The 56,881-nt window shown below is 69.6% G+C and carries 54 protein-coding genes (1 of these 54 only partly in view); 25 read left to right on the forward strand and 29 right to left on the reverse strand.

What is annotated here, in order from left to right; genetic code table 11:
• On the reverse strand, positions 1 to 1,454 hold a 1,454-nt coding region (locus ACFY3V_RS12060), incomplete at its 3' end, for a HAMP domain-containing sensor histidine kinase (protein ID WP_362897148.1).
• 6 nt (positions 1,455 to 1,460) lie between these two features.
• On the reverse strand, positions 1,461 to 2,144 hold the full coding sequence (locus ACFY3V_RS12065; RefSeq protein WP_386202924.1) for a response regulator transcription factor: 684 nt from the start codon (positions 2,142 to 2,144) through the stop codon (positions 1,461 to 1,463).
• Positions 2,145 to 2,318: 174 nt separating this feature from the next.
• Here ACFY3V_RS12065 and ACFY3V_RS12070 point away from each other — a divergent pair, with 174 nt between their 5' ends.
• The 4 genes from ACFY3V_RS12070 to ACFY3V_RS12085 all read left to right on the forward strand — a co-directional run bounded on the left by ACFY3V_RS12070 (position 2,319) and on the right by ACFY3V_RS12085 (position 6,444).
• Positions 2,319 to 3,344 carry a tripartite tricarboxylate transporter substrate-binding protein gene (locus tag ACFY3V_RS12070; protein ID WP_362897150.1) on the forward strand — a complete coding sequence of 342 codons (1,026 nt, stop codon included), beginning with the start codon at positions 2,319 to 2,321 and terminating at the stop codon, positions 3,342 to 3,344.
• A gap of 1 nt (position 3,345) precedes the next feature.
• Positions 3,346 to 3,807 carry a tripartite tricarboxylate transporter TctB family protein gene (locus ACFY3V_RS12075; RefSeq protein ID WP_389772584.1) on the forward strand — a complete coding sequence of 154 codons (462 nt, stop codon included), beginning with the start codon at positions 3,346 to 3,348 and terminating at the stop codon, positions 3,805 to 3,807.
• A gap of 20 nt (positions 3,808 to 3,827) precedes the next feature.
• Positions 3,828 to 5,333, forward strand: coding sequence for a tripartite tricarboxylate transporter permease (locus ACFY3V_RS12080; protein WP_389772587.1), 1,506 nt, complete (start codon positions 3,828 to 3,830; stop codon positions 5,331 to 5,333).
• Positions 5,334 to 5,514: 181 nt separating this feature from the next.
• Entirely contained in the window at positions 5,515 to 6,444 is a 930-nt protein-coding gene (locus tag ACFY3V_RS12085) for an alpha/beta hydrolase (protein WP_389772590.1), read from the forward strand.
• Positions 6,445 to 6,487: 43 nt separating this feature from the next.
• On the opposite strand, the gene ACFY3V_RS12090 is transcribed toward ACFY3V_RS12085, so the two are convergent.
• The 4 genes from ACFY3V_RS12090 to ACFY3V_RS12105 are packed head-to-tail and all read right to left on the reverse strand — an operon-like array spanning position 6,488 to position 10,987.
• A complete protein-coding gene (locus ACFY3V_RS12090) occupies positions 6,488 to 7,879 on the reverse strand; it encodes a cellulase family glycosylhydrolase (RefSeq protein WP_362897154.1) in 1,392 nt (463 codons plus the stop codon).
• 32 nt (positions 7,880 to 7,911) lie between these two features.
• Positions 7,912 to 8,736, reverse strand: coding sequence for a carbohydrate ABC transporter permease (locus ACFY3V_RS12095; protein ID WP_350943928.1), 825 nt, complete (start codon positions 8,734 to 8,736; stop codon positions 7,912 to 7,914).
• A complete protein-coding gene (locus tag ACFY3V_RS12100; protein ID WP_350943929.1) occupies positions 8,733 to 9,713 on the reverse strand; it encodes a sugar ABC transporter permease in 981 nt (326 codons plus the stop codon). Before ACFY3V_RS12100 ends, ACFY3V_RS12095 begins: the two co-directional genes overlap by 4 nt.
• Before the next feature lie 8 nt (positions 9,714 to 9,721).
• Complete coding sequence (locus ACFY3V_RS12105) at positions 9,722 to 10,987, reverse strand: extracellular solute-binding protein (protein WP_362897156.1); 1,266 nt, start codon at positions 10,985 to 10,987, stop codon at positions 9,722 to 9,724.
• A gap of 209 nt (positions 10,988 to 11,196) precedes the next feature.
• Here ACFY3V_RS12105 and ACFY3V_RS12110 point away from each other — a divergent pair, with 209 nt between their 5' ends.
• From ACFY3V_RS12110 to ACFY3V_RS12130, 5 genes are all read left to right on the forward strand, one after another.
• Entirely contained in the window at positions 11,197 to 12,207 is a 1,011-nt protein-coding gene (locus ACFY3V_RS12110) for a LacI family DNA-binding transcriptional regulator (RefSeq protein WP_362900836.1), read from the forward strand.
• Between the two features lie 309 nt (positions 12,208 to 12,516).
• A complete protein-coding gene (locus ACFY3V_RS12115; protein ID WP_362900834.1) occupies positions 12,517 to 13,821 on the forward strand; it encodes a glycoside hydrolase in 1,305 nt (434 codons plus the stop codon).
• 205 nt (positions 13,822 to 14,026) lie between these two features.
• Positions 14,027 to 15,712, forward strand: coding sequence for a DNA polymerase/3'-5' exonuclease PolX (gene polX / locus ACFY3V_RS12120; RefSeq protein ID WP_389772596.1), 1,686 nt, complete (start codon positions 14,027 to 14,029; stop codon positions 15,710 to 15,712).
• Between the two features lie 321 nt (positions 15,713 to 16,033).
• The gene (locus ACFY3V_RS12125; protein WP_350943936.1) at positions 16,034 to 17,557 is read left to right on the forward strand and encodes a wax ester/triacylglycerol synthase family O-acyltransferase; all 1,524 of its coding nucleotides are present in this window, start codon (positions 16,034 to 16,036) and stop codon (positions 17,555 to 17,557) included.
• 62 nt (positions 17,558 to 17,619) lie between these two features.
• Positions 17,620 to 18,546: an aldo/keto reductase gene (locus tag ACFY3V_RS12130; protein WP_350943937.1), complete on the forward strand. Its 927-nt coding sequence runs from the start codon at positions 17,620 to 17,622 to the stop codon at positions 18,544 to 18,546.
• 191 nt (positions 18,547 to 18,737) lie between these two features.
• Here ACFY3V_RS12130 and ACFY3V_RS12135 read toward each other — a convergent pair whose 3' ends face one another.
• From ACFY3V_RS12135 to ACFY3V_RS12180, 10 genes are all read right to left on the reverse strand, one after another.
• Positions 18,738 to 20,348 (reverse strand): cation acetate symporter, encoded by a 1,611-nt coding sequence (locus ACFY3V_RS12135; RefSeq protein ID WP_362900829.1) that lies wholly within the window; start codon positions 20,346 to 20,348, stop codon positions 18,738 to 18,740.
• Positions 20,345 to 20,674, reverse strand: a complete 330-nt coding sequence (locus ACFY3V_RS12140) for a DUF485 domain-containing protein (protein WP_350943939.1) — start codon at positions 20,672 to 20,674, stop codon at positions 20,345 to 20,347. The genes ACFY3V_RS12135 and ACFY3V_RS12140 overlap by 4 nt, the downstream gene beginning before the upstream one ends.
• 173 nt (positions 20,675 to 20,847) lie before the next feature.
• The gene (locus ACFY3V_RS12145) at positions 20,848 to 22,032 is read right to left on the reverse strand and encodes an MFS transporter (protein ID WP_362900827.1); all 1,185 of its coding nucleotides are present in this window, start codon (positions 22,030 to 22,032) and stop codon (positions 20,848 to 20,850) included.
• A gap of 312 nt (positions 22,033 to 22,344) precedes the next feature.
• A complete protein-coding gene (locus ACFY3V_RS12150) occupies positions 22,345 to 23,844 on the reverse strand; it encodes a cation acetate symporter (RefSeq protein ID WP_389772603.1) in 1,500 nt (499 codons plus the stop codon).
• On the reverse strand, positions 23,841 to 24,338 hold the full coding sequence (locus tag ACFY3V_RS12155; protein ID WP_350943943.1) for a hypothetical protein: 498 nt from the start codon (positions 24,336 to 24,338) through the stop codon (positions 23,841 to 23,843). Before ACFY3V_RS12155 ends, ACFY3V_RS12150 begins: the two co-directional genes overlap by 4 nt.
• Positions 24,335 to 25,096: a LytTR family DNA-binding domain-containing protein gene (locus ACFY3V_RS12160; RefSeq protein WP_362900823.1), complete on the reverse strand. Its 762-nt coding sequence runs from the start codon at positions 25,094 to 25,096 to the stop codon at positions 24,335 to 24,337. Before ACFY3V_RS12160 ends, ACFY3V_RS12155 begins: the two co-directional genes overlap by 4 nt.
• Before the next feature lie 105 nt (positions 25,097 to 25,201).
• Entirely contained in the window at positions 25,202 to 26,398 is a 1,197-nt protein-coding gene (locus tag ACFY3V_RS12165) for a histidine kinase (RefSeq protein ID WP_362900822.1), read from the reverse strand.
• Between the two features lie 146 nt (positions 26,399 to 26,544).
• A complete protein-coding gene (locus ACFY3V_RS12170; protein WP_389772608.1) occupies positions 26,545 to 27,021 on the reverse strand; it encodes a VOC family protein in 477 nt (158 codons plus the stop codon).
• Between the two features lie 438 nt (positions 27,022 to 27,459).
• Complete coding sequence (locus ACFY3V_RS12175; protein ID WP_362900820.1) at positions 27,460 to 28,194, reverse strand: DUF3618 domain-containing protein; 735 nt, start codon at positions 28,192 to 28,194, stop codon at positions 27,460 to 27,462.
• Positions 28,191 to 28,589 carry a phage holin family protein gene (locus tag ACFY3V_RS12180; protein ID WP_350943950.1) on the reverse strand — a complete coding sequence of 133 codons (399 nt, stop codon included), beginning with the start codon at positions 28,587 to 28,589 and terminating at the stop codon, positions 28,191 to 28,193. Before ACFY3V_RS12180 ends, ACFY3V_RS12175 begins: the two co-directional genes overlap by 4 nt.
• 471 nt (positions 28,590 to 29,060) lie before the next feature.
• Between ACFY3V_RS12180 and ACFY3V_RS12185 the strand changes: the two genes are divergently transcribed.
• Entirely contained in the window at positions 29,061 to 30,830 is a 1,770-nt protein-coding gene (locus tag ACFY3V_RS12185; protein ID WP_362900818.1) for an NERD domain-containing protein, read from the forward strand.
• A gap of 52 nt (positions 30,831 to 30,882) precedes the next feature.
• Here the strand turns inward: ACFY3V_RS12185 and ACFY3V_RS12190 are convergent, their stop codons facing one another.
• The 3 genes from ACFY3V_RS12190 to ACFY3V_RS12200 form a co-directional block, all read right to left on the reverse strand.
• Entirely contained in the window at positions 30,883 to 31,041 is a 159-nt protein-coding gene (locus tag ACFY3V_RS12190) for a hypothetical protein (protein WP_350943952.1), read from the reverse strand.
• Positions 31,042 to 31,121: 80 nt separating this feature from the next.
• On the reverse strand, positions 31,122 to 32,060 hold the full coding sequence (locus ACFY3V_RS12195; RefSeq protein WP_362900816.1) for a YegS/Rv2252/BmrU family lipid kinase: 939 nt from the start codon (positions 32,058 to 32,060) through the stop codon (positions 31,122 to 31,124).
• Between the two features lie 111 nt (positions 32,061 to 32,171).
• Positions 32,172 to 34,952, reverse strand: a complete 2,781-nt coding sequence (locus ACFY3V_RS12200; protein WP_389772615.1) for an immune inhibitor A domain-containing protein — start codon at positions 34,950 to 34,952, stop codon at positions 32,172 to 32,174.
• 189 nt (positions 34,953 to 35,141) lie between these two features.
• Between ACFY3V_RS12200 and ACFY3V_RS12205 the strand changes: the two genes are divergently transcribed.
• From ACFY3V_RS12205 to ACFY3V_RS12215, 3 genes are all read left to right on the forward strand, one after another.
• On the forward strand, positions 35,142 to 36,503 hold the full coding sequence (locus tag ACFY3V_RS12205) for an FAD-linked oxidase C-terminal domain-containing protein (protein WP_350943955.1): 1,362 nt from the start codon (positions 35,142 to 35,144) through the stop codon (positions 36,501 to 36,503).
• A 215-nt stretch (positions 36,504 to 36,718) separates the two neighbouring features.
• A complete protein-coding gene (locus ACFY3V_RS12210) occupies positions 36,719 to 38,599 on the forward strand; it encodes a protein kinase (RefSeq protein WP_389772619.1) in 1,881 nt (626 codons plus the stop codon).
• A 210-nt stretch (positions 38,600 to 38,809) separates the two neighbouring features.
• Complete coding sequence (locus ACFY3V_RS12215; RefSeq protein WP_389772622.1) at positions 38,810 to 39,106, forward strand: hypothetical protein; 297 nt, start codon at positions 38,810 to 38,812, stop codon at positions 39,104 to 39,106.
• 182 nt (positions 39,107 to 39,288) lie between these two features.
• Here ACFY3V_RS12215 and ACFY3V_RS12220 read toward each other — a convergent pair whose 3' ends face one another.
• On the reverse strand, positions 39,289 to 40,245 hold the full coding sequence (locus tag ACFY3V_RS12220; protein ID WP_389772625.1) for a TIGR01777 family oxidoreductase: 957 nt from the start codon (positions 40,243 to 40,245) through the stop codon (positions 39,289 to 39,291).
• Positions 40,246 to 40,517: 272 nt separating this feature from the next.
• Between ACFY3V_RS12220 and ACFY3V_RS12225 the strand changes: the two genes are divergently transcribed.
• The gene (locus ACFY3V_RS12225) at positions 40,518 to 41,366 is read left to right on the forward strand and encodes a hypothetical protein (RefSeq protein ID WP_389772628.1); all 849 of its coding nucleotides are present in this window, start codon (positions 40,518 to 40,520) and stop codon (positions 41,364 to 41,366) included.
• Complete coding sequence (locus tag ACFY3V_RS12230; RefSeq protein ID WP_389772631.1) at positions 41,327 to 43,972, forward strand: PQQ-binding-like beta-propeller repeat protein; 2,646 nt, start codon at positions 41,327 to 41,329, stop codon at positions 43,970 to 43,972. Before ACFY3V_RS12225 ends, ACFY3V_RS12230 begins: the two co-directional genes overlap by 40 nt.
• A 42-nt stretch (positions 43,973 to 44,014) precedes the next feature.
• Here ACFY3V_RS12230 and ACFY3V_RS12235 read toward each other — a convergent pair whose 3' ends face one another.
• Genes ACFY3V_RS12235 through ACFY3V_RS12250 form a run of 4 tightly spaced genes read right to left on the reverse strand, consistent with a single transcriptional unit; the run spans position 44,015 to position 46,427 of the window.
• Positions 44,015 to 44,509, reverse strand: coding sequence for a GNAT family N-acetyltransferase (locus ACFY3V_RS12235; RefSeq protein ID WP_389772634.1), 495 nt, complete (start codon positions 44,507 to 44,509; stop codon positions 44,015 to 44,017).
• A gap of 29 nt (positions 44,510 to 44,538) precedes the next feature.
• Positions 44,539 to 44,955 carry an arsenate reductase ArsC gene (locus ACFY3V_RS12240; RefSeq protein ID WP_362900796.1) on the reverse strand — a complete coding sequence of 139 codons (417 nt, stop codon included), beginning with the start codon at positions 44,953 to 44,955 and terminating at the stop codon, positions 44,539 to 44,541.
• A 9-nt stretch (positions 44,956 to 44,964) separates the two neighbouring features.
• Complete coding sequence (arsB, locus tag ACFY3V_RS12245; protein ID WP_389772637.1) at positions 44,965 to 46,047, reverse strand: ACR3 family arsenite efflux transporter; 1,083 nt, start codon at positions 46,045 to 46,047, stop codon at positions 44,965 to 44,967.
• Complete coding sequence (locus ACFY3V_RS12250; RefSeq protein ID WP_362900792.1) at positions 46,044 to 46,427, reverse strand: metalloregulator ArsR/SmtB family transcription factor; 384 nt, start codon at positions 46,425 to 46,427, stop codon at positions 46,044 to 46,046. Before ACFY3V_RS12250 ends, arsB begins: the two co-directional genes overlap by 4 nt.
• Positions 46,428 to 46,552: 125 nt before the next feature.
• Between ACFY3V_RS12250 and ACFY3V_RS12255 the strand changes: the two genes are divergently transcribed.
• On the forward strand, positions 46,553 to 47,041 hold the full coding sequence (locus ACFY3V_RS12255; RefSeq protein ID WP_362900790.1) for an ArsI/CadI family heavy metal resistance metalloenzyme: 489 nt from the start codon (positions 46,553 to 46,555) through the stop codon (positions 47,039 to 47,041).
• A gap of 832 nt (positions 47,042 to 47,873) precedes the next feature.
• Positions 47,874 to 49,817, forward strand: coding sequence for a primary-amine oxidase (locus ACFY3V_RS12260; RefSeq protein ID WP_362900788.1), 1,944 nt, complete (start codon positions 47,874 to 47,876; stop codon positions 49,815 to 49,817).
• A gap of 208 nt (positions 49,818 to 50,025) precedes the next feature.
• Here the strand turns inward: ACFY3V_RS12260 and ACFY3V_RS12265 are convergent, their stop codons facing one another.
• The gene (locus tag ACFY3V_RS12265) at positions 50,026 to 50,601 is read right to left on the reverse strand and encodes a hypothetical protein (RefSeq protein WP_389772642.1); all 576 of its coding nucleotides are present in this window, start codon (positions 50,599 to 50,601) and stop codon (positions 50,026 to 50,028) included.
• 321 nt (positions 50,602 to 50,922) lie between these two features.
• On the opposite strand from ACFY3V_RS12265, the gene ACFY3V_RS12270 reads away from it, so the two are divergent.
• Positions 50,923 to 51,234, forward strand: coding sequence for a hypothetical protein (locus ACFY3V_RS12270; RefSeq protein WP_362900784.1), 312 nt, complete (start codon positions 50,923 to 50,925; stop codon positions 51,232 to 51,234).
• 77 nt (positions 51,235 to 51,311) lie between these two features.
• On the opposite strand, the gene ACFY3V_RS12275 is transcribed toward ACFY3V_RS12270, so the two are convergent.
• Complete coding sequence (locus tag ACFY3V_RS12275) at positions 51,312 to 51,845, reverse strand: hypothetical protein (protein ID WP_389772647.1); 534 nt, start codon at positions 51,843 to 51,845, stop codon at positions 51,312 to 51,314.
• Positions 51,846 to 52,002: 157 nt separating this feature from the next.
• Here ACFY3V_RS12275 and ACFY3V_RS12280 point away from each other — a divergent pair, with 157 nt between their 5' ends.
• The 4 genes from ACFY3V_RS12280 (at position 52,003) to ACFY3V_RS12295 (ending at position 53,853) form a co-directional block, all read left to right on the forward strand.
• On the forward strand, positions 52,003 to 52,203 hold the full coding sequence (locus ACFY3V_RS12280; RefSeq protein WP_362900780.1) for a hypothetical protein: 201 nt from the start codon (positions 52,003 to 52,005) through the stop codon (positions 52,201 to 52,203).
• An 11-nt stretch (positions 52,204 to 52,214) separates the two neighbouring features.
• Positions 52,215 to 52,832: a hypothetical protein gene (locus ACFY3V_RS12285; protein ID WP_389772650.1), complete on the forward strand. Its 618-nt coding sequence runs from the start codon at positions 52,215 to 52,217 to the stop codon at positions 52,830 to 52,832.
• Positions 52,833 to 53,043: 211 nt separating this feature from the next.
• Positions 53,044 to 53,355, forward strand: coding sequence for a DUF1778 domain-containing protein (locus tag ACFY3V_RS12290; RefSeq protein ID WP_350943985.1), 312 nt, complete (start codon positions 53,044 to 53,046; stop codon positions 53,353 to 53,355).
• Between the two features lie 3 nt (positions 53,356 to 53,358).
• Positions 53,359 to 53,853, forward strand: a complete 495-nt coding sequence (locus ACFY3V_RS12295; protein ID WP_362900776.1) for a GNAT family N-acetyltransferase — start codon at positions 53,359 to 53,361, stop codon at positions 53,851 to 53,853.
• Between the two features lie 87 nt (positions 53,854 to 53,940).
• Here the strand turns inward: ACFY3V_RS12295 and ACFY3V_RS12300 are convergent, their stop codons facing one another.
• Both ACFY3V_RS12300 and ACFY3V_RS12305 read right to left on the reverse strand, forming a co-directional pair.
• Entirely contained in the window at positions 53,941 to 54,177 is a 237-nt protein-coding gene (locus ACFY3V_RS12300) for a hypothetical protein (protein ID WP_362900774.1), read from the reverse strand.
• A complete protein-coding gene (locus ACFY3V_RS12305) occupies positions 54,174 to 54,587 on the reverse strand; it encodes an ATP-binding protein (RefSeq protein WP_389772654.1) in 414 nt (137 codons plus the stop codon). The genes ACFY3V_RS12300 and ACFY3V_RS12305 overlap by 4 nt, the downstream gene beginning before the upstream one ends.
• Before the next feature lie 262 nt (positions 54,588 to 54,849).
• Between ACFY3V_RS12305 and ACFY3V_RS12310 the strand changes: the two genes are divergently transcribed.
• The 3 genes from ACFY3V_RS12310 (at position 54,850) to ACFY3V_RS12320 (ending at position 56,692) form a co-directional block, all read left to right on the forward strand.
• Positions 54,850 to 55,698 (forward strand): helix-turn-helix transcriptional regulator, encoded by an 849-nt coding sequence (locus ACFY3V_RS12310; RefSeq protein WP_362900770.1) that lies wholly within the window; start codon positions 54,850 to 54,852, stop codon positions 55,696 to 55,698.
• 7 nt (positions 55,699 to 55,705) lie between these two features.
• Entirely contained in the window at positions 55,706 to 55,903 is a 198-nt protein-coding gene (locus ACFY3V_RS12315; RefSeq protein WP_362900768.1) for a DUF397 domain-containing protein, read from the forward strand.
• 243 nt (positions 55,904 to 56,146) lie between these two features.
• Positions 56,147 to 56,692 (forward strand): hypothetical protein, encoded by a 546-nt coding sequence (locus ACFY3V_RS12320; protein WP_389772658.1) that lies wholly within the window; start codon positions 56,147 to 56,149, stop codon positions 56,690 to 56,692.
• Between the two features lie 129 nt (positions 56,693 to 56,821).
• Here ACFY3V_RS12320 and ACFY3V_RS12325 read toward each other — a convergent pair whose 3' ends face one another.
• Positions 56,822 to 56,881, reverse strand: the final stretch of a protein-coding gene (locus tag ACFY3V_RS12325) for a hypothetical protein (RefSeq protein ID WP_350943992.1). It continues 135 nt past the right edge of the window; 60 of the gene's 195 nt are visible here — the last part of the coding sequence; the start codon falls outside the window, past its right edge; the stop codon is at positions 56,822 to 56,824.

Genomic DNA, 56,881 nt, shown 5'->3' on the forward strand with positions numbered 1-56,881 from the left:
ACGCGCGAAGGAGCCTGGTCCTCAGGCGGCGGCTCCTGCCCCGAGACGGCCGGCAGCGCGACCACCGCGGCGAATCCGTACCCGGACCCGTCCGGACGCGGCAACCCGTCCTCCAGCCGCAGCTCGCCCCCGGCCGCCCCGACCAGGTCGGCGCAGATCGCCAGCCCCAGGCCGGTCCCCGGCACGTTCTGGTGCCGCGGTGACCGCCAGAACCTGCCCAGCGCCTGGACCCGTTCGGAGGCGTCGATCCCCTCGCCGTCGTCACGGACGGTGATCGTGACCACGTCTCCGGCGCCCGTACCTCCGGGGACGAATCCGGCCCGCACCTCCACCACCCGCGCGCCCGACAACCGCAACGCGTTGCTGATCAGCTCGTCCAGGATGCTGCCCAGCCCGCCCGTCGGCTCCAGCAGCCGTAGCCCCGACGGCACGTCGACCGCCAGCCTCTGCCCCGCCGTCGCCGTCAGCGCCTGCCACCGGTCCACCCGGGTCGCCAGCACCGCGTCGAGATCCACCGGCGACGCGGTGCGTATGCTCTCCATCCGCGCGCTGGCCTGCAGCGAGTTCAGCATCCGCTGCATCGCCTTCAGCTCGTCGACGGCGACGTCGTAGACCTGCCGCCCGCCGCCGGCCTCGCGCAGGTGCGGCTCCAGGCTCTCCACGGCGAGCCGGAGGCTGGTGAGCGGATTGCGCAACTGGTGTGAGGCGTCGGACACGAACGCCCGCTGCCGCTGCACGGCGTTCTCGACCGCGTCCATCATGGTGTTGAACGACTCCGCCAGCCGCCGCAGCTCGACCGGACCGGCCTCGGCGTCCGCCCGGATGGTGAGGTCGCCCCGTGAGATCCGCGAACTCGCCGCGTCCAGTTCCCGCACCGGGCGCAGCACCCACGCCGACACCGGCCAGGCGACGGCCACCAGCGCGACCAGCGGAAGCAGCCCGAGCCCCGCGAGCCAGGCCCATCGCACGAGGATGCGATGGCGCGTCTTCGACAGGCCGGAGATCGTCACGACGGCTCCGACGACCTCGCTGTCCCTGCCCACCGGCTCCGCGACCACGAGCGCGGAGCCGTCCCACGGCGCCCACTCCCCGGAGGGCTCGGACCTCGCCCCGGCCAGCGCCGCGGTCACGATCCTGGGCAGCGCCCGCTCGGCCCGCGCCGCCCGCCGGTACGCGGCGGCCGGTCCGAGCAGCACCGTACCCGAGGTGTCGATCACCGCGGCCGGGATGCCGTACAGCTCGTGGTAGCGCGCCAGCTCCTGTTGGAGCGCCTCGGTCCGCCCGGTCGTCAGCGCGGTGTCGGCGAGCGAGGCGAACCGGCCGACGTCGTTGAGCCGATCGACGTAGGTCTCCTGCATCTCCCGCTCGGCCACGGTGACGCCGAGCGGCACCCCGAGCGCCGCGACGAGCAGCACCGCGAGGGGGACGAGGACGACGAGCAGGCGACGGTGCACGGCGCGTCAGCCGATCAGCTCCGGCTGGTCGGCCAGGAGCCGATAGCCGACCCCGTGGATCGTGCGGATGAGCACGGCCGGCCCGATCTTGTGCCGCAGCGCCGCGATGTGGGTGTCCAGGGTGCGGCTGGAGGACTCCCAGGTCGCACCCCAGATCTGGTCGAGGATGACGTCGCGGCTGACCACGTTCGGAGCCCGCCGGGCCAGCAGCAGGAGCAGCTCGAACTCCTTGCGGGTCAGCGTCACGGGCGTGCCGCCGACGGTGACCTCGCGGGTGCCGACGGCGATCCGCATCGGGCCGAGGACGAGCGGCTCGTCGGGGTGGCTCAGCGCACGGGCCACCCGGGTGCGCCGCAGGACGGCGTCGATCCTGGCCAGCAGCTCCGGTATGCCGAACGGCTTCACGATGTAGTCGTCGGCGCCGGCGCGCAGGCCGCGGACCCGTTCGTGCTCCTCCGATCGTGCCGTCACGGCGATGACCGCGGTCTCCGGGCGGTCGCGCAGCCTGCGGATCACGTCGAGCCCGTCGCCGTCGGGCAGGCCCAGGTCGACGAGAACCACATCGGAAGGGGCCGCGCGTACGGCCTCCGCGGCGGTGGCGATGCGGTGGACCTCGAAGCCCGCCTGGGCCAGGACGGTGACCAGACCCCGCGCCACGCGGTCGTCATCCTCGATGATGGTGATCCGCATACCGGCGGATTTTACGGTGAGGATCGGCTTTTGGTCATCCCTTCACTTTTTTGGATTTCTCTGACATCCATCGCATTCTTTGGATTTCTCTGACACTATTCGCGCCCTCGTCGGTCGAGACTGAGGCCGCGCGCATACCGGCAGATGCGCGTGCGCCAACGAGGAGGCCTCGACATGAGAACGACCGGCAGACATCGGGCCATCGCACGGCTGATCGCCACGATCGGCGTCGTCTCACTTGTCGCCGCCTGCTCGGGTAACGGGGGCGCCACCGGCGGAGGCACCGCCGCCGGTGGCTACCCGGACCAGAACATCACGTTCGTCGTACCGTTCAGCGCGGGCGGCCCGACCGACACCGTCACCCGCATGATCGCCGAACCGATGGCCGCCAAGCTCGGCGCCAAGATCGTCGTCCAGAACGTCGAGGGCGCGGGCGGCACGGTCGGCGCCGGCGAGGTCGCGCGGGCCGCCCCCGACGGCTACACGGTGCTCATGCACCACATCGGCATGTCGACGGCGCCCGCCCTCTACCAGAACCTGGGCTACCGGCCGCTCGAGGACTTCGAGATGGTCGGGCTCGTCACCGAGGTGCCGATGACGGTCGTCGCCCGCAAGGACTTCGCGCCCGCGACGCTCCAGGACCTCGTCACCCATGTGAAGGCGAACGCCGGCGAGGTCACGCTGGCCAACGCGGGCATCGGCGCTGCCTCCCACCTGTGCGGCCTGCTCTTCCAGACCGCCGCGGGCGTCAAGCTCCAGGAGGTTCCCTACCAGGGCACCGGCCCCGCGCTGACCGACCTCGTCGGCGGCCAGGTCGACTTCATGTGCGACCAGACGACCAACACCAGCGGCCAGATCTCCGCCGGTGAGGTGAAGGCGTACGCGGTCACCACGCCGGAGCGGGTGAAGAGCCTGCCAGAGCTGCCCACCACGGCCGAGGCCGGGCTGCCCGCACTCCAGGTCAGCGTGTGGCACGGCCTCTACGTCCCGGCCGGCACCCCGCAGGACGCCGTTCAGAAACTGTCCGAGGCGCTGAAGACGGCACTGGCCGACCAGGGGGTCGTCGAGCAGATGGCCAAGCTCGGCACCGTACCGGTCCCGGCCGAGGACGCGACCCCGCAGGCGCTACGGGCCAAGCTCGAAGAGCAACTCGGCACCTGGGCCAAGGTCATCGCCGACGCCGGCGTCAAGGCCTCCTGAGGTGGAGCGCCGCAGATCCCTCCCCGACATCCTCGCCGGAGGAGTCTTCGTGCTGATCGGTGGCGCGTTCGTGGCGGGATCGCTCGGCCACGAGTTGGGCACCCCGCTGCGGATGGGTCCCGGCGCCTTCCCGCTGCTGGCCGGCGCGATCGTGACGGTCCTGGGCCTGGCGATCGTCGTCAAAGGACTCGTCGCCGGCGAGATGATCTCGTTCGGGCCGGTCCCCTGGCGTGCGGCCGCCGTCATCACGCTCGCGCTCGTGTTCTTCGGCCTCACCGCCCGGGGCCTTGGATTCGTACCGGCGTCGGCGGCGACCGCCCTGCTCACCGCGCTGGCCGACTCACGCGTACGGCCGCTCACCGCCGTCGCCGTGGCCGCCGGGCTCACCGCGGCCGCCACACTCATCTTCGTCGTCGGACTTCAGCTGCGGATCCCGCTGTGGGGCCCGTGGCTGGGGTTCTGACGCGGCATCCGGATTGAGGCATGGAACTTCTCGACAACCTCGCGCTGGGCCTCTCCACCGCCCTGCTCCTGCAGAACGTCCTCTACTGCTTCGTCGGGGTGCTGCTCGGGACGGCGGTCGGCGTGCTGCCCGGCATCGGGCCGACGGCGACGGTGGCGATGCTGCTGCCGATCACGTTCGGCTTCGAGCCGGTGACGGCGTTGATCATGCTGGCGGGCATCTACTACGGCGCGCAGTACGGCGGCTCGACGACCGCCATCCTGATCAACCTGCCCGGCGAGTCGTCGGCGGCGGTCACCGCGCTGGACGGGCACGAGATGGCCCGGCAGGGCCGGGCCGGCGCGGCGCTGGCCACCGCCGCGATCGGATCCTTCTTCGCGGGCACGGTCGCCACCGTCGTACTCGCTGTCGCGGCCCCGCCGCTCGCCCGCGTCGCGTTGACGTTCGGCCCCGCGGAGTACTTCTCGCTGGTGCTGCTCGGCCTGATCGTGTCGATCGCGCTGGCGCGCGGCGCGGCGCTCAAGGCACTGGCGATGATCGGGCTCGGTGTCCTGTTCGGCACGGTCGGCCAGGACATCTACACCGGCACGCCCCGGTTCGTGTTCGACCGGCGCGAGCTGTACGGCGGCATCGACTTCGTGTCGGTCGCCGTCGGGGTGTTCGGGGTCGCCGAGATCCTGCGCAACCTGGAGAACGAACGGACTACCGCGGCGATCGCCGACAGGGTGAGGAACCTCTGGCCGACCCGCGAGGACCGGCGCCGGATCGTCGGCCCGATCCTGCGCGGCACCGCTCTCGGCTCCGCGCTCGGCGTCCTGCCCGGCGGTGGCCACGTGTTGGCCTCGTTCACCTCGTACGCCGTCGAGAAGCGGATCTCAAGGCGGGGGCAGGAGTTCGGGCACGGCGCGATCGAGGGCGTCGCCGGCCCCGAGTCGGCGAACAACGCCGCGGCGCAGACGTCGTTCATCCCGCTGCTCACCCTGGGCCTGCCCGCCCACCCGGTGATGGCGCTGATGGTCGGCGCGTTCATCGTCCACGGCATCACCCCCGGCCCGAACGTCATCACCGACGAGCCGGCGCTGTTCTGGGGCCTGATCGCGTCGATGTGGATCGGCAACGTGCTGCTCGTGCTGCTGAACCTGCCGCTGATCGGCCTCTGGGTGCGCATGCTGCGCATCCCGTACCAGGTGCTCTTCCCGATGATCATCCTGTTCGCCGCGATCGGCACGTACTCCCTGGCGTTCAACGCCTACGACGTCTACGCGATCGTGTTCTTCGGGATCCTGGGCTACCTTCTGATCAAGTGTGGCTGCGAGCCCGCGCCACTGCTGCTCGGCTTCGTCCTCGGCCCACTGCTCGAGGAGAACCTGCGGCGGGCGCTCATCATCTCCCGCGGCGACGCGTCGGTCTTCCTCACCCGGCCGATCTCCGCGACGCTCCTCGCCCTGGCCGCGGCGGCGCTCGTCGTCACCGTCCTGCCGGCGATCCGCAGGCGCCGCGAGATCGTGTTCACCGAGGAGGAGTAGGAGCCCTCCCCCGGCGGCCGGGGTAAGGCGCTCGTCTCCATCCGCCCGGCAGACAGGCAGATATCTACCTAATTCGCCAGACATTCCACTTTATCGTGGGCGGCATTCCCGGCACCGGGTGGCCGAACTCGGTCGGCGGGCGCCGTCCAGGTACGACCCGCCAGAGAAGGAGGCGACAGCGATGTCAGCGATGTCAGGGCCCCTCTTCAATCCCGACCTGCGCATGGCGCGGTTCCTGCCGCGCTCGGTGGTCAGTCCGCGTACCCTCGGCCTGGTCCGCAGGCTGGAAGGACTCAGCGGGAGCAGGCCCCCCTCGAAGGGGACGATCGTGCGCGTCGACGCCGACGTCTCCGTGCGCGTCTTCCGGCCGGCGTCGGCCAGGAACCCCGCACCGGCTCTGCTGTGGATCCACGGCGGCGGATACGTCTCGGGCACCGCCGCGATGGGAGACTCCATGTGCCGCCACGTCGCCGAGCGGCTGGAGGTCGTCGCGGCGTCGGTGGAATACCGGCGGGCGCCGGAGCACCCGTTCCCGACACCGCTGCACGACTGCCACACGGCGCTGCGCTGGCTGGCCGGACAACCCGACGTCGACCCGGCGCGCATCGCGATCGCCGGCGAGAGCGCCGGCGGCGGGCTCGCCGCCGCGCTGGCGCTGCTCGCCAGGGAGCGCGCCGAGGTGAAGCCGGTGTTGCAGATGCTGTCCTACCCGATGATCGACGACCGGACCACGGCACGGACCGACGTCGACCGGCGCGGGCTCCGCATCTGGAGCCAGGAGAACAACCGCTTCGGCTGGCACGCCTACCTCGGCCCCGCGGCCACCGGCGACGTGCCTCCGCTGGCCGCGCCGGCCCGCTACGAGGACCTCGCGGGACTTCCGCCCGCCTGGATCGGCGTCGGCACCAACGATCTGTTCCACGACGAGAACGTCGCCTACGCCAAACGGCTGCGGCAGGCCGGCGTCCCCTGCACGCTGCACGTGGTGCCCGGCGCCTACCACAGCTTCGACGTGATCCAGAGCAAGGCCGCCGTCTCACGCGCCTTCATGCGACACCAGGTGGCGGCACTGAACGACGCGCTCAACGGCACCGGCCGGACACCCGCCTGACCGACCCCCCACCACGCGGGGGTATCGCACCCCCGCGGGGTAGTCAGGCGTCGTCGCCAGGGGCTTCACCGCGCAGGTTCTCGGCGAGCAGGTCCAGCAGCGGCTGCCGCCGGACGCACCGCTCCAGCGCGAAGGAGTCGGCCAGGGCGGTGAGTTCCTCGTCGGAGCAGCCGCGCAGCAGGTCGGCGTACTCGGGCAGCAGCGCCTGGGCGATGAGGATGTGCCGGATCAGGTCGTCGATCTGGTAGCGGGCGCCCCACGGGTAGGGATTCCAGGTGGGGAACTCGGTCTCCATCAGCCGATGCAGGGGGGCGAGCTCGCTCGCCGACTCCTCCATCGTCGAGCCCCACCGGTCGGCGCCCAGCCGTCCCTTCTTCGCGATGAAGGCACCGAAGCGGCTCATGTACGGCTCACCCGCGCTGACCAGGCCCTGCAGCCCGACGTCCTTGTAGGTCCACAGCGACCAGCCGGCCTCGTAGGAATCGAAGATCTCCAGCTGGTCGCGCAGGATCTGGTAGCGCTGCCGGTCGATCTCCGGGGTGCCGGTGTAGACGGGGCCGAACTCGCCCACCCAGATGGGCGTGCCGGTCTCCCGCTGGAAGATCGTCCGCCGCTCGAAAGAGCGCTCCAGCTGGTCCCGGTCCACCCACTCGCCACGGGTGTGGCCCGGGTAGGGGCCTCCGTGCGCGAAACCGGCCAGGGCGTAGTCGTGGCAGACGAAGACCGTGTTCTCGTACACCTCGCGGAAGATCGAGAAGTCGGTGGAGTAGGTGTTGCCGTCCAGGAACAGCACGTGCTTGGGGTCGACGGCGCGGACGGCCTTGACCAGGCGGTCGTAGAAGGGTCCGACGACCCGCCCGCTGGAGTCGCCCGGCTCGTTGATCGGGTTGTATCCGGCCACCCAGGGGTTGTCCCGGTAGCGGTCGGCCACGACCTCCCACAGGTGGACGGCACGGTCCTGGAAGTGCCGGTGCTGCCAGAACGCGGCGATGTGGGTGGGGTTGTCGGAGTGCCAGTGCTGGTTCTGCGCCCCGGGCAGGGCGTGCAGGTCGATGACGCTGCGGATGCCGTGCTCGGCGAGCAGGCCGATCACCCTGTCCAGATGGCGGAAGCCGTGCTCGACGATCTCGAAGGGGCGGTCGTCGGACTCCAGGTGACGGTAGTTGATCGGGATACGGACGCAGTTGACGCCGAGGCCGGCCAGCAGCGCGGCGTCGTCCACGCCGAAGAACGAGGTGAGCAGGCGGTCGAAGAACAACTCGGCCCGCTCCTCCCCCAGCACCTCCCGCACGGCCTCGCGCATCGCGGACTCGTTGGCCGGGTAGCCGGTGATGAAGTTCTCCATGTTCAACCAGCCCCCGAGGCCCACTCCACGCAGCCGTACCGGGGTGCCGGCCGAATCGACGAGACGGGATCCGGCGACACTCAGGGTCATGGTGTCTCACTCTCTACACGATGGGATTCGGGTCAGCCCTTGGTGGCGCCCGCGGTGAGGCCGCTGATCAACTGACGCTCGGCGACGGCGTAGAAGGCGAGCGCCGGAACCATGGAGACCATGACGTAGGCGAGGATCCTCGCGATGTCGGACATGTATTGTCCTCGGAACTCCTGGACACCGAGCGGGAGGGTCCACAGGTTCGGATCGTTGAGGACCACCAGCGGCAGGAAGAAGTTGTTCCAGCTAGCCACGATCGCCAGCACCGAGACGGTGGCGAGGGCGGGCCTGGCTATCGGCAGCAGCACTCTCCAGAAGAAGCCGAAAGGACTGCAGCCGTCGATGATGGCGGCCTCCTCGACCTCCTTGGGGATGGATCGGAAGAACGTCCGCAGGATGATGACGGTCAGCGGAAGTCCGAACGCGGCCTGCGGCAGGATCACCCCGAGAGGGTTGTCCAGCAGGCCGAACGTGCGCAGCAGGACGAACAGCGGCAGGATCGCCACCGCGAAGGGGAACATCAGCCCGATGGCGAACAGCGTGAACAGGAACTCCCTGCCTCGGAAGGCGAACCTGGCGAAGGCGAAGGCGGCCATCGCCGACAGGCCGACCACCAGCACGGTGGTCGTGACCGCGATGAACAGGCTGTTGAGGAGCTGGCGCCAGAACACGCCGGAACCGATCACGTCGGTGTAGTTCTCGGTGACCCACGGGGAGGGCAGGCCCAGTGGGTTGCCGGAGAGCTGGCTGGAGGACTTGAAGCCGCCGAGCAGACCGTACAGGAAGGGGACGACGACGAAGACGGCCGCGACCCAGATGATCACGTGCGTCGGGTACGTCCTGAGCCGGGCGATCATCGGCGGTCTCCCATGGTGGTGCTCGCCCCTTCCAGGTCTCGGCGCAGGACGAACCGCTGGTAGCCGAGGGCGAAGACGAGGCTGATCAGGAACATGACGACGCTGATCGCGCTGGAGTAGCCGATCTGGGTGCGTTTGAAGCCGTACTCGAACATGGTGACGGCCATGGTCTCCGAGGCGTGCGAGGGGCCGCCTTCGGTGAGGATCCAGACCAGGTCGAAGAGCTGGATCGTGCCGATGACGGACAGGAACACGCTGACCCGGACGGTGGGGCCGAGCAGCGGCAGGGTGACGTGGCGGAACACCTGCCAGCCGCCCGCGCCGTCGATCCTGGCCGCCTCGCCCAGCTCCTTGGGGATGCCCTGCAGCCCGGCCAGATAGATGATCATGTGGAATCCGAAGTACTTCCAGGTGATCACCAGGAAGAGCGAGAACATCACGGTGTCCGGTTCGGACAGCCAGGACCACGGCTCCAGCCCCCAGGAGGTGAGCAGCTGGTTGGCCAGGCCCGCCTCAGGCGACAGGATCAGCGAGAACAGCACGCCGGTGATCGCCTCGGAGAGCATGTACGGCGCGAAGAACAGCAGCCGGTAGAAGGCGCGCCCGCGAATCCTCTGGTTCAGCATCACCGCCAGGCCCAGCGAGAGCGGTAGCTGCACTCCCAGGCCCAGCACGATCAGGAAGGCGCCGTTGCGCAGGTCGCCGATGAAGATGTCGCTCTGGAACAGCCGGGTGAAGTTGTCCAGGCCGATGAAGTTGCTCGGCGGGCCGATGCCGTTCCACTTGTAGAGGCTGGTGTAGCCGGCCACCAGGATCGGCGTCAGCACCAGCAGGACGAACAGGACGAGGGCGGGGAGCACGAACAGGATCGCGGTGAGCCAGCCGCGCCCCCGGCGGGGGCCGTCGGCCCCCCGCCGGGCGGCGGGTTTTTCCGCGTGAGGGGCCGGACGTGCGTCCGGCCCTGTCATCGTCTTCATCCGGGCGGTTACTCCGACTCCGCCTTGGCCGTCTCGGTGATGACCTTGACGACCTCCTCAGGCGTCTTGGTGCCTCCGATCAGCTCTGCCACGGCGTCGTTGACCTCCTGGCCGACGGCCGGCGGGTACTCCTGGTCGAGGTAGAGCTGGAAGCCGCTCGCCGCCGCCAGCGTCTCGGAGACCGTCTTGATGTGGGGGTCGGTGACGGCCGCCTCCTCGCCCTCCTTGAGCACGGGCAGGACTCCGCCGGCCTTCACGGCCTTGCTGTGGTTCTCCGCCGTGAGCGAGAACTTCAGGAAGTCCAGCGCGGCGGGCGGGGCGTTCACGCCCACGGCCATACCGCCGCCGCCGCCGAAGGCGTCGCCCGCCGATCCCTTGCCGCCCTCCACCGCGGGGAAGGTGAAGAAGCCGAGGTCGTCGCCGAGGCCCTTGCCCGAGTCGTTCTGCACGGACGGGGCCCACTGGCCCATCAGCTCCATCGCGGCCTTACCGTTGCTCACGCTGGCGGCCTGGCCGTCGGGGGTGGAGTAGTCGGCACCCAGGAAGCCCTTCTGGAACGGCTGGAGGTCGACGAGTTCCTTGAGCCGCTGCCCGGCGGTGACGAAGTCGGGGCCGGTGAAGTCGTTGGTGGTGCCGGCCTGCTTGAGCGCGTCCAGTCCGGCTATCCGCATGGCCAGGTAGGCCCAGTAGTAGTGGCCCGGCCACTTGGCCTTGCCCGCGAGCGCGATCGGGGCGGTGCCGGAGTCCTTCAGCTTCTTGACCGCGTCCAGGAACTCGGTCCAGGTGGCGGGCGGGGTGGTGATGCCGGCCTTCTTGAACAGCGCCTTGTTGTACCAGAAGCCGACCATGCCGATGTCGACGGGCAGCCCGTAGGTCTTGCCGTCGAACTGGTAGGCGGACAGTGACGCCGGGGTGAAGCCGCCGATGACGTCGCCGGCCTCCGCGGACAGGTCCTTCACCAGGCCCGCCTCGATGTGCTGCTTCAGGACGCCGCCGCCCCAGGTGGAGTAGAGGTCGGGCGCCTTGCCCGACTGGGTGAGCGTGGCGAGCTTGGGCTTGTAGGAGTCGTTCTCGATCGCGACGTTCTTGATCGTGACGTTCGGGTGGGCCGCCTGGTACTCCTTGATGCGATCGGCCCAGAAACCCTTGAGGGGTTCCGCCGTCGCGAAGTTCCAGAACTCGAAGGTGACCTTGTCCGAGCCGGCGCTCGCGCCAGATTGGGCTCCGTTGCCGTCTCCGGTCGTACTGCAGGCTCCGAGAAGCAGTGCGGACACCGCAAGAGCCACCATGCCTCGCCGACTCAACATGGAGATCCCCTTTCGGGAGGTAAGGTGAAAGATTTCATATTTTCCCCGAATATTTCGTGATCCGGAGAATAGGTAAATTCGCGGTTACACGTCAATAGCCCGGCGGTAGTGATCCCGAACAGCAACGACCACCTCCACCGGAGGGTCTCCGAAAGGTTTCAGTTAGTATTCGCCACATGCCAACCAAGCCGCGCGTGACGATCGCCCTCATCGCCGAGGAGGCCGGGGTCTCCGCGCCCACGGTCTCGAAAGTGATCAACGGACGGCCCGAGGTCGCGACCGAGACCAGGCAGCGGATCGAGCGCCTGCTGCACAAGCACGGCTACCAGCGCAGGACCGGTCAGGGGGACGTCCCGGTCGGCCTGGTCGACCTGGTCTTCACCGAGATCGAGAGCCCGTGGGCGATGGAGCTGGTGCGCGGTGTGGAGACCGCGGCCCGCGAGGTCGACGCCGGGGTGGTCGTCTCGGTCCTGCACAGCCACGCCGGACCGGGCAGGGACTGGGTGGAGCGGATCGCCGCCCGGCGCACCGACGGGGCCATCCTGGTCGGCTCCCGCATCAGCGTCGACCAGCACGGCCAGCTGGCCGCCAGGTCCATCCCGTTCGTGGTGGTGGATCCGGAGGGCGAGCCGCCGCCCGGGGTCGCCTCGGTCGGCGCCACCAACTGGAACGGCGGCCTGGCCGCGACCCGCCACCTCCTGGAACTGGGCCACCGCAGGATCGGGATGATCGGCGGTCCGGCCACCATGCTGTGCAGCAGGGCCCGCGTCGACGGCTACCGGGCGGCGCTGGAGACCGCGGGGATCGCGGTGGACACGCGGCTGATCAGGTACGGCGACTTCCTGGTCGGTTCCGGCCGCGACCACGGCCACGACCTGCTGGCCCTGGACGAGCCGCCCACCGCGATCTTCGCCGGCAGCGACATGCAGGCGTTCGGCGTCTTCGAGGCGGCCAGGCAGCGTGGCCTGCGGGTCCCCGACGACCTGTCCGTGGTGGGCTTCGACGACCTGCCGTTGGCACGTTCCGCGTGGCCGCCGCTGACCACCGTGCGCCAGCCGCTCCAGGAGATGGCGGAGCTCGCCACCCGGATGGTGCTCGCGCTCGACCGAGGCGGGCACGAGCCCCGGCGGGTGGAGCTGGCCACCGACCTTCTCGTCCGCGAGAGCACCGCCCCGCCGGCCGGCTGACCTCGCCCCGCCCTCCGCCGCGATCGGCCTCCCCCGCCCGCGCCCGGCCCGGTGCGCCCTCACCCCCGCCACCACCCCCACGGCGCCGCGTTCCGGCCGCGGGCCCTGCCGGACCTCGCCGCCCTCCTCCCCCACCGTGCCCTGACCGGCTGTTGACGGCCGCCCTCGAAACATTTACGTTACTTGCCACGAAATATCTCGGTAATCTTGGGAAAGTTTCGGAAAGCGGGTTTCCGCATGTCTCGACGCCACAGGGCACTGCTGGCACCGATCCTCACCCTCCCCCTCCTCGGAATCAGCCCATCCACCATGGAAAACGTCTCTCACGTCCGGGTGGACCACCACGGCGTTATGCAGCGGATCGACGGCTTCGGCTTCTCACAGGCGTTCCGGCGCAACGAGCTGGTCCGCGCGCTGCCCGTCGCCAAGCAGCGGGAGATCCTCGATCTGTGGCTCAGTCCCGAGAAGGGCGCGGGGCTCAGCATCCTGCGTCTGGGCATCGGCTCCTCCCCGGCGGGCAGCCCGTACGACCTGATGACCTCCATCCAGCCCGAGGATCCCGGCGGGCCGTCCGCGCCCCCGAGGTACGTCTGGGACGGCGACGACGGCGGCCAGGTCTGGCTGGCCAAGGAGGCGAGGCGCTACGGCGTGAGCCGCTTCTACGCCGACGCCTGGAGCGCCCCCGGCTACATGAAGGACAACGGCTCCGACAGCGACGGCGGGAAACTGCTGCCCGAATGGCGGCAGGCGTACGCGAACTACCTGGTCCAGTACACGAAGTTCTACGCCAGGGAGGGCATCAGGATCACCGACCTCGGGTTCACCAACGAGCCCGACCTCACCGTCTCGTACGCCTCGATGCGGTTCACCCCCGCCGAGGCCGCCGAGTTCGTCAAGGTGCTCGGCCCGGTCGCGGCCCGCACCGGGCTCAAGGTGGTCTGCTGTGACGCCGCCGGCTGGGCCCGGCAGCGCGAGTACACCGCCGCCGTCGAGGCCGACCCCGTCGCGCGGCGGTGGGTCGCCACGCACGCCGGGCACCCCTACGTCAGCCCGGTGGACGGCCCGCTGCCCACCGACCGGCCCGTGTGGATGTCGGAGTGGTCGCCCGACGGGACCACCTGGAACGAGGCGTGGGACGACGGCAGCGGCTACGACGGCTTCGCGGTCGCCCGGCAGATCCACGACTCCCTCACCCTTGGCGGGGTGAGCGGCTACGTCTTCTGGTTCGGCGCCTCGCGCGGCACCACCCGGGGACTGATCCAGATCGACGAGGCCACCGCGACCTACCGCGTCTCCAAGCGCCTGTGGGCACTGGCCGCCTACAGCCGCTTCGTCCGCCCCGGCGCGGTCCGGCTCTCCGTCGCCGCGACCGACCCGGCGCTGAAGGTCACCGCCTTCCGCAACGCCGGGGACGCCGAGGGCTCAGAGGTCGTCGAGATCCTCAACACCTCCACCGCCCCCGTCACCACCGAGATCACCACCCGGCCCGGCCGCGCCACCGCCTATCTGACCGACGGTGAGCACTCTCTCGCCGCCACCCCGCTGGCAGGGCTGCGGCCTTCCAGGAGCCTCACCCTCGCCCCGCGCTCCCTGACGACCGTCGTCGTGCGGTGACGCGCCCGTGCGAGAACACCGATCCCCGTAACGGACGAGACGGCCTCGTATCGCCTCACGGCCGGGACTGAGGGATCACGGCACCCCCGGGAAACACCGGGGACACCAGGGGGCACGAAGCGCCGGGCGGCGCGGCGGCGCGCGCCGCCCGGTTCTCCCGGCGCCCCCGACGGGAAATGTCGGTGCGATCTTCTAGGCTGGACCCATGGCACGAGCTAACGATGACGTCGCCGCCGCCCTGGAGGAATACGCCGAGCTGTTCGCGATGAACGGCGGCGACGCGTTCCGGGTCCGCAGTTACCAGAAGGCCGCCAAGGCGATCGCGGGGTTTCCCGACGACATCAGGGCCGTGCCCGTGCGGAGCGTCCCGGGGGTGGGCGAGGCGATCGCGAAGAAGGTCGAGGAATACCTGGAGCGAGGCGGCTTCCGGCAGCTCGACGACCTGCGGGAGAAGGTCCCCCAGGGGGTCAGGCGGCTGACCCGGGTGGCCTCGCTCGGGCCGAAGAAGGCCGTCTTCCTCTTCCAGGAGCTGGGCATCGACTCCCCCGAGGCGCTGGTGAAGGCCATCGGGGAGGGGCGCCTCGACGGTGTGAAGGGCTTCGGCGCCAAGACCGTGGAAAACCTCCTCAAGGGCGTCGAGCACCTCGCCGAGCACAGTGCCAGGATGCACACCGGGACGGCGATGGACCTGGCCGAGCGGGTCATCGTCTCGCTGCCGGGCGCCGAGCGGATCGCCTACGCCGGGTCGCTGCGCCGGATGAAGGACACCGTCGGCGACGTCGACATCCTCGCGGTCGGCCCCGAGTCCCTGATGGACGACTTCAAGGCGCAGCCCTATGTCGCGGAGGTCGTCGCCTCGGGCGAGAAGAAGACCTCGATCCGCACCGCCCAGGGCGTCCAGGTCGACCTGCGCCTCATCCCCGCCGAGTCGTGGGGCGCCGCGATGATGTACTTCACGGGTTCCAAGGAGCACACCGTGCACCTGCGGGAGATCGTCGTGAAGAAGGGCTGGAAGCTGTCGGAGTACGGCCTGTTCGACGGCGACCGGGTGATCGCGGCCGCCTCCGAGGAGGAGGTCTTCGGGGCGCTCGGCATGGAGTGGATCCCGCCGACCCTGCGCGAGGACAACGGCGAGATCGCCGCCGCGCTCAGGCACGAGCTGCCCAGGCTGGTCACCGTCGAGGATCTCAGGGGCGACCTGCACACCCACACCGACCTGACCGACGGGATCGCCTCCCTGGAGGACATGGTCGCCGCCGCCGCGGCCCGCGGTTACTCCTACTACGCGGTGACCGACCACGCGCCCGACCTGGCGATGCACCGGATGAAGCTGGAAAAGGCCCTTCAGCAGCGCGAGCGGCTGCGCGAGCTGCAGAAGAAGTATCCGAAGACGCGGCTGCTGCACGGCAGCGAGCTGAACATCGCGCCCGACGGCTCGGTCGACTGGCCGGCCGAGGTGCTGGAGGGCTTCGACGTGTGCGTGGCCAGTGTCCACTCGCACTTCAACCAGTCGCGTGCGGAGATGACCCGGCGCTTCGTCGCCGCCTGCGAGAACCCGGGGGTGAACATCATCGGCCACCCGACCACCCGCAGGATCGGCATCCGCCCACCGGTGGACGCCGACTGGGACGAGGTGTTCCGCGCCGCGGCCCGCACCGGCACCGCGATGGAGATCGACTCCTTCCCCGACCGCTCCGACCTCCCCGCCGACCTGGTGCGGCTGGCGCGCCACCACGGCGTGAAGTTCTCCGTCGACAGTGACGCCCACGCGGTTCCACACCTGGGCAACCAGCGGTTCGGCATCGGCGTCGCCCAGCGCGGGTGGCTCACCACCGACGACGTGATCAACACCTGGCCCCTGGATCGGCTGCTCGCATTCCTCGGTCGCTGAGATGACGGCCGGTGTGTGCGAGGTGTGTCACCCTTCACATATTACCTATTTCAATAGTAGGAAATAAAGGCAAGGGGTGACACCGAACACCCATGAGCGGGTATCGCCTTCGAAAAAGATCACTGAGACCACCCCGCCCGGAAGGCGTGCCTACCATGTGAAATGGGAAGGTTACGCAGAGCGACGATCGGTGGGTCTCCGTGCCTCGTCGAGGAGACGTCCGAAAGACGCCGGAGGTCCTACGGAGGAAACGAGAGGGAAACGTGCCGAGGTGATGATGGCAACGCGTGTTCTCCCATTTTCCGCCAGGAGGCCCGACCGATGCGCCAGCTGACCGCGCTCGACGCGCAGTTCCTTCATGCCGAATCGGCGACCACGGCGGCCCACGTCGCAGGACTGGCCATCCTCGACCCCGCCTGCTCCAGGCTTGGAGCCCTCACCCGCGAGTGCCTGATCGGGCTGCTCCGCGAGCGGCTGCACCTGGCGCCGGCGCTGAGGCTGCGCCTGGCCACCGTGCCGTTCGGCCTCGACCGGCCGTACTGGACGGAAGATCCCGACTTCGACGTCGACGGCCACATCCACGAGGTGACCCTCGCGGGTCCCGGTGACGAGGCCCAGCTCGCCGAGACGGTGGCCAGGATCCACGAGCGGCATCTCGACCGGACCCGCCCGCTGTGGGAGATGCACCTCATCCACGGCCTGACCGGCGGCCGGGTCGCCCTGTACGCCAAGGTCCACCACTGCGCCATCGACGGGGTGTCGGGGGCCGAGCTGCTCGCGGCGCTGCTGGACCTGACACCCGAGCCCCGTGCCGTCGAGCCGCCGGCGCCCGGCCCGCGGACCACCGCCCCCGGCCTGGCCGGCATGCTCGCCGGGGCCGTGGCCAGGACGGTGCTCCAGCCCGCCAGGGCGCTGTACTCGCTGGGCCGGATGGCGACCGAGCTCGACACGATGCCGCTCACCTCGGCCCTGCCCGGTGCCCGCCAGGTGGCCGCCGCCACCAGGAGGATCGCGGGGAGGACGTCGGAGCCTTCCGAGGCGCCCATGCTGACCGCACCGCGCACCCCGTTCAACGGCCCGATCGGCCCCGAGCGGCGCTTCTCCTACGGGTCGATCCCGCTCGCGGACGTCAAGCGGGTGGCCAGGAGCGCGGGAGCCAGCGTCAACGACGTGGTCATGACGCTGTGCGCCTCCGCGCTGCGCGCGTGGCTGCACGAGCGCGACGCGCTGCCCGACCGGCCGCTGATCGCCGCGGTCCCGGTCGCGGTCCGCACCGCGAGCGCGCGGCAGGCGGTCGGCAACCAGATCTCCGTCATGGTCACCCCGATCCCGACCGACCTGGCCTGCCCCCGCGAGCGCCTGCGCGTCATGGCGGGCACCATGCTCGCCGCCAAGCGGCGCTTCGCCGGCGCCCCCACGGCCTGGCTGGGCGAGCTGTCGTCGCTGCTGCCCTCGGCCGTCACCGCGCTGGCGACCTCCGCGGTGTTCCGGCTGGCCTCGATCGTGCTGCCGCCGATCAACCTGATCGTCTCCAACGTGCCGGGCCCGCAGCTCCCGCTGTACCTGTGCGGCGCCAGGGTGCTCGCCTACCACCCCATGTCGGTGCTGACCGACGTGAGCGGCGGGGTCAACATCACCTGCTTCTCCTACGACGGCTCGCTCGACTTCGGCATCCTGTCCTGCCCTGACCGGGTGGCCGACGTGTGGCGGCTCATGGGCCACCTACGGGAGGCGATGGACGAACTGATCGCGCAGATCGATCCGCCCGCGCCGGCCGGGCGGATCGACCGGACGGAGCGGTCCCTGCCGGCCGGGGAGCCGGTCAGGGAGATGGTGCCCGCGTGAGGGCGGCGCGCGAGTGCCCAGGCCCCGCGCCCACGTGATCGGTCAAGAAATAGAGTTGGCCCATGAGCTTTTCTGAGCTGAACCTGTTTCCTCTCTGCCTCGGCGGCAACGTCTTCGGCTGGACCGCCGACCGGGACGACTCCTTCGCCGTCCTGGACGCCTACGCCGAGGCGGGCGGAAACCTCATCGACACCGCGGACTCCTACTCCGTGTGGGTCCCCGGGCACGTCGGCGGGGAGTCGGAAACCGTGATCGGCGAGTGGATGGCCTCTCGCCGCAACCGCGACCGGATCGTGGTGGCGACCAAGGTGGGGTGGCCCCAGAGCAGCCGTCCGGGGCTGTCGGCGGCCAACATCCGCGCGGCGGCCGAGGACTCGCTCCGGCGGCTGCGTACGGACTACATCGACCTGTACTGGGCCCACATCGACGACGCGGACACTCCTCTGGAGGAGACCCTCGGCGCGTTCGACGAGCTGGTCACCGAGGGCAAGGTGCGCAACATCGGCGCCTCGAACTACAGCGCCGAGCGGCTCGCGCAGGCGCTCGCGATCTCCGAGGAGGCCGGTCTGGCCCGATACGGGGTGCTGCAGCAGCACTACAACCTGCTGGAGCGCGACTACGAGGGCGCGCTGCGCGACGTGGTGGCCGAGGCAGGGCTGACCAGCACCCCCTACTACGGCCTGGCCCGCGGCTTCCTGACCGGCAAGTACCGGCCGGGGGTCACGGTGGACAGCCCGCGCGCGGGCGGGGCGGCAAAGTATCTGGAGACCGAGCGCGGCCCGCGGGTGCTCGACGCCCTGGACAAGATCGCCGCCGCCCACGACGCCGTCCCGGCCACCGTCGCGCTCGCCTGGCTGGCCGCCCAGCCCACGGTGGCCGCGCCGATCGCCAGCGCTCGTAACATCGAGCAGCTGCGGCCGCTGCTCGCCGTCGCCGACATGACGCTGTCGCAGGAGGAGCTGACCCTGCTGGACGAGGCCTCCCGCTAAGGAGCCTCTCGGCAGGAGCACGACGGTCCCGCCGGAAGGCGTGCAAGGCTTCCGGTAGGGGCGTCCGGCGGGCCACGGGGCGTCCCGTGGCCCGCCCGGGACACATGAGAAGGGGCCCGGCCGCGAAGCGGCCGGGCCCCGGGTTCCCCGTACTTCCGTACGAGCCGTACGGGGGGTCGGTACGGGGTGTCCTAGTGCGAGCTGGCCTTCTCGGCACCGATGCCGGTGAGCGAACGGACCTCGATCTCCGCGTACTTGTCCGAGTTGTACTCCTTGCTGAGGCGGGCGCCGATGAACCCGGCGAGGAAGCCGATCGGGATCGAGACGATGCCCGGGTTGCTCAGCGGGAACCAGGCGAAGTTCGCGTCGGGGAACAGCGCGGTGGCGCTGCCGGAGACGACCGGCGAGAAGATCACCAGGATCAGCGCGGAGGCCAGGCCGCCGTAGATGGCCGAGACCGCGCCCGCGGTGTTGAAGCGCTTCCAGAACAGGCTGTAGAGGATCGCGGGCAGGTTGCCCGAGGCCGCCACGGCGAAGGCGAGCGCGACCAGGAAGGCCACGTTCTGCCCCTGTGCGAGGATGCCGAGCCCGATGGAGACCGCGCCGATGACGAAGGCCGAGATCCTGGCGACCAGGACCTCCTCCTTGTCGGTGACGTTGCCGCGCTTGAACACGTGCGCGTACAGGTCGTGGGCGAAGGAGGAGCTCGACGCCAGCGTCAGGCCGGCGACGACCGCGAGGATCGTGGCGAAGGCGACCGCCGCGATGACGGCGAGCAGGATGGTGCCTCCCACCTCGCCGAAGATCGCCTGGCCGACCGCCTCGGCGAGCATCGGGGCCGCCGTGTTGCCCGCCTTGTCCTGCGCCACGATCGCCTCGCCGCCGACCAGGGCCGCCGCGCCGAAGCCGAGCACGAGGGTGAGCAGGTAGAAGGTGCCGATGATGCCGATGCCCCACAGGACCGACTTACGGGCCTCCTTCGCGGTGGGGACCGTGTAGAAGCGGATCAGGATGTGCGGCAGGCCGGCGGTGCCGAGGACCAGCGCGAGGCCCAGGCTGATCAGGTCGATCTTGCCGGCGAGGCCCTGCGCCTCGGTGCCGTACTTCAGGCCCGGCTCCAGGAAGGCCGCGCCCTTGCCGCTCTGGGCGGCGGCCTCGCCGAGCAGGCCCGAGAGGTTGAAGCCGTAGTGGCCGAGCACCAGCAGGGTGACCAGGGTCGCGCCGCCCATGAGCAGCACGGCCTTGACGATCTGCACCCAGGTGGTGCCCTTCATCCCGCCGACGACCACGTAGACGATCATCAGAACGCCGACGCCGACGATCGTGAGCGCCTTGCCCGTCGGCGAGGTGACGCCGAGCAGCAGGCCGACCAGCGCGCCGGCGCCGACCATCTGGGCGAGCAGGTAGAAGATCGACACCGTGATGGTGGAGACACCGGCCGCGGTGCGGACCGGGCGGGGGCTCATCCGGAAGGCCAGCACGTCGGCCATGGTGAACTTGCCGGAGTTGCGCATCAGCTCGGCGACGAGCAGCAGCGCCACCAGCCAGGCGACCAGGAAGCCGATCGAGTACAGGAAGCCGTCGTAGCCCGACAGGGCGATGATTCCGGCGATACCCAGGAAGCTCGCGGCCGACATGTAGTCGCCGCCGATGGCGAGACCGTTCTGCACGCCACTGAAGGAGCGGCCACCGGCGTAGTAGTCGGTGGCGTCCTTGGTGTTGCGGCTCGCCCAGAAGGTGATGCCCAGCGTTCCCGCGACGAAGAGCAGGAACAGGATGGTGGAGAGGGTCTGGTGGCTCATTCGGTCTTCCCCTCGACTCCGTGGCGGATGTCGTCGGCCAGCGGATCGAGCTTCTTCTCGGCGAAACGGGAGTAGGCCCAGGCGATGCCGAACGTCGACACGAACTGCAGCAGACCGAAGATCAGCGCCACGTTGATGTTGCCAAAGACCTTCGCGCCCATGAAGTCGCGCGCCCAGCCCGACAGGACGACGTACAGCAGGTACCACGCGAGGAACGCCGCGGTCATCGGGAACGCCCAGGCCCGGAAACGCCTCTTCAACTCCTGGAACTGGTCGCTGGCCTGAATTTCTTCGTAGACCGATGAATCATGTTGCCTGGCGGTCACGGGACCTCCCAAAATGTGATCTGGATCACGGACAACGTAGGGCTGGACGCTACCCTCGGAGGAGACCCGCATGCGATCTCTTCGCCGAGGCGCCGCCGAGTCGCGTTCAGTTGGGTGGGGCTTGCGGTGAAAGGTCTGTATCGCGCGACGAACGGTCCCCGGGGAAGCCGTCCTCACCACCGTCTCGCCCGCAGGGCGTACGCCCCCGCGCCGCAGACCGTCAGGCCGACCACCGCGAGCAGAACGCGATAGTCGACGAGCGACACCAGCACGGCGCCGGCGAGCAGGGACGACAGCTGGGCGAACCCGATGAGGGACTCGAAGGCGGTGGAGACCCGGCCGACGAGGTGGCCCGGGCTGCGGCGCTGCACCAGGGTCGTCCTGGCCACCCCCTCCAGGGTCAGCCCGGCGCCCGCGACCATCATGGCCACCAGCACGACCGCCTCCGAGGGCACCGTCCAGCAGATGACCGCCATGCCGTACAGGCCGATACCCGCGCCGATCGCGAACAGTTCGCCCCGGCGCGCGATCACCGTGGAGCTCCGCAGTCCCCCGGCGACCGCCCCCAGGCCCATCGCGGTCGAGGTGAACGCGGTGAACTCCGGCGACCTGGCCAGGCCGTGCTCGATGACCGCGAAGATCAGCGACTCGGTCGCCCCGGCCAGTGCGAACATCAGGCAGAGCGCCAGGGCCGCGCGACGCAACGGCGGGTCGGCGCGCAGGTGGCGGGCCCCGGCCCAGAACTCCTCGCGCCAGCGCCCCGGAGGTGCCGGCGAGACGGGCGTGAGAGGTCTCGGCGCGGGGAGCATCGCGAAGACCCCCGCGGCGACGAGGAAAGTGATCATGTCGAACAGCACGAGCGCGCTGATCCCGAAGCCGGTGTAGACACCCACCCCCAGCAGCGGCCCGAACAGGCGCAACCCCTGCCGGGTGGTCTGCAGGGCGCCGTTCGCCTCGGCGAGCAGGTGCTCGGGCAGGATGGCCTTGATCAGCCCGCCGAGCGCGGAGAAGATCACCGCGTACGAGCAGCCCATCGCCGCGGACACCGGGTAGACCAGCCAGACCGTGCCCTGCCCGGTGACCGCGATCAGCGGGGTGAGCGAGATTCCCGACAGCAGGCAGGTGACGACGAGGAGTTTCCTGCGGTCGACCCGGTCGATGAGGTATCCGAAGCAGGGCGAGAAGCACAGGGGGACGGTGAAGAAGAACAGGGTCAGACCCGCGGCGGCGTCGGAGCCGGTGAGGCTTTTGGCCAGGATGGCGGGCACCAGCAGCAGCGAGGCGTCGCCCAGCAGGCTGACGGCCATCCCGAAATAGACGAGCCGGAACCGGGGCCGGCGCAGGACCTCCGGTATCACCGCTGACCGGCTGACCGGCGGACCGTCCCGTTCCCGCAGAGCACGGTGAACCGATGCGGCGCGGTGAAGCGGTGCGCCGTCCCGTTCCCGCAGAGCACGGTGAACCGGTGCCGCGCGGTGAAGCGGTGCGCCGTCCCGTTCACGGAGAGCCCCGCGACCGACCGGCGTCCGGCCCGGTTCCCGGGTAGCACGGCAGTGGCGTCGCCGACCTCGGCGACCGCCTCGTCACCGGAGCCGGCACATACCAAAACTAGTTAGAACGACCGATATGTCGGTTCATAATCGTCATTCCGTCACAGCTCCTCGGAGCCGTCAAGAGGACCGCGGCCGCCAGTCCCCCCGGTCCAGGTTGAGGATCTCCGGGGTGTGCAGGCGCACCATCGTGCGGGCCACGTTCGGCGGGATACGCCCGGGCGTCAGCAGCGAGACCACCACCATGACGAGAAAGGCGATCGGCACCGTCCACGCGGCGGGCTGCGCCAGCAGGGCACCGACCAGGCCGGTGTACGGCCCCCCGCCGATCGTCAGCAGGACCGCACCGCAGGCGAGACCGCCACCGGCGAGCAGCCCCGCCATCGCACCCGCGGGAGTCAGCCGCCGCCACCAGATGCCCAGCACCAGCAGCGGGCAGAAGGAGGAGGCCGCCACCGCGAACGCCAGGCCGACGACGTCGGCGACCGGCAGCGAGCGGGCGAAGACCGCCAGAACCAGCGGAACGATCACGGCCAGCACCGCCGCCGCCCGGAACGACCGCACCCCTCCCTTGAGGATGTCCTGCCCGATCACCCCGGCGACCGAGACCGTGAGCCCCGAGGAGGTCGACAGGAACGCCGCGAACGCCCCGGCCGTCACCAGCGCCGTCAGCAGGTCCCCGGCCACACCGCCGACCAGCCGCCCGGGCAACGACAGGACCACCGTGTCACTGCCCTCCAACTCCGGGACGTAGATCCGGCCCAGCGCGCCGTAGACCGCCGGCAGCATGTAGAAGGCGCCGAGCAGCGACAGGACCACCAGCGTCGTCCGCCGCGCCGCCCGGCCGTCGGGGTTGGTGTAGAAGCGGACCAGCACATGCGGAAGCCCCATGGTGCCCAGGAAGGTCGCCAGGATCAGCGAGTAGGTCGAGTAGAGGCCGTACTCCCTGCCCGCCGACAGCGGCAGCGCCCACGAGGCCGCGTCCTGCGCGCTCAGCCCCGGCGCGCCGCCGTCACGCCACGCCAGCAGCAGGAACACCAGCGGCACGGCGAGAGCGGTGAGCTTCAGCCAGTACTGGAACGCCTGCACGAACGTGATCGACCGCATGCCGCCCGACATGACGTTCACCGCGACCACGGCCGCCACCAGCAGGCCCCCCGCCCACTCGGGCGCTCCGGTGATGGCCCGCAGGACCAGGCCCGCGCTCTGGAACTGCGGCATCAGATACAGCCAGCCGATCAGCACGACCAGCACCCCAGCCATCCTCCGCACCGCCATCGACTCCAGCCGCGCCTCGGCGAAGTCGGGAAGCGTGTACGCGCCCGAGCGGCGCAACGGCGCGGAGACCAGCACGAGCAGCACCAGATAGCCGCCCGTCCAGCCGACCGGCAGCCACAGCATGTCGGCGCCGAAGGTGAGGATCAGCCCCGCGATGCCCAGGAAACTCGCCGCCGACAGATACTCCCCGCCGATGGCGGAGGCGTTCCACAGCGGGGAGACCGTGCGGGAGGCGACGTAGAAGTCGGAGGTGGTCCGCGACAGCCTGAGCCCGAACGCGCCGATCAGCACGGCCGCCAGCACCACCAGCACGACGGCCGTCACCCCGTACGCGGTACTCAACGGGCCCTGTCCACCAGCTCGGCGAAGTGGCGCTCGTTCCGCTCCGCCTGCCGGACATACAGCCAGGCCCCGATCACGAACGCCGGGTAGATCAGGCCGCCCAGCACCGCCCAGGGCAGCGGGACCCCCAGCACGTGCAGCGCGCCCAGCTCCGGCACCAGCAGGAACACCACCGGCAGGCCCACCACCACGCACCCCAGCACCGTGCAGACGAACAGGGCCAGACGGAACTGGGTACGGATCAGCGAGCGCATGTAGACCTCGCCCAGACGGGTCTGCTCGTCGATCTCGCGGGTGACCGGGTAACTGGGGTGGCGGGGAGCCGTCGTGCGAGGGCTGGTCACCACCTCGCGCCGCGGACGCTCCTCCTTGCGGGAGCGCTCGCCGTCCCTGCGCGGACGCTCGTCCTTACGCGGACGCTCGGCCTCCCCACGCGACCGGTCGGCGTTCCGCCGACGCGGCTCGGCCTCCTCGGGCCCGGCGTCGCCGCTCACTCCTGCCTGCCCTTGCGCGCCCTGCGGACCAGCAGGTCGCGCAGCTCGCGGGTGTGGCGGCGGCTGACCGGGATCTCGGTCTCGCCGATGCGGACCACGCAACGCCCCGAGTCGATGTGCAGCTCGTCGATGTGCTTGACCGCGACCAGGTGACTGCGGTGCACCCGTACGAACCCCGCCGAGGACCAGCGCTCCTCCAGCGTCGCCAGCGAGATCCGCACGAGATGGCTGCCACCCGCGGTGTGCAGCCGGGCGTAGTCGCCCTGGGCCTCCACGTAGCGGACCTCGGTGCTGGCCACGAACCTGGTGACGCCGCCGAGCTCCACCGGGATGGTGTCGGGGTCGGCACGGCCGGAGCCCTCGATCTCCGGCAGCTCCGCGGAGACGAACACCCTGCGGATCGCCTCGGCCAGCCGCTCCGGCCGCACCGGCTTGAGCAGGTAGTCCTCGGCCTTGATCTCGAAGGCGTCGACCGCGTGCTCCTCGTAGGCCGTCACGAAGACCACCCGGGGCGGGTTGGCGAACTGCGACAGCAGACGGCCGAGCACCACCCCGTCCAGGCCGCGCATCCGGATGTCGAGGAAGACCGCGTCGATCGGCCTCCCGTCGGCGATCGCCCGGTCCAGGACGCGCAGCGCGGCGGCCCCGTCCCTGGCCAGGGAGACCTCTCCGATACGGGGATCGTCCCGAAGGAGGTAGGCCAGGTCCTCCAGCGCGGGAAGCTCGTCGTCCACCGCAAGGACACGCAGGCCGGTCACGCTCACTCCTCCGGGTCGTTCGCGAGGGAATTTCTAGAGGGTGATGAATCAGACATCGCCTGTCAACTTCGCGGGATGAGGGGAAGATCCGGACCGGAGGCGGGCTCACCGGACGGAGACACCGGGATGGTACTTGGGCAGGCGGACGCTGACCTTCGTCCCCGCCCCCTTCGCCGTCTCCACCACCAGGCCGTACTCGTCACCGTAGACCTGGCGCAACCGCTCGTCCACGTTGACCAGCCCCACTCCCCCGGCCCCCGAACGCTCGTCGGCGGCACCGGCGAGGATGCGGCGCAGGCGGTCGGGCTCCATGCCCACGCCGTCGTCCTCCACGCTGATCCGGCACTCGGCCCCGGCGTCCTCGGCGACGATCGAGATGCGCCCGATCCCGGGCTTGCTCTCCAGGCCGTGCTGGACCGCGTTCTCCACCAGAGGCTGCAGGCACAGGAACGGCACCGCGACCGCGAGCACCTCGGGGGCGATGCGCAACGTCACCTGCAGCTGGTCGCCGAAGCGGGCCCGTTCCAGGGTGAGGTAGCGGTCGATGGAACGCAGCTCCTCGGCCAGCGTGGTGAACTCCCCGTGCCTGCGGAAGGAGTAGCGGGTGAAGTCGGCGAACTCCAGCAGCAGCTCGCGGGAGCGGTTGGGGTCGGTACGGACGAAGCTGGCGATCGTCGTCAGCGAGTTGTAGATGAAGTGCGGGGAGATCTGCGCGCGCAGCGCCCGGACCTCGGCCTCCATCAGGCGCGTTCTCGACCGGTCGAGCTCGGCCAGCTCCAGCTGCGAGTCGACCCAGTTCGCGACCTCGTGGGCGGCCCTGACCAGCCCCGCCGAGGCGTGCCCGCCGTACGCGGCGAGCGAGCCCACCACCCTGCCGTCGGTGGTGAGCGGCACCACCACGGCGAACCTGATCGGGCACTCGGGCAGGTCGCACGAGACGACCTCGGGGCCCAGGACGCGGGTCCGGCCTCCGGAAAGCGTCTTGGCGGCGTGGGCGAACGCCTCGCGGGCGTGGTGGTCGCCCTCGCCGTCGTAGACCAGCAGCCGCTCCTCGTCGGTGATCGCCAGCGCCGGGGAGCCCAGCAGCTCCCGAAGGTAGCGGGACGCCTTCTGCGCCCCCGCCTCGGTCAGCCCCGCCCGCAGCGGCGGCGCGGCCAGGGACGCGGTGTGCAGGGTCTCGAACGTGGCCCGCTCGGCGGGGCTGCTGCCCAGCTCCCTGCGGCCGCGCAGCACCCGCCACAGCACCAGGGCGGGTACGCCGATCAGCGCGGCGACCACCAACACGGCGACGAGGGGTTCCACGCTCCGGACCTTATACGTCCGGTCACGCCCGCGCCTCGTTCATGGAGATCACGGCCGTCGCCTTTACGATGTAGATTAAATTCTTCCCGCCGGGGACCGGGACCTGTCCTCGCAGGTGGTGAGGCGCGCGGGTGGTGAGGCGCCTCTCAGTCCCGCTCCCGCCCCGGGGCGGAGGTGAAGTCGGCGGCCTGATCCGGCCGGTAGACGCCTTCCGCGCCCACCTGGGCGGCGTGGACCCGCTCGTCGGGGGCGTACAGGCGAATCTGGACGCCGTCGGGGTCGACGAAGCCCAGCGCGTGGCCGGCGGACGCCTTGATGATCGGGCTGTGCGGGACGCCGAGCCCGTCCAGACGGGCGACCCAGGCCTCAAGCCCGTCAAGGGTGACCTGGAGCGCGAAGGGGTCGGCGTCGAAGAGCGCCTTGGCCAGGGAGGGGTTCTCGCGCAGCGCGATCTGGAAGGCCGCGCCGGGGACCGTGAAGCTCATACCCCTGATCACGCCGTCCTCGTCCTGGAAGCTGGTGTGGTGTTCCAGCCCCAGGACCTTCTCGTACCAGGAACGGCTCCGCTCCAGGTCACTCACCCAGATCTTGAGGTGGTGCACACCGGTCAGTACGGCGTTCAACTCGTCTCCTCAGGGGGCCTGCGTCGTCGTGACGGTCGTGGTGAAACGGTGGTCGCGGAAGGGCGGCGGCCCTCCGCGTGCCCGAGATCAGAATAGTTCGCCTTCCGGCCCGGCATCCTGGACCTGACAGGACGTCCGGCGGCGGCAAGCTCCGGGTGGGCGGAGAGGAGGGGGTCCGCCGCCCACCCGGAAACGGTCAGATTACCCCGGCAGACATGAGTTTGGCTCGCTTGTGCGCACAGGTATCGGTCCGATCTCCGCGGACCCGACGGCCCAGTCGGGCAGACCGTCGCGCCGGAACTCCCCGACGGTCCGCTTGAGGACCCCCCATCATGCCCCGCGAGGCAGTTCCGAGGGGGTTTGGGGGACGCTTCGGGGGACATGGGCGGGCCGCCCTCGCGAATCGCCGAGAGCGGCCCTTTCCGTGCTATCGGGCATCTACTTCCTCTTGCCCCGCCGCAGGACGCGCAGGACGACCAGGACGAGCGCGGCGAAGGCAGCGACCGTCACGACGGGACGCTTGCTCGCCTCGGTCGTGACCCTGCCCGCCGCGTCCTTGATCTCGGCGGGAGTCGCCTCCCTCACCCTGCCGACGACCTCGGGAGCCGCCTCCTTCACCCGGCCGACCATCTCGGGAGCGGCCACCTTCACCCGCTCCACCATCTCGGTGGCCGTGGTGGCGGTCGCCGCCCCCACCTTGCGCAGGTCGTCGCCCACCTGGGCGGCGGTCTCCTGAATACGGCCCTTGACGTCGGTCTTGTGCACCAGTGCCTCCACTGTGTCGCCCAGTTCGCGGCGGGCGTCCTCGATGTCCCGCCGCAACGTTTCCGTGTCGTTCCCGTCGTCTCCGACGATCTTTCCGATCTTCGCCGCTTCCGTCGCTCCCGCTGCCCCGACACCGGTACCGCCGGTGTTGGCGTACGGGGTGGTCGCCGCCGTCGTCTCCGGGACGACGACGGGTGCCGCGCCCTCCCGGAGCGGGGACGTGCCGTCACGCGCCGGCTCCGAAGCGCCGAGGCCCTCGCGGGATGTGCCCTCCGGCTGGTTCGGCGGGATGTTCAGCGATCCGCTCTCGTCCGGCGTGATCGGCTCGTCGACACCCTTCCTGCGAGATCCGGTGGTTCCGGCGTCCGGCTCAAGCCGGCCGGGTCCGCCCGGGTCTGTCTCGGTCATCGGTGCGCCCTCTCTTTCACCGCGTCGATGTCGTCCTTGACGCTCTCGATGGTCCGTACGGGGGTCGGCGGAGCGGCCTCGGCGACCTGGCGCTTGCCGAAGAACCCGAGGGCGCCGGCCACGACCAGCAGCACCCCGCCCACCAGCGCGGCCGCCGCCCAGGCGGGCATGACCTGCGCGAGCAGCAGGATCACCGCGGCGACCAGGGCCGCGGCCCCGAAGAGGGCGACGATCCCCGCTCCGCCGAACAGCCCCACGCCGATCCCGGCGTGCCTGCCCTTCTCCGTCAACTCCGCTTTGGCCAGGCGCAGTTCGTCCCTGACGAGACGCGAGACCTGCTCCGACATCTGCCGGATCAGCTCGGACGTCGGCAGTGACTCCTTGGTGTTGGTCATGGACTGCCTCCTCCCTCACAGCAAGGGGACGTCTACCCTCCTCTCCCCCGGCAAACATGGGTCTGGCTGCGATGATCACAGAGGGCTCGGGGGCGTCACCGTGCCGTATCCCATGGCGAACCACTCCATGGCCCGCATTTGATCCGTTTTTGATTTCGAGCCGGGACACCCGCGACCCGGGCGGACATGGCGGCGATCATGACGACCCGGTCCGGGGATCCGGGATCACGGCGGTCCGCCAGGAAACCCCGGCCCCCCGGCCGGCGAGGCCGGACGCCCCGGCGGAGCGGCACCGCCACCCACGCGTCCGGTGCGGGTGGACACCTCGATCGCTCTCACCCCCGGGATGCGTCATGATCATAGGGAGGCCCGCGTGTCCGAGTGGTGGAAAAGTAGAGGTACGGGCGAAGATGAGCCTCTTGGGATAGTGCGGGGCACGATGAACACGAGCAGGAAGGCGGCACGCTAGAGATGGCACAGATCGTCGGCGGCGGAAGCCCGGTCAACGACGCCGAGCGACGGGTCATCGCACACCTGCGAGACAACGCCCCGGACGACTGGCTGCTGCTGCACAACATCGAGGTGCCCCGCGGAGACGACATCTTCGAGGTGGACGCGATCGTCCTGACCGGCCACTCGCTCTGCGTCATCGACGTCAAGGGCACCCGCGGCCGGATCGAGGTCGCCGGGACCCGCTGGTTCCCGCTGCGGCGTGAGGCGTTCGGCTCCCCCGTCGCCAAGCTGCGCGGCAACGGGCGCGCCCTGAAGGGCCTGCTCACCCAGGAGCGCCGCGAGCTGGACCGGGTCTACGTCGACAGCCTCGTGGTGCTCACCGGCCCCGACGCCGAACTGGTCGACCCCGCGGGCCGCGACTCGCGGCACGTCACCGACCTCGCCGGGCTGATCGACACGCTGAGCGACGTCTCCCGCGTCAGGCGCGGCCACACCACCGACACCGCGCCGTACGGCACCGCGATCATCGAGGCGCTCAACGGGAGCGTGCGGCGCTCCACGGCGCCGCCACGCTTCGGCAGCTGGGAGGTGGAGGAGCAGCTGGGCGGCGACAACCGGGTCACCGAGTACCGCGCGATCAACGCGACGGTCCCCGGCAGCGAGACGGTCCTGCTGCGCGTCTACCGGGCGGATCCGCTGGCACAGGAGGAGCCGAGGGCGGCGGAGCGACGGCTGATCACCAACGCCTACCAGGCCCTCACCAGGATCCCCCCGCACCCGTGCGTGGTGCGCGCCCGCGACTTCTTCGCCATCGACGACGAGAGCCGGTTCGTGCTCGTCCTCGACGACGTGCACGGCCAGGCGCTGCACCTGCACCTCACCGCCTCCCCGCCCACGCTCTCCACCGCCGCCCGGCTGGACGTGGTGGAGGACATGCTTCGCGGCCTGGCCCACGTCCACGCCAACAACGTGATCCACCGGGCGCTCAGCCCCGCGTGCGTGCTGGTGACGGAGGAGGGCCGGGCCATGCTCACCGGGTTCGACTACGCCAAGCCGGGGCCCCGCGCCCACACCGTGGCCAACGAGCTGCCCAACGTCCTCGACACCCACTACGCCGCTCCCGAGTGCCAGGCCATGCCCGTGCGGGTGACGGCCGCCTCCGACGTGTACGCGGCCGGGGTGATCGCCTTCCAGCTGCTGACCGGGAGGCTCCCGCCGATCACCCCCGACGCCGAGCCCGCCTCCGCTTCCGCCTCCGGCGAGGCGTCCGTGGAGGTGATGGACCTGCTGCGGCGCATGCGCGACCACGCGACGCACAAGCGTCCCAGCGCCGCCGAGGCCCTCGCCGACCTGCGGCGGGCTCTGGCCCCCGGCGGACCCCGCCCGCCGGAGCCCGCCGGCCGGATCCCCTCCCCGCAGCAACTCGCCGTACCACCGGATCCCGCCGGATCGGACGCCCTCCCCCACGGCGTCCCGCCGCAGGACGCCCCCTCTCAGGACACCCGCCCTCAGGACGTCCGGCCACAGCCCGCCGAGCCCTCGCACGGCGGCCTCCCGCAGAGCCCGGCACCTCAAGGCCCGGACTCTTCAGGCCCGGACTCTTCGGACAACGGCGCGGCGAGCAACGCGCGACCGGAAGGGCTCGGGCAGGAAGCCCTCCCTGCCCAGGCCCGCCCCCAGGCTCCCGCGCGGTCCGAGGACGAGCGCCCCGAGAGCCCGCCCGCACCGGAGACGCTGCTCGGCAGGCTCAGGACGGGACTACGGCGCATCACCGGCAAAAAGCCGTGAAGGCGAATCGGCCACCCACCGTCGCCCGGACCTGAGCCCGGGCGGGCGGAGGTCAGCGGCGGCGGGTGGGGCCGCCGCGGAAGCGGTCGAGGAGCCCGCGCAGCCTCTGCTGGTTGCGCGGGTCGCGGGCCATGGTCTTGGCCTTCTCCATGTTTCGCCGTCCCTGCGGGGTGCTCAGGTAGCGTCGGACCCGGTCGATCAGCGATGCCATGGTGCCCTCCATCTGTCGGAGACCTTCGACTACCCGGTGACGCCGGTTCCAATCGCCGCCGGCACCGGGCCGCACCGGGCTCAGGAGTCGACGAAGTCGTCGGGGACCATCACCCGCAGGCCGTTGGGGATGGTGCGGATCGTGATCGGGGTCATCAGGCGGACCTCGCCGTCGACGTCGGCGGCCATCGGCGGGTCGGTCTCCAGGTGCATCTCGCGTCCCACGACGAAGGGGCCTCCCGCCAGGCTGAGCCAGCGGCCGCTGCCGGCGCGGACCATGGTCTCCAGCAGCAGGCGCAAGCGCTTGCCCGACCCGAGCTGGTACGCGACCAGGAGCCCGTTGTCGATGCTGATGTCCCTGGCGACCTGCCAGCCGCCGTGGAAACGGCCGTTGGCGATGTTGAGCTGGTGGGTGAGCAGCTCGTGGCGGCGCCCGTCCACGGTGAGGAAGGCACGGAACGGCCGGTGGCCCGGCAGGATCGTGAGGGCCGTGAGCGGGTAGGCGGCGCGACCGAGAAGACGCTTCACCCCGTGCCTGACCTTGCCCGCCACCTCCACGGAGACCCCGAAACTGGCCAGGTTGGCGAACTCGCGGTCTCCGGCCACGCCCAGGTCGATGTCGGCGACCTTCCCCGTGCGCAGCACCCGGATCGCTCCGGCGAGGTCGAGGGGGACGCCCAGGCTTCGGACGAAGTTGTTGGTCGTGCCCAGGGGCAGCACGCCCAGGGCGACGTCGCGGTGGGCGACGTGCTTGACGGCGGCGCTGAGCGTGCCGTCGCCGCCCCCCACGACGAGCAGGTCGGGCTCGGAGGCGAGGGCCTCCTCCAGGGTGGCGCGCAGGCGCTTGGGGTCGACCACAGGCAGGAAACGGATCGAGTCGAACCCCTCGGCCCGCAGCGCGCGGACCACGGCGGCGTAGTGGCGCCGGCCTCGGCGCGAGCGCGTGTTGACGACCACGCAGACCCTGCCCTTGGTCCGGATGGCCTCGGTGTGCTCGGCCTTGCTTCGAAGCTCTCCCACGCTGCCCCTGTCCGATCGGATGGTCGCCCGTTCAAATGGTAGGGCCCCGCCGTCGATGACGGCGGGGCCCTACCGATTGTGGGATCTCGTTTACCTTGCCAGCCGGTGCCCTTACTGCTTGGGCGGGGTGACCTGCACGATCGCGCCGAGGTCGCCGGGGAGCGGGGTGATCAGCTTGAGCTTCACGCCCAGCGCCCTGCCCTCGTCACCGGGGTTGCCCGAGCCGAGGACGTGGCCGTTGCCCATGTCGGTCCCGTACAGCTCGGTGGCCGGGGTGCCGTCGGCGTTGACGATCCGGGTGCTGTAGAGCTGGTCGCCCTTGGACGGGACGACCGTGGAGGCGTCGAAGTCGCGGTAGAACAGGCTGGTGCCGCGCGCCTCGAACCCGGGGTACCAGGTCTTCGCGTCGGTGAACTCGGAGACCCCCTTCTGCGCGGCCACCTTGGTGCAGTACTCGCTGAAGGGCTCGCCCGGCCCCTCGAAGCACTCGGTGAAGGGGTAGGTCTTGGCGAAGGAGAAGGCGGCGTTCGAGCTCTGCACGCGGCCGCTCATGTTCTTGAGCGTGGTGGTGTCCTTCGCGGCCGCCGCTCCGGTCCGCCGCAGCGGGTCGAAGTGGGAGTCGACGAGGAGCAGGCTGCCCTTGGAGCCGATGCTCGGCGCCAGGTCGAGGTTGTTCGCCACCGAGTTGTTGGTGTAGTTGGAGTCGCGGAACCACACGAGCAGGCCGGGGGCGTTGTACTTGACCTTCTCCACCTTCCAGGAGCCCTCGCGGGAGTAGTTGGTGGCGTAGGTGTACTGCAGGCCCTTGTCGAACCCGTCGAGGTTGCGCCACTCGGCCAGATAGAACCGGGAGACCTCGCGCTTGCCGTCGTTGACGACCCAGCCCTTGCCGGTGGTGCCGTTGAAGGTGCCGCCGTTCGCCGTCCAGCCGGCGGCGCCGCTCTCCAGGTCGTCGCTCCAGACGGTCTGGGCGCCGTTGGTGAGCGCGAAGTCGTCGACGTGCCAGCCGCGCGGGGTGTAGGCGGCGTCGGTGTTGTACGTCAGGCGCAGCTTGACGGTCGTACCGGCGAACGGGGTGAGGTCGACGTAGTCGTGCCGCCAGCCGCCGGTGTCACCGGCGAGGCCGTACTTCTTGTTGCCGAACGCGGCCAGGTTGCCGTTGGGGTCGGGGTAGTCGTCGCCGGTAGAGACCAGGGCGCCGCCCTCGGTGTAGACCTTCTGCTGGGCCCAGGTCGTGCCGCCGTCCGTGGAGACCTCGACGAAGCCGAAGTCCCAGTCCTCCTCGATCTCGTAGTTGTTCCACATCCAGAACTTCAGGTCGCTTCCCGCGGGCACCTGGACGTCACGGCCGATCTTGACGTTCGCCCACTCCTGGTCGAAGTTGGACCAGAACGTCTTGGTGCCGCTGTGCGGCTCGACCATCGTGACCGGAGGGCTGGTCAGGTTCACCCTGACGCCGTCCTGGGTGAGCTTGGGTGTGCGCGAGGCCTGGCCGATCGTCACCAGGCCGACGCGGTCGCCCGGGTCGAAGACCTTGGGGTTGGCCCAGCCGAGGACCCACTTGCCCCAGAGGCTCATGTGGGTGGGCATCGACTGGAAGATCGGGCCGCTGTGCGAGCCGCTGGACATCAGGTCCCAGAAGTCGACGGCCGAGGAGGCCTGGCCGCTGGTGTCGTAGAGGTCGGGAAGACCCAGGTCGTGGCCGTACTCGTGGGCGAAGACGCCGACGCCGGAGTCCTCGGGCTGCACGATGTAGTTGGAGATCTTCACGTTCTGACCGGGCACCTGGTAGCCGCCGGCCACCGCGCTGGAGTGCGCCCAGATCGCGTAGGTGCCCTCGGCGCCGCCGTCGGAGGACTTGTCCTTGCCCGCGTGGACGAGGACCAGGTGGTCGATCACGCCGTCGGGCTCGGCGAAGTTCCCGTCGCCGTCGGCGTCGCCGACGTCCTCGAGGTCGTAGTCGGCCCAGGGGAAGTTCGGGTCGGAGGCGGCGAGGGTGTTGACCGCGTCGATGGCGAGCTGGCCGGCCCCGCGCGGGTTGTCCGGGTGGCCGCTCATGTCCTGCACCGGCTGGCCGCAGGCGCGCGCGCCGTAGTAGGCCTCGGAGTGCGGGACCTTGATCCACGGGCTGGCCTGGCCGGTGACCGTGTAGGCGCCCTTGGACATCTCCTCGTACATGTTCTTCATGGTGTAGCCGGAGATGTCGATGCCCTTGCGGCCGTCGCGGGGGTCGGTCAGGTCGGTGCGGACGCGCTGGGTGATGCCCTGCTTGGTGTAGAGCATCTTGTTGAAGTGGTCGGGGCTGAAGTCGGGCACCCAGAAGCTGTTGTTGTCCTTGTGCGGCAGGGTGGCCGGGTTGGGGATCTTGTTGTGCAGCGGGCCGTTGAGCAGCGTGCCCGGCGGCTCGGTGACGCACTCGGCCGGGTCCTCGCTGTTCACGTCGGCCGGGCGGGAGAAGCCGGAGAAGTCGTCGTTGGCCTTGTCGTCGAACTCCACCAGCAGCGTGAGGAGCTTGGCCGTCTTGACGGTCTTCGACTTCTTGAAGATGAAGTCGGCGGGGTTGATCCCCGTCCTGATCGCCTGCGCCTCGCGGGCGGCCAGCACCCGCGCGGCCACCGGGTTGCCCTGCGAGTACTTCTCGGCGATCTTCTTGGAGGGACCGGCCTTGCGCGCCTTGGCCGACGGGACGGCGGGGTCCTTGACCTCCGGCTCGTCCCTGGGAGGCGCGTAGTTGATGTAGTAGTCGGCCGCGGTCGGCTCGTACCGCGCGACCGAGGTGTCGCTCTCGGCCGACGCACCGCTCACGGCCAATCCCGTGACGGCCAGGCCGAGCACGGGGACTATCGCGAGAAGGCGCCTGCGAGCGCTCCCGCTCCTGACTCTGCCGGACAACGTGTCCCCTTCCTGCCGCCCGGGTTCACCGGACGCGTCCACCACCGGCGCGCCGTATGAGCGCGCCGAACGGGGACGTTAGACGAGAAAGTAAAGGAAGAGTCAAGAGACCAAATGATGTTGCGAAACTGCAATAAAACGTGTTTTGTCCGGAGAAGGCATGTTGGCATAGGCCGTAAAGTCCAATATGTGACCGCAATCTCCGCACTCGCCGCCGCGCTCGCACCGGAGAAGGTGCTGACCGATCCCGACGTGACCGACTCCTACGCGCGTGACCGGACCTTCCTGGAGCCGGGCAAACCGCTCGCCGTGGTGCTCGCCCACACCAGGGACGACGTGGTCGCCGTGATGAGATGGGCCACCGAGCACCGGGTGCCCGTCGTCCCCAGGGGCGCCGGGACCGGGCTGGCGGGCGGGGCGACCGCCGTCGAGGGATGCGTCGTGCTCGCGCTGCACAGGATGGCGGCGATCAGGGAGCTCTCCCCCGCCGACGAGATGGCCGTGGTCGAGCCGGGCGTCATCACCGCCGACCTGGACCGGGCCGCCCGCGAGCACGGGCTGATGTACGCCCCCGACCCCTCCTCGTACGAGATCTCCACCATCGGCGGCAACCTCGCCACCAACGCGGGCGGGCTGCGGTGCGTGAAGTACGGCGTGACCCGCGACTCGGCGATGGGCCTGGAGGTCGTGCTCGCCGACGGGCGGGTGATCAACACCGGCAGGCGCACCGTGAAGGGCGTGACCGGGTACGACCTGACCGGGCTGTTCGTCGGCTCCGAGGGCACTCTGGGGGTCATCACCGCGGCGACGGTACGGCTGCGCAGGGCACCTTCGGTCTACCCGGCGACGATCGCGGCCGAGTTCACCTCGCTCAGGGACGCCGCCGCCGCGGTCTCGGCGATCATCGCGGCCGGATGCCAGCCGTCGCTGATGGAGATGCTCGACCGCAACACGCTCAAGGCCATCGACGACTGGCGGAACATCGGGCTTGAGGAGTCGACCAGGGCGATGCTGATCGCGCAGTCGGACGCGGCCGACGGGCCCGTCGTCTCCGAGCGGATGGCCGAGCTCTGCACCGCCAACGGAGCGGCCTTCGTCGCGGTGTCGTCGTCGGCGCAGGAGGCCGAGGAGCTGATCGGGGTCCGGCGGATGGCCTACCAGGCGAAGGAACGGCTGGGCAAGTGCCTGGTGGAGGACGTGTGCGTGCCGCGTTCCTCGCTGCCGTACATGATCGAGAAGATCGAGGCGATCGCCGTCAAGCACGACGTGCTGATCACCACGGTCGCGCACGCGGGCGACGGCAACCTGCACCCGGTCTTCATCTTCGACCACGCCCTGACCGAGCCGCCGCCGCAGGTGTGGGCGGCGGCCGACGAGCTCTTCAGGGAGACCCTGGAGATGGGGGGCACCCTCACCGGCGAGCACGGCGTCGGACTGCTCAAGCGGCGCTGGCTCGCGCTGGAGACCGGCCCGGTCACCGAGGAGATCCACCACGGGATCAAGCAGGTCTTCGACCCGCTCGGCATCCTCAACCCGGGCAAGGCGATCTGAGCGGGCCTTTGAGGGGGCCTGCCCCGGATTCCCCGCCTCCCCGGTCGTCGCGGCGCGAGATCGCGGGAGCTCCGGGGCACGGCGTCATGGGATCCCGGAGCAACCCGGGCCTCCACCCCCGAGGGGATCTCCGTCACCGTTCACGCTGGTAGCGTTCTGCCCCATCTAAACCTTTTTTGGGTTTTGTTCGGGGACATCGTGTTCGGGGGGACATCGTGACGGCGCCGCTCATCGAGGGGGATCCACCGCGACTGGGCCCGTTCGAGCTGATCGGACGGCTCGGCGAGGGCGGCCAGGGAGTCGTCTACCTCGGGCGGGGGCCCGAGGGCGAGCAGGTCGCCGTCAAGCTCCTGCACCACGGGCTGGTCGGCGACCCCGAGGCCAGGGCCCGCTTCCTGCGCGAGGTGTCGGTCGCACAGCGGGTCGCCAGGTTCTGCACCGCCGCCGTGCTCCACGCCGACCTCGCCGGCAGCCGCCCGTACATCGTGAGCGAGTACGTCCCAGGCCCGTCCCTGCGCCTGCTGGTCGACCGGGAGGGTCCCCGGCGCGGCGCGTCCCTGGAACGTCTCGCCGTCAGTACGGCCACCGCGCTGTCGGCGATCCACCGCGCGGGCATCCTGCACCGCGACTTCAAGCCCGCCAACGTGCTGATGGGGCCCGAGGGCCCGGTGGTGATCGACTTCGGCATCGCCAGGGCACTGGACGCGCCGGGGATGACGGCGACCGGGGTCGCGATGGGGACCCCCTCCTACCTCGCGCCCGAGCAGCTCGGCCCCGGCGAGGTGACACCCGCGGCCGACGTGTTCGCCTGGGGCGTCACGATGGTCTTCGCCGCGACCGGCAGCCCCGCGTTCGGCCAGGACTCCATCGCGATCGTGATCAACCGGATCCTGAACGCGCAGCCGGAACTGGGCACGCTGGAGGGACCGCTGCGCGACCTGGTCGCGGCCTGCCTGTCCAAGGACCCCGCATCGCGCCCCACCGCCGAACAGCTCGTCAGCCATCTGATGGGCGCGGCCCCCACCGGCCCCGTCCCGCACCCGGCCGCCCTCCCCCATCTCGGCTCCGCACCCGGCGCCACCGCCGCGACCGGTCCCGGTTCCGCTCCCGCCGCCGGCCCCACGTCCGCGACGCCCCCGCGACCGGGCGTACAGAGCGGGTACGGCCCACCACCCCAGGCCGGCCCCTGGCAGAGCGGACCCTCGCAGGGCGGACCCTCGCAGGGCGGACCCTCGCAGGGCGGATCGGCGCAGGGCGGATCGGCGCAGGGCGGTCCCGACGCCGGCGAAAGGAAGAGAACCCGGCCCGCGGGGCTCCTGCTCGCCGGAGTGGCGGTCGTGGCCGCGCTCGGCGCGACCGCGGGGGCCGCGGTGCTCCTCCAGGACAACGGGAAGGCCGCGGCGACGCGGCCGGCGGCGACCCCCACCGCGTCGGAGGTCACGGAGCCGGAGCCCGATCCGACGCTCGTCCCCGAGGTTCCGAAGGAGTCCTCCCAGCCCTCGGAAAGGGTTTCCGAGGCGGAGGAGAGAACCGAGACGGTCCCCGCGATCACGTCCTCTCCGTCCCGGCGCACCGCGCGGCCCTCCCCTCGGCCGGACGAGGATCCGATCCCCGCCACGGAAAAGCCGACGGCGAAACCCGATAGGTCCCCCTCACAGACTCCGGGACCGACGGCCTCGCCGCAGCCGAGCGCCCCCTCCAAGCCCTCGCCGTCCCCGACACCCACGGCGAAACCGACGGCGAAACCCACCACCGAGCCACCGCGGAGGCCCAACCCCCACACGGCCACCGGCGTCTGCGGCGGCGGCTACAAGGTGATCAACTCCAGGGCGCTGGGCAACGCGGCGACCGTCTATCTCCTCTACAACGCCGCCCAGGGCAAGAACTGCGTTGTCACGATGGCCCGATACGTGACCTCCGCCAAGGTCGCGATGAACGCGATCCTCCAGGTGAAGGGCGGCTCCGCCGCTAGCGACCCCGGTAAATTCACCGCCTACGCGGGTCCCGTACGGCTTCCCGCCGGGAAGAAGTGCGTGATCTGGGGCGGTTCGTACGGATCACGGTCCTGGAAGAGCGGCTGGAGCCACTGCGGCTGAGCACTGGCGATCCCGCATGCTTCGTCGGCACTTCCGATCACCGCGTCCACGGCGGCCTTGCCCCGCTCCGCCGCGATCAGTCCAACAGGACGGCGGCCTGGGAGTGAACGCACTAGAGAAAGCTGGATTCTCCCCACATCACCGGCAAACCAGCTGGGTCTGCCAGGAGTCATAGGAAGAGCACATATCCCCTCCCCTCGGAGCCTCCCCTTGCTCAAGAACCTCCTCGTGTCGGCGGCCCTGGTCGGCAGCGCCCTGATCGCACCGGCCGCCGTGGCCCTGCCCGCCTCGGCGGCGACCCTCCACGCCCAGACCCCCGCCGTTTCCGCGGGCGCTCACGCCGCCTGCCAGTATCGGCAGGACAAGCAGGTCTGGCGGTGCATCACCCCCGGCGCCTTCTGCCCGAAGGCCGCGCGCGGAAAGTACGGGTACGCCAAGGTCACCAACCGCAAGTACCGGTGCCTGTACAAGAACAGCGACCCGTACTGGCGCTGGCGGCGCGCCTGATCCTTGAGACACTGGAGAGCGCCGATCCCCGCGCAGGGGATCGGCGCTCTCCAGCGTTCTAGCCCGTCAGCAAGGTGACCGTCCTGCGCTCTTCGAGGTTCCCTCGGACACCGGCGGGGTGTCGTCTCGGGGATAGCGTCTCCGCACGAGCCGAGGAACGCCCGCCCACGTCCCCGGGAGACTCACACCGGGACGCGATCCCCTCCTCGCACACGCTTCACGAGGTCGTCGGCGGCCTCCGGCCAGCGAGCGTGATCGAAGGTGAAACCCGCTTCGAGCAGGCGGCCGGGGACGACCCGGCGGCTCTTCAGCAGGAGTTCGGTGTCCGAGCGCAGCACGAACGCACCGAGCCCGGCCATCCACCTCGTCGCGGGCAGGCCGACCCGAATCCCCCACGCCGCGCGCAACGCGCGCATGAACGCGCGCTGCGGCAGCGGATCGGGGGCGGCGAGATTCACCGGCCCGGCGAGGTCGTCCCGGTCGGCCAGGAACTCGACCGCGCGGACGAAGTCACGGTCGTGGATCCAGGACATGTACTGCGCGCCGCCCGCGATCGGGCCGCCGAGGCCGAGCCGCGTCATCCGCAGCAGGACGTCGAGGACGCCGCCGCGATCGGGACTCATCACCATCGCGGTACGCAGGGCGACCTTGCGCGTGTGCGGGGTTTCTGCCCGCTCCTGCTCCCGCTCCCAGGCTTTCGCGATCTCGACGCTGTAGGCCCAGTAGTCCGGGACACCAGGTTCGCCGCCGCCGATCACGCCGGTCGCCTCGTCGTTGGGCGCGTCGAAGCGGTGCGCGTAGACGGTGGCGGTGCTCATCTGCAACCAGACCCGGGGAGGCCGCGCGGCGGCGGCGATCGCCTCGCCCACGACCCGGGTGGAGTGCACCCGCGAGTCCATCATCGCCCTGAGGTTGGCGGCGGTGTAGCGGCAGTCGACGCTGCGCCCCGCCAGGTTGACCACGACGTCGCTGCCGTCGATCTCCCGCACCCAGGGCCCCAGCGTCTCCCCGTCCCAGCGCACGTCGTGCTCCCGCACCGGGCGCCTGGTCAGCACCACGACGTCATGTCCTGCGGCGGTCATCGCGCGATCCAGGATCACGCCTACCTGACCGCTTCCTCCGGGTATCACTATTTTCATTCGGACTCCCCAGAACGTGTGAGGCCAGCCTAGCGCGGCACACTGAACGCGTTCAAAAGAGGTCGCCCACCGGCCCGCGCGCACGCGCGGCGGCCTCACCGGCCCCGGCCGCTCGGACGAGCGGTCCTCCTCCCCCGTGCGGGTAGGCAGCGGATCCGCGGGACACGCCGGGCATGCTCGCCGACAGTCGTGAATAACCGGAAACCACTCCTTCTCGCGCAAGCTCGTACCTACTCTGGTCTCGACGATCAGTCGTGGAGGAACGCGTTCCTATGGGCAGAGCACGCCGGAAGAAGCGCACATCGATCGGCCGCGAAACCACGGCACAGCGGCAGGAGGACGCCGAGGCGTCCGATCCCGCCCGGTCGAAAGGGCTGCTGGCGTGGCTGGCGGGGATCGCCGGCGCCGTGATCCTGGCCGCGTTCGGCGTCGTGTTCACCGAGTGGTACAACGCGCACGGCTCCGACACGGTCGAGCAGGTACGCGGCGCCGCCCCGATCACCGTCGGCCACGTGGCCGTCGACTACTCCGAGCGCGACACCGTCCTGCGCGAACCGGTGACCACCCCCGAGGACCGGACACTCATACTCGCCGCCCACGCGGACAAACAGCGTGAGGCGATGCTGGCGCGCCACCGGATGGCCCTGATCGACAGCATGAACGTCACCGTCGCACTGACCGGGAACCGCAGCAGCCTGCGCATCGTGGACATCGAGCCGCGAGTCCTCGCCCGCAGGCCGGTGTCGGAGGGCGCCCGCCTGATCGCCATCACCGGCGGCGGCGAGGTGAGCACCGTCGAGATGGCCGCCGACCTCGACCGTCCCGCGCCTCGGTTCACAACCGGCGGGGACACCCCGTACTTCCGGAAGAAGCAGATCGACCTGAAACGGGATGAGCCGGTCACGCTCAGCCTGAGCTTCACCGGTAAGAAGGCGTACTACGAGTTCGACCTGCGGGTCACGGTGCTCGCGGACGGCCGTACAGAGGAGGTCGTGGTCAAGGGACCGGACGGAGGGCCGTTCCGGTTGACCGGCGAGGCCGACCGGTACCGGTCCCACTACCGGCAGGCCTCGCAGGGAGGGTGGCAGCCGGTCTCCTGCGGGAAACGCCGGACATGCTGATCACCCGCTGCCTCCGAGTCCTGGCGGCGCTCTCGGTGGCCGCCGCGCTCGCGGTCGCCGACGACGGGCGGCCCCCGCTGGAACTCGTGGGGTGGAAGACGGTGTGGTCGGCCCCCGCCGATGAGAAGGTCTCCTTCTCCTTCCTGTCCGGCGAGAATCTGATCATGGCGGCGCCGGAGGAGGGAACGGTGACCGTGCGCGATCCCGGCACCGGCGCGATCCGGCTCACCGTTCGCACCCCGCTCCACTCCCTCGGCGACGCGTGGGCCACGGCCGACACCCTCGTCGTGGCCGGGACCCGCGAAGGATCGTCGGACCGGACCCTGTACGGCTACGACCTGGCCTCCGGCGGACCGCTGTGGCGGCACGCGCTCCCCCCGTCGAGGCCACGGGAGTACACCTTCCCGCGGATCCAGGTGTCCGAGTACGGCGTCGTCGTCTTCCACCGGGAGTCCGGGCTGTTCTCGCTCGACGTGCGAACCGGCGGCGTCCGGGCGCGGGCCGCCGTGGCAATGGGCTGCGAGGCAGAGACCGATTCCACCTCCGGGGCTCTGCTGCTGCTGAGCCGCTGCGAGCAGGGCCGCGTGCGGCTCGACTCCTTCGATCCGCGCACGCTGCGGCGGAACTGGACACGTCCGGTGACCACCTGGCGCACCGCGCCGGGCGTCGGCGTCCGGCTCTGGTTCAAGGAGGCGTCGGAGGGCTTCGTCATCGCGGCGTTGGACGGCGACGATTTCCTCTTCACCCGGGACGGCACACCGCTGCCCCGCTCCCACCTGGAGCGGGCCACCGCCAAGATCCCGGCACCGGAGATCGGCCCGCACCCCGACGCCGAGGACCGCCCCGGGTTCGACTGGAACAACACGTGGCCGCTGCCCGGTTACCTCAACTCGCGAGAGCAGGACAGCGGCCCTCCCGTCCCGCTCCCCCTCGACCGGCCGCTCACCCACACCACCGTCTTCGTAGGGACGACCTCCCACATGGCCTTCATCCACGGTGACGCCCACATCACCGCCCTGCGTCCCGTCTACGGACGTCCCACCGGTCCCGTCGCACTCGGCGGCGTCCCGCCGGGCGATTGGCCGGACGCCTGCTCCCTGCTCACCTCGCGCGACCTCGGCGGGGACTTCCACCACGTCCCGGGAGACAAATCCCTGGGCCGCCTCACGTTGCCCAGGCCCGTGACCTGCGACTGGGTGTCCCCCGAGGACGACCGCGGGGTCATCTCGCTCTCCGTGAGCTGGGTGTCCCCGTACGCCGGCGCCCTCTTCGCCGCCGCCGCCGAGCTGACCAGGCGCCACGAGAGCTTCGACCACGACCCCACGGTCGAGGGCGAGGGCGTCTTCTCCTACACCGCCCACGGCCCCGGAGGAACCTTCGGCGCGGCGCTGGTCAACGTGGGCCCGGTCATCGTCCATCTGACGTCGCCGTCGCGACTGATGCTGCGCCTGGCCGCGTCCCGGGTGCGTGACAACCTGATGGCCCGCTATCGGCCGGGGGAGCCCGTCCCGCCTCCGGCGCGGACGGGCGGGTGGACCCACCTCTCCGACAGAAGGATCGGCACCGACCCTGTGGTGGACGGCGGTGTGGTGTACGCCGGCGCCGACGACGGTCTGTACGCCCTGGACGCCGTCACCGGCCGGACGCGGTGGAGATCCTGGCCGGCCGCGCCCATGCTCGTGGACGGCGTGCTCTACGGCGTGAGGAGCGACGGGGTTGCGGCCATCGACACCGCCACCGGCCGGATGCGGTGGAACCGCCGGCTCAACGTCAAAGACGTCGTCATCCAGGACGGCGGCGTGTACGCGAGCGTCGGACTCACCCACGTCGTGGCGCTGGAGGCCACCACCGGCAAGCGGCGCTGGCGCTTCCGCGTCCCCGGCACCCTGGGCCGTATGGTCGTGGCCACCGGCACCGTCCACGTGAGCAGCCGGGAAGGCATGCTGTACACCCTCGACGCCAAAACGGGCACGCTTCTCCGGCGTTCCCGCGTGGGCACCGGCAACATCGACCCGGCCGGTTACCTGGCCGCGACCGGGGAGGCCGTCTTCGTGGTCACCGGCACGAAGGTGTCCGCGCTCGACCCCGTCACCGGGAACGCACGGTGGCGCGCCCGCGTCAGCACCGCCGTCCGGTACGACCCCGTGGTGATCGGCGGCACCGTCTACCTCGGCGACTTCGCCGGGCGCACGTACGCGCTGGACGCCGCCACCGGCCGGGAACGATGGAGACTCGCCGCCGAGGGCGACAGCGGCCGGTGGAACGTCACCGCGTCACGAGGGAAGGTCCACGTCGCAGGCCTGAGCCTGCACACCCTCGATCCCGAAACCGGGAAGGAACGGTGGAGCAGGCCGCTCACCACCCAGGTGTCGGTCCACGAGGACACCGTCTTCGCCCAGGACGAGGGCGGCACGCTGCACGCGCTGGACGCGGCCACCGGCGCGCCCCGCTGGCACTTTCAGACCGGCGGCCGTTTCCAGACCCGGCCGGTCGTGGCCGGCGGCCTCGTCTACGTCGGCAGCTCGAACGGCAACCTGTACGCGCTGCGCGCCACGGACGGACTCCCCGGGCCGAACCCGGCGGAGCTCGACCGGCGCACCCGGTGAGTACGGGACGTCCGGTACGAGCCGACGGGCTCGGGTGTGGTGTCAGACAATGACCGGGCTGCGGCGTTCGATCAGTACGACGTCACGCCAGACGCCGTGGTGGCGTCCGATCCGCTCTCGGGTGCCGATCACCCGGAACCCGGCGCGTGCGTGCAGGGCGAGACTCGCGGTGTTCTCGGGGAAGACGCCGGATTGGATCGTCCAGATTCCGGCGGCCTCCGTGGAGGCGATCAGCGCCGCGAGCAGCGCGGAGCCGACACCGCGACCTCGGGCCTCGGGGTGGACGTAGACCGAGTGCTCCACCACCCCGGCGTACGCGCACCGGTCGGAGACCGCCGTCGCCGCGACCCAGCCCAGCACCCGGTCACCGTCCCGGTCGCTGCCGGTGTCGGTGTCGACGGCGACGTGACTGTGGGCGGGCAGCTTGGCCGCCACGAACTGCTCCCAGGTCGGGACGGCGGTTTCGAAGGTCGCCTGGCCTTCGTCGATGCCAAGTCGGTAGATGTCCAGCACCTGCGCGCCATGCCTCGCGGTCATGGCCGTGACGCGCGGCCCCGCAGTGGTGGTCACGAACGGCCTGCGGCGGGGACCAGTTCGGCCAGCAGCGCGCGAACCCTGGCATCGATCTCGTCGCGGATGAGGCGTACCTGCTCGATGCCCTGGCCGGCCGGGTCTGTCAGCTGCCAGTCCAGGTAGCGTTTGCCGGGGAAGATCGGGCAGGCGTCGCCGCAACCCATGGTGACGACCACGTCGGCGGCCTGGACGGCCTCGCCGGTGAGCGGTTTGGGGAACGCACGGGTCAGGTCCAGGCCGAGTTCGTCCATGACCGCGATGACGGCCGGGTTGATGGAGTCGGCGGGGGCGGATCCGGCCGATCGGACGGTGACACCTCCGGCGGCGTAATGCTCCAGCAGGGCGGCGGCCATCTGGGAGCGTCCGGCGTTGTGCACGCAGACGAACAAAACCTCGGGGACGGTGGACATGAAGGCTCCTTAAGCACGGGCGAGGCGGTGGCGCAGGGCCAGGGAGAGGTAGACCAGCGCGAGCAGGACGGGCACCTCGATCAGCGGGCCGACCACCCCGGCCAGGGCCTGGCCGGAGGTGACGCCGAAAGTGGCGATCGCGACCGCGATGGCGAGTTCGAAGTTGTTGCCCGCCGCGGTGAACGCCAGCGTCGCGGTGCGCGCGTATCCAAGACCGACCAGGTGGCCCAGGGCGAAGGCGCCGACCCACATGAGCGCGAAGTAGACCAGCAGCGGCAGCGCGATCCGCGCGACGTCGAGCGGTTTGGAGGTGATCGCGTCGCCCTGCAGGGCGAACAGGATCACGATGGTGAACAGCAGACCCCACAGCGCCACCGGGCCGATCTTCGGCAGGAAACGGGTCTCGTACCAGGTGCGGCCCTTGGTCTTCTCCCCCAGGCGGCGGGTGAGGTATCCGGCCGCCAGCGGGATTCCGAGGAAGATGAGCACGGAGCGGGCGATGTCCCAGGTGGACACGTCCAGCGCGGCGGCGGGCAGGCCGAGCCGGCCCGGCAGCGCGACCAGGTAGAACCAGCCGAGCCCGGCGAAGGCGATCACCTGGAAGGCGCTGTTGATCGCGACCAGCACGGCGGCGGCCTCCCGGTCCCCGCAGGCCAGGTCGTTCCAGATGACGACCATCGCGATGCACCGGGCCAGCCCGACGATGATCAGGCCGGTGCGGTAGTCGGGCAGGTCAGGCAGGAAGAGCCAGGCCAGGGCGAACATCAGCGCGGGGCCGGCCACCCAGTTCAGCACCAGCGAGGTGGCCAGCAGCCGCCGGTCACCGGTCACCGTCTCCAGCCGGTCGTAGCGGACCTTGGCCAGCACCGGATACATCATCACCAGCAGGCCCAGCGCGATCGGCAGCGAGATGCCGTCGACCTGCACGACCTCCAGAGCGGCGCCCAGACCGGGGATTGCCCGGCCCGCCACCAGCCCGGCGGCCATCGCGGCGGCGATCCAGACCGGCAGCCACCGGTCCAGCGTCGACAACCGCCCCGGCACCACTTCGGCCCCTGCCGGGGCGGACGGCGCCTGTGCGGCGCCGCTCACGCCATCGCCGGCAGGCGCGGTCCCAGGATCGCCGACAGCCGCGCCAGCACACCCGGGTTGACCCAGTAGTAGACCCAGGTGCCACGCCGTTCGCAGTCGATCAGCCCGGCCTGGCGCAGCACCTTCAGGTGGTGGCTGATGGTCGGCCCGGTCAGCTCGAACGCGCTGGTCAGGTCGCATACGCACGCCTCGCCACCCTCGTGGCAGGCGATCAGCGACAGCAGTCGCAGCCGCACCGGGTCGGCGATCGCCTTGAACAACGGCGCCAACTCCTCGGCCTCGGCCGCGTTCAGCGGCTCGCACACCAGCGGCGCGCAGCATGCCTGCCCGGCCTCGTCGGTCCCGGCCAGGTCCACGATCGGCAGCGCTTGTTTCGACATAGCTCTAAGTTGACAGATCTCTAAGCAACATTGCAAGCTGGCGACATCCGCTGAATAGATATCCATCGAAACAGCGATGCGAGTGGTGACCGCCACCACCCGCCGGAACCTCCTGGAGGACCACCATGTCCCGTGTCCAGCTCGCCCTGCGCGTCTCCGACCTGGAGGGCTCGATCGCCTTCTACTCCAAGCTGTTCGGCGTGGAACCCGCCAAGCGCCGCCCCGGTTACGCCAACTTCGCCATCGCCGAGCCGCCGCTGAAGCTGGTGCTCCTGGAGGGTGAGGAAGGCCACGACACCCGCCTGGACCACCTGGGCGTCGAGGTCACCGACACCGCCCAGGTGGAGGCGGCCACCCGGCGACTGAAGGACGCCGGGCTCGCCACCTTCGAGGAGAACGACACCTCCTGCTGCTACGCCCTGCAGGACAAGGTGTGGGTGACCGGTCCCGGCGCCGAGCCGTGGGAGGTGTACGTGGTCAAGGCCGACGCCGACGTCCTGGGCAAGTCCGCGACCGCCGACCAGGACCCCGCGGCCCCGTGCGTCTGCGGCCCGACTGCGGAACAGGCCCCGGACCAGCCGGTCGGCGCCGCGGCGAGCACCGGCTGCTGCTGACGAACCACCGAGAGATCACCCTGCCTGCCACAACGCGCGACAACCCCGCCAGGAACCACACGGCCGGCCGCGGCAGAAAGCGACAACGGAAGGGATGATGTGAATCTGGGTGGGATGCCGACCCGGCGCTGATGGAGTGGTTTCTCGGCGGGCAAGCACCGCGGATGCGAAAAGACTCCGCCGCTTCTCCGGCGCAGGCCCGACGGGGGCCCGGCGGGGCCCCGGCGCCTGGGGTTCGATCGTGAGAGAGAACTCAGGGCGCTGGGGTTCAACCGCCCTGAGCGTAAGGTGCTGCTCCGGCCCCCGCCCGGCCAGGTCGTCATCGCCACCGTGTGCACGATGCCCGAGGAGCGCACCCGCAGGTTCGAGCCGTCAGCGCAGGCGGCCCGCGCAGCGGCTGGCGCCCGGCCGGCGTCGGCGGGTCCACCCCCTCGCCTCTTGCCGCACCTCAGCAGAGGCATAACCGTGTGCCGAACAGGCCCGCGCGCAGGCCGGGCTCTGCGCGTCCGTAACGCGCCCTGCCACCGGCGCCACGGCAGTGAAAAGCGCCCTCCGCCCCAGAAGCTACGGCAGCACCGGCAACGACACCGCCGTTTGGGGTCTTCTCGGAGCGGGTTTGGGTCATTTCACCAGTTGCGCGGCAGGACGCAACCATGGATAGTGACTTTAAGTGATCATATGAACCGTATATGTGACCGTTGGATGTCTCCAGTACCAGTGCCAGTCCCGTCGTTGACCAGAGCGACGGCGTCGCGTCGTTTTCGATCCCGCTGCTGTTGCCCAGAGCGTCGCGTTGAGCGGCTCGACGCCGACCCACCCGAGAAAGGACCCCATGACCCCCCTGACCACCCCGGTCTCCAGCCTCACCGCGACCGAGATCGAGCAGACCGTCACCCTGGTACGCGAGGCCGGCCTGGCCGGCGAGAGCGTCCGCTTCGTCTACATCGGCCTACTCGAACCACACAAACAGCAGGTACTCGCCTTCCAGGCCGGCACCGGGCCAAGGCCCGACCGCCAGGCGCGGGTACTGCTGCTCGACACCACGACCGGCGACGCCCGAGACGTCAGCGTCGACCTCACCACCGGCGCGGTCGCCACGATCGTCGATGTCGACGGCTCTCGCGGCGCGATGCCGATCATGGCCGAAGAGTTCATGTCGGTCGAGGGAATCCTCGCCCAGGAACCGGCCTGGGTCGAGGCGCTGGCCAGGCGCGACCTGACCACCGAGCAGGTCAGATGCGCGCCGCTGTCAGCCGGCGTCTTCGGCCTGCCCGGCGAGAAGGGCAGGCGGATCATCCGGGTGCTCTGCTTCGCCACGCTCGACCCCGACGCCCACGTCTGGGCACACCCGGTGGACGGGCTGAGCGCCTACGTCGACCTGATCGAGAAGAAGGCGACCGAGGTCATCGACATCGGTATCTTCCCGCTGCCGCAGGAGCCGAGCACGTTCCACCTGCCGCAGGGGCGCCCGGCACCGTTGGAGACCCTGAAACCCATCGAGATCACCCAGCCCGACGGGCCGTCGTTCCAGGTCCAGGGCGATCGGATCACCTGGGCGAACTGGTCTTTGCACTTCGGCTTCGACGCCCGCGAAGGCCTGGTGCTCCACCATGTGGCCTACACCGACCCCGACCACGACGGCGAGCTGCGGCCGGTCATCTATCGCGCCTCCATCGCAGAGATGGTCGTGCCCTACGGCGACCCGGCGCCGGTCCGCTTCTGGCAGAACTACTTCGACGCCGGCGAATACCTCTTCGGCCGGTATGCGAACTCGCTCACTCACGGCTGCGACTGTCTCGGCGAGATCCACTACGTCGACGTCGACCTGGCCGACGAGCTCGGCAACGTGCAGCAGATCCCCAACGCGATCTGCCTGCACGAGGAGGACTACGGCACGCTCTGGAAGCACACCGACATCTACACCCCCAACTCGGCCGAGGTCCGCCGCCAGCGCCGCCTGGTGATCTCCTTCTTCACCACGGTCGGCAACTACGACTACGGCTTTTTCTGGTACCTCTACCTCGACGGCAGGATCGAGTGCGAGGCCAAGCTCACCGGCATCCTGTTCACCACGGCCTACCGCGGGCTACGAGAATGGCCCTACGCCGGCGAGGTAGCGCCAGGCCTGGGCGCCCCGTTCCACCAGCACCTGTTCAGCGCCCGCCTCGACATGATGGTCGATGGCGTCTGTAACGCGGTCGACGAGGTCGACGCGGCCCGGGTACCGCTCTCGTCGGAAAACCCGTACGGCAACGCCTTCAGCTACACCCGGACCCGGATCGCCAGCGAGGCCCAGGGGGTACGCAGCGCGGACGCCTCGGTCGGGCGGACCTGGCACATCGTGAGCACCGAGCGCACCAACCGGCTCGGCCAGCCGACCGGCTACGTCCTGCGCACCGAGCAGAACCCGACCCTGCTGGCCGACCCCTCCTCCTCAATCGCCGCCCGGGCGGCGTTCACCACCCGAGAACTGTGGATCACCCGCTACGCGTCCGAAGAGCGATATCCGGCAGGCGAGTTCGTCAACCAGAACCCGGGCGGCGACGGCCTACCGGCGTATGTCGCGGGCGACCGCCCCCTGGACGGTGAAGACATCGTGCTGTGGCACACCTTCGGCGTGACCCACTTCCCGCGACCTGAGGACTGGCCGGTGATGCCGGTCGACCATGCCAGATTCTCGTTGACGCCCTATGGGTTCTTCGACCGCAACCCCACACTGAACGTGCCCGCCGACACGGCCAGGCACCACGGCGGACCCTGTCACCACGGCGCCTGAGAGGCGCAGACGGAGCAGGTGGTGGCCGGGTGCTGCTTTCGGCGGTGCTCGGGGCCCCCATGCCAATCTCCTCTCAACGAGTGGCACAAGAATCCAAGAACCCGCCTCCACAAGACCAGGGGCACACCACTGTGTCCCGGCTCAATGAAGGTGGCACGGCCGAGGGCTTTCGAGCTGGACGCGTGCCACTTTCACTGAGTCAGAGCAGTCAGTAGGCGCACTGGACGACGACGTCGTCGAGTTCGGCGCGTGGGGCGAACTGGTGGTTGAAGGCCTTTGCCACGGTCAGCCGCAGCACGACATCGGAGCGCTGCGCGGTCCAGCTCACCGTGTGCAGGCGCCAGCCTGGGTCCACCGTCTGGTCCACCGGTACCGTCTTCAGGGCGATGTAGGTCCAGTCGGCCGGGTTGATGACCTCCAGGTTGAAGGTTGCCGCGGCGTTGCGCAGGTCCAGCCAGACGCCCGCGGTACAGCGGGCGCCGGGGTGGGCGGGCACCGGGGTGAGGAAGATGGTCCGGCCGATCGCGCACCACCCGCCGGTGTTGCTGACGCGCAAGCCGGCCATGCCGGTGCCGGTACGGGGCGAGGCGATCCCGACGCTCTGGAAGTATGGGGTGTCGCAGTCGCCCTGGTCGGTGAACGTCCACCGGGCGGCCGGGTTCGACGCCGGTTCGAAGCCGTCGGAGAGCTGCCAGATTCCCGCGGACGCGGGCTCGGCCGGGAGGAGTACCGCTGCGAGGGCGATGGCTGCCGCCATCAGCGTGCGTGGAAGTGCTGAGCGCATAACCAAGCTCCTTGTCAGAGCTAAGACGACAACACTGTCATTTTGCGGCCACTAGGGGCTCGTCCGTAGTTTCCAGACTAAAAACAACACTAAGACGGTGACTCATTTGGCGAGTCGGCGGTAGCAGAGTCCCGGGAAACACGCGACTGGTTCGAAAGATGAGCGACATCGAAGCCGACCTCAGCGACTGATCTCCCCCGGTCAAAGGGAGGACCAGATCCAAGGCCACCGGCCTTTTGTACGGTCCACACCCCGCGACGTGGAGGCCACCGGCTCGGAAATCCGGCGGACGCGGGCCTGTGCTTCCTCCAGATCCGCACCGTGAACGCCTACGTCTACGACCTCCTCCACGGCGACGGCACCACGACCGGCTGGGCGACCCAACGCTGGTACGGAGAGGTCATCACCGAACCCGGCTCCATGGTCGAGCCCTACCTCCGAGAAGTCGGCTGCCCCGAGTCCCCCGAAGTCGTGCGCTCCGGATCCTGGGTCGTCGAACCCGAACACCACGGACGGGTCTGCCTGGAGACCTACCTCTTCCTCACCGGACGCATGAGCGGCCGGTTCATCGACCACCAATGGCTGAGCGAGAAGAGAGCCCTCTACACCATCCCCCTGCCACCGGCGATGTAGCCGAACACGTCGCCCTCGGCGACGACCGCGGCCCGAGGTTTCCCCTGTGGTCCGGACTCCGGCGGTGGGTCATCAGGTCATTCGACGCCCAGCGCCTTCTTCACCCGGAGGGCGACTTCGTCGATGCTCCCCATCGCCTTCCACTCGCCTTCCAGGTCTTCTTGTCCGCCCACGAGCTTCGAGCCGTCGTCGAAGACCATCCCCTGGGCATCCGGGGTTGCCAGAACGGCACCGCTCGGCAGACCGTTCTCGGCCCCTTCGATCCGTAAGGCCGTTCGCCGATCCGAGAAGAGGAAGAGCATCACTCTCACACCGGCGGGTATGGCCTTTCGGAAATCGTCAAGAGACCTGCTGGGCGTTCCATCGTGATACAAGCCCCCCTGGTCCAGGTCGACATAGACGCGACCGCCACTGACAATCCCGTTGTCCTTTACGGTGGAGTCGACGCGAACGTGCATGACCACACGCTTGTCCGGATAGGGGTCACCTTCGATGTCATATATGTCTCGCCCCTGTTCGAACCCCTCGACACTTCCGATGACGATGGCTTCATGATCTCTGGACTTAACCAGCTCCTCGGGTGAACTCTTGTGGTCGTAGTCGACAATCATCGCCCGAAGCACCGATGTGTCTATGCGGTATGTCGTTCCGGTTGTCTGCCCATTTCCCCTAGCCGGAGATTGCCGAGCGCCGCAGCCAGAGGTCATGGAGATGGACAGAGCCAGCACTATCACGAGACGAAAGCTCGTCAAATTCACGTAACACTCCATGAGCATCATCGGTAAACGGTTCGTGGTCACCGACGCGCTCGGGCCGCTGACGGCGGTGACGGTGCGCCCGGCCGAAGTGCGAGATCGCGCCGGGGCCACCCTCACCAGGGGCGAGTTGCAGGAGTCTCCTCCTGTGACCAGCTTGTTACAGGGAGGCGGGGTAACCCGGCGAGAAGATTCCGCGTCTCAACAGTCGTGATCAACCAAGCGATGGCAACAGTACTGGTGATCGGATCGCTGATGGGCGGAACCAGCGCGGCCCACGCGGGCACCACCGAGATCCCCAAAGGCTTCCTGCTGACCGAGCGCGCGGCGGCTGCGGGACCGGTCATCGCGGACGAGGAGTGGTGGGAGATCAGTAACAGCCTGTCCCGGCAGCTCGCGCTCAATCCCTGTCGTACGAAGGCAAAACCCCGCGACGGCCGAGTCGCGATGCGCACCATCACGTACTCGACCAGCGCCCCCTCCGGGAGCGGCGAACAGCTCGTGCTGTACAGGAGCACCAGGTCCGCCCAGGCCGCGTTCCGTAAGCTCCGGGCGGACCTGGCCAGGTGCCCGAGGCGGGCGACGACGAAGAGCGGCAGCGGGTTCGGCTACGTCGGCAAGCCATTGCGCGTCGGAGACGAGGCCCTGTCTGTCGCGGGCCACTTCCACAAGCGAGGAAAGCGTGACCGTGAGCCTGCCGAGCTGGGGGTCGTCGCCCGCCGGGGCGCCGCGCTGTTCGTCTACACCGACGTCGGCAACGGCCTGGGAGCGGGCAGGAAAATCGTCAACCAGGCAAAGAAGATGACGAAGAAGGTGTGCGGCCTGCCCAGGGTGTGCGGGTAGATCGCCCGCTTCGGAAAAAGCCCCGCATATCCCCACCGATGGCGGCCGAACCACCGTCGGCGGATTGACATCCAGCCGATTCGTACGGACACTGTCCGTACAGAATCTAAGCGGTGGGGAGTGATCTCCCTACGGTCGAAGAGCGCCGCGTACTGCGGCGCCGACCGGCGTCGGCGCAACGCCGACATCCGCTGTGGAGGAGCCAGCAGCCATGACCCGTCCCGCGCCCGGCAACACCGCCTCCCCCAGGCACGACACCAGAAGCCGACTCGAAGTCCGCATCAGCACGGAAGACAAGAACCTGATCGAACAGGCCGCCCACGCCAGACGGGAGACCGTCACCGGCTTCGTTCTCCACGCCGCCCTCGACGCGGCCGAAGAGGTCATGCGCCATGAACGGATCACCGTCGTGCCTCCCGACTTCTTCGAAGCGATCATCGACTCACTTGACGCCCCCCCGCAGCGGAACGAAGCGCTGACCCGTGCCGCCCGGGAGAGCCGAGAGATTCCGAAAAGGAAGTAACGGGTGTACGACCCTCAGTCGCTCAACCAGCAGCACCGCACGGATTCGTTCGACTGCGGGAAGGAGTCGCTGAACTTCTGGTTGAGCACATCAGCCCTGCAGGCTGAAAAGAACCGCACCGCCCGTACTTTCGTGTGGACCGCAGACGGAGAGCACGACGTCGTCGCCTACTACTCCCTTGCCGGTCATCTGCTGCAGAAAGACGAGATCCCCTCCAAGGCAGGTCGTGGCGGCCCGAACCAGATTCCCGCCGTCATCCTGGCGCGACTGGCACTCCACAAAACATTGCAGGGCGGCGGCCTGGGCAGTCGTCTGCTCGTCCACGCCCTCAGCAGGGCACTGGAGTCATCTCGGAGCGTGGCGGCTCGCCTGGTCGTCGTCGACGCCCTCGACGAGGAGGCGGCGCGCTTCTATGAGAAGTACGGATTCATCCGTGTCCCGGGGAACACGCGACTGGTTCGAAAGATGAGCGACATCGAAGCCGACCTCAGCGGCTGAACATCTGACCCCTTGGTCAGAGACGAGGTGGTGGTGCCCTGCTGCCGGTACCGGACGGGGAGGGCCGCCCGGCGTGGTGGCGTCGAGTCAGCCCGGGTACCGCTCGCGGCCGCCCGGCGGGCAGGACGGGTTGCATAGCACGTCGACCCAGATGTCGGCGACCGGCGCGGTGATCTGCTCGACGGCCTCGGCCGGGATCACGTCGTCGGTGACGTCGGCCCAGATCAGACGTACCGCCGCCGCCAGCGTGACGATGTGGGTGCCGCACCCCGCACACAGGCGCACCCCGTCGGACAGATCCACGATGGGCAGCGGACCGCTCATCGAGACCTCCACTCCGCGCAGACGAACCAGACGGTCTTGCCGTCCGCCGGCCTGCCCTCCGACGCCGGTACGACGCCCCACCGGTCGGCGTAGGCCGCGACGATCGCCAGCCCACGACCCTGCTCCTCCTCCGGGCCGGCCGGGACCGGGCTCGGCCACACAGCACTGTGGTCGGTGACCTCCCCACGGACGACCCGCCCGTACCGATACAGGGCAAGGGTGATCGGCGCCTTGCCGTGCAGGATCGCGTTGCTCACCAGCTCGGACACGACCATGGTCACGTTCTCCGCCACGGAGGACATGTCCCAAGCGGCGAGGGCCTCCCGCACGAGGCCGCGCGCCTTACCGACCGCTTCGGGATCGGCAGGCAGATCCCAGTACGCCTCAAGGGCGTTTCGAGGTGTCTTCATAAGTGCTCCAGCGAGGGCGAGGCCGACAGAGGGAGTGCCGCACTTGGCGTACGCGAGCTCAGAAGCACGAGGTTGGAACCCGACTCAGGCAACAGCTGATGTCACGCAGAATCATGATCTCCTCACACAACGTGTTCGCTCGCGGCCCTATGATGTGGCCTGCACAGTCCATACTGCAACTCTCATTTTGAAACTCGACCGATATGTCTTCCCTTGTGCCAGGTGCTCTACGATCGACTTCCCTACGCCCTGGAGGTAACCGATGACATACAGTGGCCAGAGTCCAACGGTGCGCCGACGGCGCCTGGCCGCCGAACTCCGGGGTTTGCGCGAGGCCGCAGGCCTGACCATGGAGGAGGTCGCTCAGGCGCTGGACATGTCACGGGCCACGATTTCGCGTCTCGAAACAGGCAAAACGGCCCGGCCACGACCTCGCGACATCCGAGACATCCTTGATCTGTACAGGGCAGAGGACGCTCACCGGGAAGCGGTCATGGACCTCGTCCGGGGTGCTCGCGAGCGGGGATGGTGGGAGCAGTACAAAGGTGTCTTCACCGGCACCTACGTAGGACTCGAAGCCGAGGCATCCTCAATCGACACCTTCGAACCCCTCGTGATCCCTGGCTTGCTGCAAACCTCCGCGTATACAGCCGAACTGATCCGAGCCTCCCTGTCTTATGATCCTGCCGAGCTCGACAAGCGCGTGGAAGCTCGGATGCGCCGACAGGAGATTCTGCGGCGTCCGAACCCGCCCCGATACCGGGCGATCATCGATGAGGCAGCCCTGCTACGGCCGGTAGGTGACACGGAGGTCATGCGCGACCAACTTCGCAAGTTGATCAACACCCATCCGCTTGAGCACGTGACCATTCAGGTCATGCCGATGTCGGCAGGCCTGCATGTCGGCATGTCGGGCCATTTTGTTATTCTGGAATTCCCTGATTTCACTGATCAGAACGTTGTCTATATTGAAACACCGACAGACAATCTCTACCTTGAAGAGCCCAAACAGCTCGAACGCTATAACCTGATGATGCAGCGCCTCGTCGCCGACGCACTTGGAGCTGACGCCTCGATCGCATATCTGTCCGAACTCATCGACCGGTTGTGAGACACCAATGGATCTGTCTAGCGCCGAATGGCACAAGAGCACCCTCAGCCAAGGCGACAACAACAACTGCGTGGAAGTCGCCCGCAACCTTCCCGGCATCGTCGCGATACGTGATTCGAAGACCCCCGACAAACCGAGCCTGATCTTCACCACCTCGGAGTGGACCGCCTTCATCAGCGGCATCAGGAACGGCGAGTTCGGCTGACGGGCACCGGCTATACGGGCATGACCGTGACCAGTCGCCGGGCCAGGGCTTTCGCTTCGGCGAGTAGCCCGGTCGGTGGCTGGTCGAGATCGAGGGCGTGCTGGCCGACTCAAACGGCACCAGTAGCAATGAATCGCTATTCCTGGCGGATCCCACCTGATAGACCGACATGAAACCGGGTCCCGGGGTTCGGAACATCGAACCCCGGGACCCGCCGCGTTACCTGACACTGAAAGGAACAGCGTGAGCTCAACGGTTGAGACCGTCGTCTCCGGAGACTCCGAGAACACCCTCATCCGTGCTGAGTTCCCCGTGAACTACGCGCAGTTCTACCTGTTCGACGGCAACACGTATCGAACCGTGCACCCAGAGCCGAAAGCACCTGGACTGTCGAACGCGGGCATCCTGCGAACTGTACGAGGAGGAGCCCACTTCGTTACCGGCCTCTATCTGGGAAACATCGACTTGACCGTATCCCTGCACCACCACGCCCCGGAGCCGCTGCTGGAGGAATACGAGGACGTGGTCGAGGCCAGCTTCCAAACCGACCTCGACCCACTCGCGGTCATTGCCTGGGATTCCACAAAGTACATCGCCCTGCCACAGCTGCCGTCCAAGGCCGGCTGGTACCGGCTGCGCTACCACGCCCGCAACATGGACCAGGCCTTCGACCTGCGTTCCACGGTGATCATCGACTCGTTTCACCTTCAGATATGGCCCACCCCTCAGAGCGATGCCAAGGTCCTCCAAGTGGTATCGGACAGGGCCCGCCGCAAGTTGTCCCGCTGACCACAAAAATCCAACGGCGCCACCTGCCGAACCCAGGCCGCCGCGCGGCCTGTCGTCTCACAGGGCGCGAGCGGCGTCACCCGATCCGAGGGGCCATGGTTTCCCTCACGTGGCGTACGCGCTGGTTGTTCACCCCTTGCCCTCGTTGTTCTTCTTGCCGGTCGTGAAGGCCACTCCCAAACCGGCGCC

This window comes from Streptosporangium sp. NPDC000095, assembly GCF_042899335.1.
Lineage (GTDB): Bacteria > Actinomycetota > Actinomycetes > Streptosporangiales > Streptosporangiaceae > Streptosporangium.

Bases quoted from the DNA above. Each gene is read 5' to 3' on its own strand.
- ACFY3V_RS12065 (WP_386202924.1), bottom strand. From the start codon at position 2,144: ATGCGGATCACCATCATCGAGGATGACGACCGCGTGGCGCGGGGTCTG.
- ACFY3V_RS12070 (WP_362897150.1), top strand. From the start codon at position 2,319: ATGAGAACGACCGGCAGACATCGGGCCATCGCACGGCTGATCGCCACG.
- ACFY3V_RS12080 (WP_389772587.1), top strand. From the start codon at position 3,828: ATGGAACTTCTCGACAACCTCGCGCTGGGCCTCTCCACCGCCCTGCTC.
- ACFY3V_RS12085 (WP_389772590.1), top strand. From the start codon at position 5,515: ATGTCAGCGATGTCAGGGCCCCTCTTCAATCCCGACCTGCGCATGGCG.
- ACFY3V_RS12090 (WP_362897154.1), bottom strand. From the start codon at position 7,879: ATGACCCTGAGTGTCGCCGGATCCCGTCTCGTCGATTCGGCCGGCACC.
- ACFY3V_RS12095 (WP_350943928.1), bottom strand. From the start codon at position 8,736: ATGATCGCCCGGCTCAGGACGTACCCGACGCACGTGATCATCTGGGTC.
- ACFY3V_RS12100 (WP_350943929.1), bottom strand. From the start codon at position 9,713: ATGAAGACGATGACAGGGCCGGACGCACGTCCGGCCCCTCACGCGGAA.
- ACFY3V_RS12110 (WP_362900836.1), top strand. From the start codon at position 11,197: ATGCCAACCAAGCCGCGCGTGACGATCGCCCTCATCGCCGAGGAGGCC.
- ACFY3V_RS12115 (WP_362900834.1), top strand. From the start codon at position 12,517: ATGGAAAACGTCTCTCACGTCCGGGTGGACCACCACGGCGTTATGCAG.
- polX (WP_389772596.1), top strand. From the start codon at position 14,027: ATGGCACGAGCTAACGATGACGTCGCCGCCGCCCTGGAGGAATACGCC.
- ACFY3V_RS12125 (WP_350943936.1), top strand. From the start codon at position 16,034: ATGCGCCAGCTGACCGCGCTCGACGCGCAGTTCCTTCATGCCGAATCG.
- ACFY3V_RS12130 (WP_350943937.1), top strand. From the start codon at position 17,620: ATGAGCTTTTCTGAGCTGAACCTGTTTCCTCTCTGCCTCGGCGGCAAC.
- ACFY3V_RS12135 (WP_362900829.1), bottom strand. From the start codon at position 20,348: ATGAGCCACCAGACCCTCTCCACCATCCTGTTCCTGCTCTTCGTCGCG.
- ACFY3V_RS12175 (WP_362900820.1), bottom strand. From the start codon at position 28,194: ATGACCGAGACAGACCCGGGCGGACCCGGCCGGCTTGAGCCGGACGCC.
- ACFY3V_RS12180 (WP_350943950.1), bottom strand. From the start codon at position 28,589: ATGACCAACACCAAGGAGTCACTGCCGACGTCCGAGCTGATCCGGCAG.
- ACFY3V_RS12185 (WP_362900818.1), top strand. From the start codon at position 29,061: ATGGCACAGATCGTCGGCGGCGGAAGCCCGGTCAACGACGCCGAGCGA.
- ACFY3V_RS12190 (WP_350943952.1), bottom strand. From the start codon at position 31,041: ATGGCATCGCTGATCGACCGGGTCCGACGCTACCTGAGCACCCCGCAG.
- ACFY3V_RS12220 (WP_389772625.1), bottom strand. From the start codon at position 40,245: ATGAAAATAGTGATACCCGGAGGAAGCGGTCAGGTAGGCGTGATCCTG.
- ACFY3V_RS12225 (WP_389772628.1), top strand. From the start codon at position 40,518: ATGGGCAGAGCACGCCGGAAGAAGCGCACATCGATCGGCCGCGAAACC.
- ACFY3V_RS12235 (WP_389772634.1), bottom strand. From the start codon at position 44,509: ATGACCGCGAGGCATGGCGCGCAGGTGCTGGACATCTACCGACTTGGC.
- ACFY3V_RS12240 (WP_362900796.1), bottom strand. From the start codon at position 44,955: ATGTCCACCGTCCCCGAGGTTTTGTTCGTCTGCGTGCACAACGCCGGA.
- ACFY3V_RS12250 (WP_362900792.1), bottom strand. From the start codon at position 46,427: ATGTCGAAACAAGCGCTGCCGATCGTGGACCTGGCCGGGACCGACGAG.
- ACFY3V_RS12255 (WP_362900790.1), top strand. From the start codon at position 46,553: ATGTCCCGTGTCCAGCTCGCCCTGCGCGTCTCCGACCTGGAGGGCTCG.
- ACFY3V_RS12260 (WP_362900788.1), top strand. From the start codon at position 47,874: ATGACCCCCCTGACCACCCCGGTCTCCAGCCTCACCGCGACCGAGATC.
- ACFY3V_RS12265 (WP_389772642.1), bottom strand. From the start codon at position 50,601: ATGCGCTCAGCACTTCCACGCACGCTGATGGCGGCAGCCATCGCCCTC.
- ACFY3V_RS12275 (WP_389772647.1), bottom strand. From the start codon at position 51,845: ATGATTGTCGACTACGACCACAAGAGTTCACCCGAGGAGCTGGTTAAG.
- ACFY3V_RS12280 (WP_362900780.1), top strand. From the start codon at position 52,003: ATGAGCATCATCGGTAAACGGTTCGTGGTCACCGACGCGCTCGGGCCG.
- ACFY3V_RS12285 (WP_389772650.1), top strand. From the start codon at position 52,215: ATGGCAACAGTACTGGTGATCGGATCGCTGATGGGCGGAACCAGCGCG.
- ACFY3V_RS12290 (WP_350943985.1), top strand. From the start codon at position 53,044: ATGACCCGTCCCGCGCCCGGCAACACCGCCTCCCCCAGGCACGACACC.
- ACFY3V_RS12300 (WP_362900774.1), bottom strand. From the start codon at position 54,177: ATGAGCGGTCCGCTGCCCATCGTGGATCTGTCCGACGGGGTGCGCCTG.
- ACFY3V_RS12305 (WP_389772654.1), bottom strand. From the start codon at position 54,587: ATGAAGACACCTCGAAACGCCCTTGAGGCGTACTGGGATCTGCCTGCC.
- ACFY3V_RS12310 (WP_362900770.1), top strand. From the start codon at position 54,850: ATGACATACAGTGGCCAGAGTCCAACGGTGCGCCGACGGCGCCTGGCC.
- ACFY3V_RS12315 (WP_362900768.1), top strand. From the start codon at position 55,706: ATGGATCTGTCTAGCGCCGAATGGCACAAGAGCACCCTCAGCCAAGGC.